Consider the following 57,671-nt stretch of genomic DNA (forward strand, 5'->3'; position numbering starts at 1 on the left):
CTGATCGACGCCGACCTGTTCGGCCTGTCCTGGCGGCCGATCTTCCTGATCAACGTGCTGCTCGGCGGCGTCGCCCTGGTGATGGCCGTCCGCTACCTGCCCGCCGTCCCGGCCCACCCGCACGCCCGGATCGACGTGCTGGGCAGCGTGCTGCTGGTGATCGCCCTGTTCGGCGTCCTCTACGGCCTGATCGAGGGCTCGGGCACCGGCTGGGGTGCGCTGTCCATCACCGCCATCGTGGTCGGGGTGGGAGTCTTCGCCGGATTCGTCTGGCGGCAGGCGCGGAGCACCGACCCGCTGCTGCCCCGCAGCCTGCTGGCGAACCGCGGGTTCACCGCCGGCCTGGTCGTCGGGCTGCTGGTCTTCGCGGGGTTCAGCGGGCTGATGTACGTCATCTCGCTGTTCTTCCAGTTCGGCCTCGGCTACAGCCCGACCCAGACGTCGTTGAACCTGATCCCGCTCACCGTCGGCATCATGGCCGGGTCCGGCGTCGCCGCCGCGCTGATCGTCAAGCTCGCCCGCCGCCTGGTGGTGCTCGGCCTGGTCGCCGTCCTGGCCGGTGTCGCCGTCCTGCTGGTCCTGGTGCAGACCGTCGGTCTGGACATCACCTGGTGGCAGAGCGCCATCGCCACCCTGCTGATGGGTCTCGGGGCGGGCATCTGCTTCAGCTCGATCTTCAACACCGCCCTCGGCGACGTCGACCCGGAGGAGGCCGGTTCGGCCAGCGGCTCGCTCAGCGCCGTCCAGCAGGTCGCCAACGGCATCGGTTCCGCCCTGGTCACCAGCGTCTTCCTCGCCCAGCTGCCCCACGGCGACATCTCCGCGGTGACCGTCACCCTGGTCGTCCTGCTCGGCCTGATCGGTGCCTGCCTGCTCGCGGTGCCGCTGCTGCCCACCCGGGCGGTCGCCGACGTGGACTGACCCGCACGCGGTCGGCCCCGCCCGTCGCCTGACGACCCGACCGCGGTCGGCCCGCCCATCACCGGACCGGGCCGACCGCGTCGTCTCACTCCTGGACGTCGATCACCCAGGTCACCCCGAACCGGTCGGTCAGCATCCCGAAGCCCGGGCTCCACGGTGACGCCGCCAGCGGCTCGACGATCTGCGCGCCCTCCGCCAGCCCGTCCCAGATCGCCTGGACCTCGGCCAGCGACTCCCCGCGCAGCGACAGGAAGAACGACCGGTCGGTGATCGTCGTCCCGTTCTCCCGCCGCGTCGACCCCGGCTCACCGGCAGCCGATCCCGCCGCTGCCCCCGGGATGTCGTAGGCCATCACCCGGAACCCGTCGGCGCTCACCACCTGCCCGAACACCAGCAGCTCCGCACCCGGCAGCTCCCGCGGCATCCCGAAGTCACCGTAGGTGGCGCAGGTCAGCTCGCCGCCCAGCACCGAGCGGTAGAACTCAAGCGCCGCCCGGGCCGTGCCCGGGAAGTTGAGGTGGGTCGTGGTCGTGATGCTCATGGCAAGCCCTTCGTCGCTGGGCCGCCGACTGCCGACGACCACGGGACCACCCTCCAGGTGGTAGCGGACAGCTCCGGTCCGCTACTGCCTGCCACACTGCTCCGGTGACCGGAACCCCGACCCGCCTGCTGACCCTGCTGTCGCTGCTCCAGGCCCGCCGCGACTGGTCCGGCCCCGCCCTCGCCGACCGCCTCGCCGTCACCACCCGCACCGTGCGCCGCGACGTCGACCGGCTGCGCGACCTCGGCTACACCATCACCGCCGTCAAAGGCCCCGACGGTGGCTACCGCCTCGGCGCCGGCAGCCAGGTGCCACCCTTGCTGTTCGACGACGAGCAGACCGTCGCCCTCGCCATCGCCCTGCAGCACACCCGCTCCGCCGGGATCGACCTCGACGAGGCATCCGCCCGCGCCCTGCGCACCGTCCGGCAGGTACTACCGCCCCACCTGCGCCACCGACTCGACCAGATCCGGTTCACCGACGCTGGCCCTGCACCCCGCGTCCAGCCGGACATCCTCGAAGCCGTCAGCACCGCCGTCCAGGCCCACCGCACCCTGACCTTCGACTACGGCGACGACACCACCCGGCCACCCCGCCGCGTCGAACCCCACGCCGTCGCCGCACGGCAGGGCCGGTGGTACCTGATCGCCTGGGACCTCGGGGCGGACGACTGGCGGGTGTTCCGACTGGACCGGCTCACGCCGAAGTTCGCCGGGGGTCACGCGTTCCCGCCGCGCGAGCTGCCGGGCGGCGGCGCCGAGGAGTTTCTCGCCGCACGGTTCCGGGGATCGGACAGCGGCAGTGCGTGGCCGTGCGTGGGCGAGGTGCTGATCGACCTGCCCGCCGAGCGGGTCGCGCCGTTCCTCGAAGACGGGGTGCTGGAGGTGGTGTCCGAGGGGCGGTGCCGGGTGCGGGTGGGGTCGTGGTCGTGGGCGGGAGTGGTGTCCTGGGTGCTGCGGTTCGACGCGGGGTTCGAGGTCGTGGGGCCGGAGGGGCTGGTGGCGGCGGCCCGGGAAGCGGCTGATCGGCTCGGGGCTGCGGTACCCGCCGAGTCCGCGGTGCCTGCCGGGCGTGCGGCACCTGCCAGGCCTGTCGCCGGATGATCGACGCTCAGCGCACCCGGCGCAGCTCGGCGTCCAGCAGCGCCATGAGCTGTGCGGTGCGCGCCCTCCCGGCGGGGGCGCGCGGGTAGCGACGCAGCACGTCGACCACCACCGGGGTCGCCCGATCACGGGCGTCCGCGATCACCCCACCCGACGCCGACGGATCGCCCCCCGCCCGGAGTTCCGCGATATACGCGGCACCGGCAGCGGCGCGGAGGATGTGGCCGACCTGATGTGCCTGGGCGATCGGGTGCAGGTAGGCGGCCGCGGCGGCATCACCGGCCGCTTGCGCGGCCCAGCGCGCGGACTCGTCCGGAGCCTCCCGCGCCGCACGGTGCGCGTCGAAGGCCGCCGCTCGCTGCCGGGTGGTACGCGGTCCGCCGCGCACGAACTCCTGTGCGACCGTGATCGCCGCCCGAGGGCGCGGGTCGTCCTGCACCGCGCCCTCGAACATGGGGAGCACGTCCTCGGCGAAGGACACCGCGAAACCGGCCACCGCCCGCAGTTCGGCGAGGGTCAATGCGAATCCGGGCGTGCTGGCGGCCATCCGGACAGTCTCCACCTGGACGCGCGCCGGGTGCCCCCGAACGGAGAGCAGTACGCGATACCGGGCAGCAGCACCGATCGCCAGTTTGCTAGCGTCACCGGGTGAGTTTCCCCGAAGCAGACAGGTCAGGGCTGCCGGTCCGCCGGTAGCCCGAGATGCCCCAGCCCCCGCCGCACCGCCTGCCGAGACCCATCCTCGCGCGGTGACGCGTGCGTGCTCACGCATCCGAAGCACCGGTGGCCATCGCCGCCACCCCTCGTCGCCCACGCTTCGGAAGGCACCGTCATGCCCGCTGTGCTCTACCTGCTCGCCGTCGCCACCTTCGCGCAAGGAACCTCCGAGTTCGTCCTGGCCGGCCTCCTGCCGCTGATCGCCGCCGACCTGGGCCTGCCACTCGCCCACGCGGGACTTCTCACCTCCGGCTTCGCCCTCGGGATGGTGATCGGCGCCCCGACGATGGCCGCCGCCGCACGACGCCTCTCCCCGCGATGGGCCCTGGCCGGCTTCCTCGCGCTGTTCATCACCGCGCACGCCGTCGGCGCTCTGACCGGCAGCTTCGCGGTGCTGCTCGCCTCCCGGATCGTCGCCGCCCTGGCGAACGCCGGCTTCCTCGCGGTGACGCTGTCGACGGTGACCCGGATCGTCCCGCCCGCACGCCACGCACGTGCGCTGGCGCTCATCCTGGGCGGCACCACCCTCGCCCTGATCGCCGGGGTGCCGGCCGGTGCCGTGATCGGCGAGGCGATCGGCTGGCGCGCCACCCTGTGGGCGATCGCCCTGCTGTGTGTGCCGACCGTGCCCGCCGTCCTGGCGTCCGTCCCGGCCCGAACCATGACAGCCACCGACTCCGCGGTCAGCATCGGACGCGAGGTCGCGAGCCTGCGCTCACCGACACTCCGCCTGCCGCTCGTGCTGGCGGTCCTGGTGAACGCCGCGACCTTCTGCAGCTTCACGTACCTGACCGTGATCGCCACCGGCCTCGCCGGACTACCCGACCGCATGGTGCCGTTCCTTCTGGCCGCGTTCGGCGTCGGGGCGTTCCTCGGCGTCTGGGTCGCGGGTCGATTCGGCGACCGACACGGGCGCCGGCGGATCACCGTCGCCGGGCCCTTGCTCCTCGCCGGGTGGGTCGTGCTCGCGCTGACCGCGGCCACGCCTGCCGCGCTCTGGACCCTCATCCTGACCCAGGGCACCCTGTCGTTCACCGTAGGCAGCACGCTGATCGCCAGGATCGTCGCCGCCGCTCACGCGGCGCCGACGCTGGGCGGGTCCTTCGCGACCACCGCCTTGAACGTCGGCGCAGTCATCGGCCCGCTGGTCGGCGGGTTCGCGCTGGACGCGGTCGGTCCGCGGGGTCCGTCGCTGGTCAGCGCGGTCCTGGTGCTGCTCGCCGTGGTGCTGTGGGGGTGCGGGCACGCGGACACTCGCCGCGATGCGCCGGTCGACCGGTGACTCGCGCGGAGCCGGCAATCCCGCCCCCGGATGGCGCGCACGCGCCCCGTCGGACGACCGCGGCGCGCCGAGGCCGCACCCGTTCCACCGACGACGAAGGCCGCGAACCCTCGGGTTCACGGCCTTCCGTATCGGTCGGGCTGACAGGATTTGAACCTGCGACCCCTTGACCCCCAGTCAAGTGCGCTACCAAGCTGCGCCACAGCCCGATGGCCCCCGCAAGGGCCTCGCCAAGGCTACCCCATCCCCACCCGATGTCCCGCATCGGCGCACCAGTGACCAGCACCACCGTGGCCGGCCCCGGGTGCGCGGGACCGGCCACGGTGGTGATCAGAGGGTCAGGACCTCCAGGTGTCGTTGAGCGTGAGCGACCCGTTGGCGCCGACGGTGGCCGTCCGGTTGCCGCCGGACTCCCAGGTCACGTTCCCCGACCCGTCCCGCTTGATGTACTTGTACTCGAAGCTGGTTCCGGCGGGCAGGGTGAGGGTGCCGGTCCAGGTCGGGTAGCCGGCCGAGGACAGGGCGACGCCGGAGGTGGGGGTCCAGTTGCCGAGGGCCGGGATCGACCCGACGACGTAGACGTTCTGGCCCCAGACGGTGGTGGCGTTCACCGCGAACGAGGTCACACCGTGGGCCGTCCCCGGGGCGCCGGTCTTCCCGACGTGCAGCGCCAGCGCCCCGTAGGCCGGGACGGTGGCGGTGAAGGTGCCCGACGCGCTGACGGTGTAGGTCACCGAGCAGTCCTTGCTGGCGATCACGTCGCAGTAGGTCCCGGCGGGCAGCGAGGTCTGGTAGGTCCGGGTGACGGCGGATGCCCCGTTGTTGATCGTGACGTAGCCCTTGCTGCCCCGGCCGAAGGCGATGTGGTTGCCGCCGTCGTCCCACCAGTTGGTGACCACCGTGCCCTGGACCTGGTTGTGGAAGCCGACCATCCCGGCGATCTCGGTCCAGCGCTGGGTGCAGGTCCAGGACTGGTTCGCGCAGTTCGCGTCCGGCACCGAGGTCGTGGTGGCGCCGGGCGCGCCGGCGTCCTTGTCGGTGAATCGGTAACCGGAGTACACCGAGGGTGAGCCGTAGGGGTAGGCGAGCATGAACGCGTTGGCCAGGATGTACTTGGCGCCCCAGCTCTGGTTCATGGTCTCGCCGTTGCGCTCGGTGTCGTGGTTGTCGACGAACACCCCGGCCTGTGCGGAGGGCAGCAGACCGTCGCTGATGGTCTTGAGCTGGGCGATCTGCCCGTCGAACCGTGACTTCAGGGTCCGGGCGTAGTCGAACTCGTGCACGTCACCTGTGCCGACGTACTCCGACTCGGTGATCGGCTCCCCTGCCGCTCCGATGACCTCCTGCACCCAGTAGATGTTCGGGTTGCTGAGCTTGGCCTTGATCGCGGTGAGGTCGGCGGCCGGGATGTGCTTGGCGGCGTCGATCCGGAAGCCCTTCACCCCGAGGCCGATCAGGTCGTTGAGGTACCCGGCGAGGGTGTTGCGCACGTACTCCGAGCCGGTGCGCAGGTCCTGCAGCGACACCAGGCGGCAGTTCTGTACCTGGTAGCGGTCCTGGTAGTTGGTGATGTTCGACCGGCAGTCGTTGAAGTCGGCGGCACCGTAGATGCCCGGGAAGCTGTCGACCCCGTACGACGATCCGGCGACGCCGACCCCGGACCCGCCGTCGGCGCCGGTGGTGTGGTTGATCACCGCGTCGACGATCACCCCGACCCCGGCGGACTGGCAGGTCTGCACCATCGCGGCGAACTCGGCGCGGGTGCCGAGCTTGCCCTCGATCTTGTAGCTGACGGGCTGGTAGGAGGTCCACCACGCGGTGCCCCGGATCGTCTCTTGCGGCGGCGATACCTGCACATAGCCGAAGCCGGCCGGGCCGATGGTGCTGGTGCACTCGGCGGCGACCGAGTCCCAGGTCCACTGGAACAGGTTGAGCACCACGTCGCCGCTGCCGTTGCTCGGCGCTGACGCGGTGGCGGGTGCGGCGATGCCGGTCAGGCCGGTCAGTGCGAGGGCCGCGGTGGCGAGCAGCGCGGCGGGTCTGAATCGAGAGAGCTTCATTGCCCCTGCTTTCGTCGGTGTCCGTGGACACGACCCACGCCCGGGCCTCATCGCCGGGGCGCCCGCCCTGCAACGGATTGCAGGACGTTGCGCAAAAGCTAGCCGCTAGGCCGCGAGTTTGTCACCCGTTTGCGCAACTTCTTGCAAGGACGACGATGACTGCCCGGTCGGCAGATGCGCACGCCAGCCGCAGGCGACCACGATCAGCGCCACCGCCGCCAGCACCACACCGCCGCCGAACATCACCGGGTAGGCCCACTCCCCCGACAACCACGACAGCAGCGCCGGCACGAAGAATCCGGTGTACGCGATCGAGTAGTACACCGAGGTCAGCCCGGCCAGATCATCCGGTCCCGCGATCCGCTGCACCTCGGACAGTCCCGCGACCAGGGCGATGCCGTAGCCGCCGCCGAGCACCGCCGCAGCGACGATCACGATCACCAGCGACAAGGTCGCCGCCGCCCAGGCAGCCAGCGACAGACCCGCCACGATCAGCACCAGCGCGACCACCGAGGCCCGCGCCGAATGCCGGGTGTCGATCCGCCGGCCCACGGACTGGATGCCGAACCCACAGCCCAGGGTGATCACGGTCAACAGCGCCGAGAACGCGATCGGCACCCCGCCCGAGTGCTCCCGCATCAGCCCCGGCAACACCGCGTAGGCCGACCCGACCGCACCGAACACCCACGGGGCCAGCGGCACCACGACCCGCCAGAACCTCCGGTGCCCGAGCGTCGGCACCCGCAGATCGTCCAGCAGTCGACCGGGCACGCTCGCGCGCGGATGGGTCTCCGGCACCCGACGCACCAGCAGCCAGCTCACCCCGGTCACCACCGCGTGCAGCAGGTACGGCAGCGCGGTCCGCCACGGCCCCCACTGCGCCAGCGCCCCGGCGATCCCCGCCCCGATCAGGAACCCCAACGTCAGGGCCAGCGAGGCTCGACGGGCCCCGGTGCCGGCCTCGGACAGCTCAGTGATCCAGGTGGTCCCGACCGCCATCGCCAGGCCGAGCGCCACCCCGGACAGCACCCGGCCCAGGGACAGCATCGCCACCGACGACGGGCCCACCGCCAGGATCAGCGACCCGACGATGCCGATCGGCGCGGCCGGGAGCAGCAGTCGACGGCGGCCGAACCGGTCGGACAGCGGTCCCCCGATCAGTAGCGCCGGGATGATCCCCAGCACGTACGCGCCGAGCAGCACGTTCACGGTCAGCGCGCTGTAGTGCCCGACCTCGCGGTACATCACCAGCAACGGCGTGAACTCGTTGCCGCCCCAGGCGATCGCGAACACCAACGCGGCGACCCGCCGCCAGTCGGAAAGCATGGTCCCTACACCTACGCCTCCGCGAGCCTCCCGCGCTCACCATCCCAAATCGTGGGATGAATCAGCCCGCCCCGCCCCACCGATGTCTTCGGCATCGAGAACCGGCACTCGTCGGGGCATCGGAGCGCGCCGGGCCTGGGTGTGCGGACAGCGGAGAGCCGACCGCGAGCCGGTCAGAGCTCGTCGGTGACCTCCGCCGGGTCCGGGTCCACGGGCCGACCCCTCAAGACGTCGAGCTCCGCCGCGACCAGCCCCAGCAGCACCAGGTCCACCGCGAGTCCGGTCACCGCACTCCACTGGTCGACCCGGAACAGGAAGATCTGGGTCAGCAGCAGGTTGACCAGCACCGCCCGCCGGAACCACTCGTAGCCCGCCGCCCGATCGGTCCCGACCCGGCGCAGACCGAGCAGCGACAGGACCAGCGACAGCGCGCCGGAGACCACGATCCCGGCCAGCGCCCAGTTCGGCAGCGGCGTCCCGGTCGACCACAGCACGATCCCGCGTCCCAGCGTGTAAAGCGTCGCGAGGCCGAGCACGATCACCGTCACCCGCGGCGCCCACCGCACCCGCACCACCCGGCGGCTGATCCCGACGATCCAGGAGGCCACCGCGCCGATCGGGTCGGGCAGCTCCTTGGCGTCGTCCTGCACCGAGTCGAGCAGCGCCCGCACCTGCCGCGCACCGGGCACGTCACCGGCCTCGTCCACCAGCGCCCTGGCCTGCCGCCGTGCCCGCTTGGAGAAGCCACCGGCCATCCCCGCGACCGCCAGGTCGACGGCGGCGGCCAGGACCTCGTGCGGGTCCCGCTTGCGCCGATGGATCAGCTCGGCGGCGAGCACCAGGAGCACGATCACGACGTAGATCAGCGCGGCGGTCGGCTCGTAGAAGTAGTCGTTGTCCGAGGTGACGAACTTGCCCACCTCGTCGATGAACAGCCCGAAGCCGATCCCGCCGACCACCGCCACCAGGGGTCGCACCACCGGCCCGGCGAAGGACAGCGCGGCGACCAGCGCCAGCGCCATCAGCAGCCCACCCCACAGGACGTGCGCGATGTGCAGCCCGTCGCCGCCGAGCTGCGGGAAGCCGGTCAGCGCCAGGGCGCCCCGGGTGACCAGGACGGTGAGCACGGTGATCGCCAGGAACCCGGCGACGTGCCGGGTCCCGGACGGATCGCGGGGCAGCCCGATGACCAGCAGCGGGTTACGACGGCGGAGAGTGTTCTGCTCGGGCACCCGTCGGATGATGCCACCTGGCGCTGATCAGCGCTTGCGCTTCTCCCGCACCCGGACCGAGATGCTGATCGGCGACCCCTCGAAGCCGAAGGTCTCCCGCAGCCGCCGCTCGATGAACCGCCGGTACTGGGCCTCCAGGAAGCCGGTCGCGAAGATCACGAACCGCGGCGGCCGGGTGGACGCCTGGGTCGCGAACAGGATGCGCGGCTGCTTGCCGCCACGCAGCGGGTGCGGGTGGGCGGCGACCAGTTCACCGAGGAACGAGTTCAGCTTGCCGGTCGGGATGCGCCGGTCCCACGACTCCAGCGAACGGGTCAGCGCGGGCACCAGGCGGTCGGTGTGCCAGCCGGTCTTGGCGGACACGTTGACCCGGGGCGCCCACTGGATCTGGACCAGCTCGCGCTCGATCTCGCGTTCCAGGTAGGGCCGACGGTCCTCGTCCATCAGGTCCCACTTGTTGTAGGCGATCACCAGCGCGCGACCCGCGTCGACCACCTGCTGGACCACGCGGATGTCCTGCTCGGTCAGCGGCTGGGAGGCGTCCAGCAGCACGACGGCGACCTCGGCCTTCTCGATCGCCGCCTGGGTGCGCAGCGAGGCGTAGAAGTCGGCGCCGCTGGTCTGGTGCACCCGGCGCCGGATGCCGGCGGTGTCCACGAACCACCACGGGATGCCGCGCAGCTCCACCAGCTCGTCGACCGGGTCGCGGGTGGTGCCGGCCACGTCGTCGACGACCACGCGGTTCTCGCCCAGGACCTTGTTCAGCAGCGACGACTTGCCGACGTTCGGCCGACCGACCAGGGCGACCCGGCGGGGACCACCCGGACGTGCCTCACCGTGCTGCGACACCCGCGGCAGCGCCGACATCGCCGCGTCCAGCAGGTCACCGGTGCCACGGCCGTGCAGCGCGGAGATCGCGTGCGGCTCCCCCAGTCCGAGGCTCCACAGCTGAGCGGCGTCGGCCTCGGCCCGCGGACCGTCGACCTTGTTGGCGCACAGCACCACCGGCTTGCCGGAACGACGCAGCAGCTTGACGACCCGCTCGTCGGTCGCGGTCGGGCCCACGGTCGCGTCGACCACGAACAGCACCGCGTCGGCCAGCGAGATCGCCACCTCGGCCTGCTCGGCGACCCGCGCCTCGATGCCGGCGACGTCGACCTCCCAGCCGCCGGTGTCCACCAGGGTGAACCGGCGACCAGCCCACTCCGCCGGGTAGCTCACCCGGTCGCGGGTGACCCCGGGCTTGTCCTCGACCACCGCCTCGCGACGGCCGAGGATCCGGTTCACCAGGGTCGACTTGCCGACGTTCGGGCGACCGACCACCGCGAGCACCGGGAGGATCTCCGGCTCGGCGTCGTCCGCGTCCGGGTCGTAGTCCTCACCCAGGAGTGCGGCGTCCTCCTCATCGAGCTCGTACTCGTCCAGGCCGACGCGCAGCGCCTGCTCGCGAGCCACGTCCTCGGCGTCGTCGACCAGCGGCACCGCGGTGGCCTCCTCGGCCTGCTCGGTGGGGTCGAAGTCGTCCGCTGCTGCGGCTCGGATGTCAGACATGGGCACCATTGTCCCCGATCATCGGCACTGCCCGCGAACATCGGTGATGATGTGCCCCACACCGCCCCCGCGAGGAGCGCATCGACGTCCTGCCAGGCCCAGCCCGACGCCCCCGAGCCCAACACCGGGCCGCCCTCGCACACGCACTCCCACCCGCGCCCGCACCCGCGCCGCACCCCCACCCGCGCCCGCGCCCGCGCCCCCCCACCCGCGCCCGCGCCCGCGCCGCCGAGACTACGGAAACTGACGCTCTTCGCCGGTATTCGCGACGATCTCGGTAGTCTCGGCGTCCTCGACGACCGTTGCCGCGCACACGCCGGAGGGTCGCGGGAGCTGCGCCCGGGCGGTGGCACATGGATGAGGTGGTCCCGCCGGGGCCGAGGGGCCGTCGACCGAACGCTCGGCCCGATCCCAGCTTCCCGCTCCGCGCGCCGGTGGTCAGTCCTCCGGCAGGCCGACGCCCACCTGCGCCAGGGTCCCCGCCACCAACCCGCTGAGCGCGACGCGTACCGCCTCGTTGGTCGCCGCCACCGACTCGCGCTTACTCATGCCGGCGGCGCGCACCGGGGTGATCGGCGCACCGAACCGCACCCAGAGCCGCCGCCGGAACCCCGGGATGTGGTTGACGCCCTCGCCGGTGCGCCGGGTGCCGAGCACCGCGACCGGGACCACCGGGGCGTCGCCGTTGACCGCCAGCCAGGACACCCCCGCGCGGGCGGAGGCGGCGTCGCCGCGACCCCGGTTGCCCTCGGGGAACACCCCGACCGCACCGCCACGGTGCAGCACCTCCAGCCCGGCGACCAGCGCGCTGCGCCCGCCACCGGTGCGGTCGACCGGGATCTGTCCGGCGCCGCGGAGGATCGCGCCGATCGGCCCGTGGAACATCTCCTCCTTGACCAGGATGTTGAGTCGTCGCGGTGCGGCACCGGCCAGCAGCGGGCCGTCGATCACCGAGACGTGGTTCGCCGCGAGGATCACCGGGCCGGTGGCCGGGACCAGGTCGGCGTCGAGCACCCGGGTGTTCCACACCCCGTGTGCGAGGAACTTCCCGATCCCGTGCGCCCAGCCCGGCATCAGCTTCACGTCGGTCATCGACGCTGCTCGATCACATCCAGCACCGCCTGGACGGTCTGCTCTAGGTCCAGGTCGGAGGAGTCGATGGTGACCACCCCGTCCGCCGCCACGGTGAAGGAGGCCACGGTGGAGTCGTCGGCGTCCCGGCGCAGCACCTGGTCCTTGGTGGCCTCGACGGCGGCGTGGTCGTCGGAGCCGTGCACCTCGCGCGCCCGCCGGGCCAGCCGGGCCGCCTCGGAGGCGGTCAGCAGCAGCCGGACGTCGGCGTCCGGGGCGATGACGGTGGTGATGTCCCGGCCCTCGGCCACGATCCCGCGCCCGCCGGAGAACGACGACGAGGCGGCCTGGGCGGCGATCTCGTCCCGCTGGCGACGGCCCAGCTCGGCGCGCACCTCCAGGTTGGTGGCGACGGCACTGACGGCGGCGGAGATCGAGGTCTCCCGGATCGCCTCGCCGACGTCCACGCCGTCGACGGTGACCGTGGGGCCGGTGGGGTCGACGCCCATCACCAGCGGCATCGAGCGCACCAGCTCGGTGACCGCGTCCTGATCGGTGAGCGAGACGCCGGAGCGCAGGGCCCACCAGGTCGCCGCGCGGTACATCGCCCCGGTGTCCAGGTAGGCCAGGCCGAGCGCCTGTGCCACCCGCCGGGAGACGGTGGACTTCCCCGAGCCCGACGGCCCGTCGATCGCCACCACCAGGTGCTGCGTCATCGCACCAACCTCCATCCGCGGGCCGTCAGCTCCGCCTCCAGGTGCGCCGAACGGGCCGGGTCGACGGAGACCGACGCCATGCCGACCGGTCGACCGGCGGCGTGTTCGAGCTGCAGTTCTTCCAGGTTGACCCCGGCGGCACCGACATCGGTGAGCAGCCGGGCGAGTTCACCGGGTTGGTCCGGCACCAGGGCGGTGACGACCGCCCACTGCCGGGGTGCGCCACCATGCTTGCCGGGGACCAGCGCGACACCGGCATTGCCGTCGGCGATGGTCGAGGCGATCCGGGCCAGCGCACCGAGGGCGACGTCCTCCGGCCCGGAGGCGTCCGCCGCATCGCCCAGTGCGGTCACGATGCCGTCCAGGTCGTCGCGCAGCGCCGCCAGCACCTCGCGGACCGCCGCCGCGTTCGCCGCGAGGATCGAGGTCCACAGCGCCGGGTCGGACCCGGCCACCCGGGTCACGTCGCGCAACCCCTGACCCGCCAGGCCCAGCGCCTCGGGCGCCGCCTCGCGCAGTCGGGCGGCGACCAGGCTGGAGGCCACCTGCGGCACGTGCGACACCAGGGCGACCGCGGCGTCGTGCTCGTCGGCGTCCAGGGTGACCGGCACCCCGCCGAGGTCGTTCGCCAGCGACCGCACCGCCAGCACCGCCGCCGGGTCGGACTCTCCCGAGTCGACGATCACCCAGGGCCGGCCCAGGAACAGGTCGGGCAGCGCGGCGGCCGGGCCGGAGCGCTCACGACCGGCCATCGGGTGCGAGCCGACGTACCGGGTCAGGTCGGCGCCCCGGGCGCGCAGCTCACGCAGCACGTAGCCCTTCACCGACGCCACATCCGTGACCACCGCCCGCGGGTGCGCGGCCAGCTCGGCCAGCACCACATCGGCGGTGACATCGGGCGGCGATGCCACCACGATCAGGCTCGGCTCCGGGTCCTCGGCGGTGGCCGGTCGCCCGGCGCCGACGTCCCGGGCCAGCGCGAGGGCGGTCCGGGAGGGGTCGTGCAGCAGGACGTCGACGCCGTGTGCGCGCAGGCCGAGACCGACGGAGGTCCCCAGCAGGCCGGTGCCGACGACCCGGACCGGCCCCCGGGTCGCCGCGGGGACCACGGTCACAGGCCGACCTGGACCATCAGCGCGCCGACCTCGGCCTTGGACAGCACTCGGCTGCGCCCCGGCTTGAGGTCACCGAGCCGGATCGAGCCGATCCGGGTGCGCACCAGGCGGGTCACCGGGTGACCGACCTCCTTCATCAGGCGGCGCACGATCCGGTTCCGGCCCTCGTGGATCACGATCTCGACCAGGCTGGCGTAGGGCGTGGCCTGCACGATCCGGGCGTCGACGACCTCGACCGGTCCGTCCTCCAGCTCGATGCCCTTCTTCAGCTTGGCGGGCAGCGAGGCGGGCACCCGGCCCTCGACGTCCACCAGGTAGGTCTTGAGCACGCCGTGCGACGGGTGGGACAGCCGGTTGGCCAGCTCGCCGTCGTTGGTCAGCAGGATCAGGCCCTCGGAGTCGGCGTCCAGACGGCCGACGTGGAACAGCCGCTCCTGCCGGTCCGGCACCAGGTCGCGCAGGGTCGGTCGGCCCTCGGGGTCGTCCATGGTGGAGACGACGCCGAGCGGCTTGTTGATCGCCAGCGTGATCCGGGAGCTGTCCAGCTGCACCCGCAGGCCGTCGACGTGGATCACCGACTGCGGCGAGACGCGGACGCCCAGCTCCAGCACCGGCTCGCCGTCGACGGTGACCCGCCCGGCGGTGATCAGGTCCTCGCAGGCGCGCCGGGAGCCGAGCCCGGCCTGGGCCAGCACCTTCTGCAGCCGGATGCCCTCGGGGTCGTGCACGTCCGAGGTCGGCTGCACCGGACGGCGGGGTGCGCGCGAGCCGCTGGGCGCATCCGGCCAGCGCGACCCGGGACGACCCACCGCGGGGCCACCGCGACCACCGGCGCGCACGCCGGAGCGGGGCGCCCCGGAACGCGAGGCACCGGTCCCGGCCCCGGAGCGACCGGCACCTGCACGCCCAGCCCCCGGACGCCCGGCGCCCGAACCGCCCCCGGCAGCGGGACGCCCGGCACCCGAGCCACCCGCAGCACCCGAACGACCCGCGCCACCGGACCGACCGGCAGCACCGGCTCCCCCGCGCCCGGCCCCGGCACCACGGCCGCCGGCGCCGCCCCGCGAGGCACCGCCGCCCGCCGCACCACCGCGACCCGCAGCACCGCCACGGCCCGCGGCACCGCCGCGTCCGCCACCTGCTCCACCCGTGCGGCCGTTGCCGCCCCGTCCTGCACTCATCACACGTCTCCAGTCGTCACGTCGCCCCTGCCGTCGAGCCCGTCCAGCTGTTGGATGGCACTCATCTCCGGCAAGTAGGGCGCGAGCGGGGGCAACTGATCCAGTGAGGTCAGGCCCATCCGCTCCAGGAAGTATCCCGTGGTGCCGTACAGCACCGCACCCGTCGCCGAGTCCTGTCCGACCTCGGCGATCAGCCCGCGGGTGGTCAACGTGCGTACCACGCCGTCGACACTCACCCCGCGGATGCCGGACACCTGCCCGCGGCTGACCGGCTGACGGTACGCGATCACGGCCAGGGTCTCCAAGGCGGCCTGGGTCAGACGTTGGGTCTGACCGTTCACCACGAAGCGTCCGACCACCTCGTGGAAGACCGGCGCGGAGTAGAACCGCCACCCGCCACCGACCTCGCGCAGCTCGAAGCCGCGGGGCCGTCCGCCGCGCTCGCCGCGGTACTCGGCGGCCAGTTCGGTGAGCAGTCCGGTCACCTCGGCCACCGGCAGCCCCAGTTCGGTCGCGAGCTGCACCACCGGCACCGGCTCGTCGGCGACCATCAGCACCGCCTCGGCGGCGGCGAGTGCCCCGCCGGGCAGGTCGTGCACGTCGACGCCCACGGTCTCAGTCATCGGTCACGTCCTCCAGGGCGTCGAAGCCACCCACGCCGTCGTCCTCGTCGTCGTAGTCGGTGCTGATCTCGCCGCCACCGGCTCCGGTCCATCGCACCGTCAGCTCGCCCAGCGGCACCACTTGGTCGAAGGCGACCGCGCCGTCGCGGAACAGTTCGAGCAGTGCGAGGAACCGGGCCACCACCACCAGGGTGTTCTCGGCGTCGGCGGTCAGGGCACGGAACGTCGCCACACCGCCGTGGTGCGCCAACCGGTCGGCGATCGCCAGCGCCTGCTCCCGGACGCTGACCGGCGGCGCGTGCAGGTGGCTGATGTCCACCCCGGGCGGCGGGGGCGCCGGGGCGAGCGCCTTGGCGGCCAGTGCGGCCAGCTCCTCGGGTCCGATCTGCCAGATCAGCTCGGGCAGCAGCGCCGCGTACTGCGGTTCCAGCTCGACGGTCCGCGGGAACCGGCGCCCCTCGTCCGCCAGGTGCTCGCCGATGTCCGCCGCGACCACCTTGTAGGCGCGGTACTGCAACAGCCGGGCGAACAGCAGGTCGCGGGCCTCCAGCAGTTCCAGGTCCTCGTCACTCTCCACGTCACCGGAGGGCAGCAACCGGGCCGCCTTGAGGTCAAGCAGCGTCGCCGCGACCACCAGGAACTCGCTGGCCTGGGACAGATCCCAGTCGTCGGCCGCCTTGATGTGCGCGATGAACTCGTCGGTGACCGCGGCCAGCGCGACCTCGGTGATGTCGAGCTTGTGCTTGGCGATCAGGCCGAGCAGCAGGTCGAAGGGTCCGGAGAACACGTCCAGGTGCACCTGGAACGCGCTGGTCCCCGCGAGCGGGGTGGTGTCAGGCGGCGTCGCCACGGGCGACGAGCTCACGGGCCAGCTGCCGGTACGCCTGCGCACCCGGGTGGGTGGGCGCGTAGCTGGTGATCGGCTCGGCGGCGACCGAGGCGTCCGGGAACTTCACCGTGCGGCCGATCATCGTGTGCAGCAGGTTGTCGCCGAATGCCTCGTGCACCCGGGCCACCACCTCGCGGGCGTGCAGGGTGCGCGGGTCGTACATCGTCGCCAGGATGCCGTCCAGCTCCAGGCGGGGGTTGAGCCGGTCGCGCACCTTGTCGATCGTCTCGACCAGCAGGGCGACCCCGCGCAGGGCGAAGAACTCGCATTCCAGCGGGATCAGCACCCCGTGGGCGGCGGTCAGCGCGTTGACGGTGAGCAGGCCGAGCGAGGGCTGGCAGTCGATCAGGATCACGTCGTAGTCGTCCAGCACGGGGCGCAGCGCCCGGCTGAGGATCGACTCGCGGGCGACCTCGTTGACCAGCTGCACCTCGGCAGCCGACAGGTCGATGTTCGCCGGCAGCAGGTCCAGCGACCCGGTGAGGCTGTCCAGTCCGGTGGGCCGGATGACGTCCTGGATCTGCACGCTGCGGTCGACCAGCAGGTCGTAGATCGTCCGGTCCAGCTCGTGCGGGTTCACCCCGAGGCCCACGGACGCGGCGCCCTGCGGGTCGAAGTCGACGATCAGCACCTTGCGGCCGTACTCGGCGAGGGCGGCGGCGAGGTTGATCGTGGTGGTGGTCTTGCCGACCCCACCCTTCTGGTTGCACATCGCGATCACCCGGGCCGGTCCGTGCGCCGTCAGGGTCGCGGGGACCGGAAAGTCCGGCAGGGGGCGCCCCACCGGGTCGAGTGCGTTCTCGGTCGTCTCCTCGCGTGCCACCAGCACAGCCTACCGGCGGCTGGGCGCTGCCTCGGTGGTTCGGCTCCGGCGCGCCCGCGGGTGACTGGTGGCGTACACCTCACGCAGGGTGTCCGGGGTGACCTTGGTGTAGAGCTGGGTGGTGGTCACCGAGGCGTGGCCGAGCAGTTCCTGCACCACCCGCACGTCCGCACCGCCCGAGAGCAGGTGGGTGGCGAAGGAGTGTCGCAGGGTGTGCGGGGAGACGGCGGCGGGCAGCCCGGCGCGTTCGGCGGCGGTGTGCAGGACGGCCCAGGCGCTCTGCCGGCTGAGCGGTGCCCCCCGGGTGTTGAGGAACACCCGCGACCCGCCACGGCCGGCGGTGGCCAACGCCGGACGGGAGCGCACCAGGTACGACTCCAGTGCCTCGACCGCGTAGGCGCCCACCGGCACCACCCGCTCCTTGCGGCCCTTGCCGAACAGCCGCACCGCCGCCCGGCCCGGGGTGAGGTCCAGGTCGTCGACATCCAGGCCGACCGCCTCGGAGATCCGCGCGCCGGTGGAGTAGAGCAGTTCCAGCAGTGCCCGATCGCGCAGCGGCACCGGCCCGTCGCCGAGCGAGGCGGCGTCCAGCAGGCGCTCCACCTCGTCGGTGCTGATCGCCTTGGGCAGTCGCTGGTCCTGGCGCGGCGGTCGGACGGCGCGCGCCGGGTCGTCGGGTGCCAGTCCTTCCAACACGCAGAACTTGTGCCAGCCCCGCGCGGCGACGACGGCCCGCGCGGCCGAGGTGGCGGACAGCGCCGCCCGCCCGTCGCTGCCCGTACGGATCGCCGTCAGGTAGTCCTCGACATCGGTCTCGGTCACCTGGTCCACCGATTCCCGTCCGGCGGCACTCAGGAACTCGAGGTAGCGACCCAGGTCCCGGCGGTAGGCGGACAGCGTGTTCCGGCTCAGCCCGCGCTCGACGGTCAGATGCGCCAGGTAGGCGTCCAGGGCCGCGTGCAGTGCCGCCACCCGTGCCCTCCTCGCGTTCGACTCAGAACGGGAGGAACACGTCCACCGCCACCGCGACGGACAGCAGCGTGAGGTAGGTGATCGACCCGTGGAAGACCGTCATCGCCCGCAGCTTGCCGCGCGAAGGGTCCTGGGCGCGACGGTACAGGCCGATGCAGGAGGCGAGGAACCACAGCCCCAGCACCGAGGCGACCACCGCGTACACCCAGGTCATCCCGGCCACCGGCACCAGCAGCAGCGAGCAGGCGATCATCGCCACCGTGTAGGCGATCATCTCCTTGGCGACCTTGGTCTCCTTGGCCACCACGGGGAGCATCGGCACCCCGGCCTTGGCGTAGTCCTTGGCGAACTTCATCGACAGCGGCCAGTAGTGCGGCGGCGTCCAGAAGAAGATCACGCCGAACAGCAGCGCGGCGGCCCAGGACACCCCGCCGGTCACCGACGACCAGCCGATCAGCACCGGCATGCAGCCGGCGGCACCGCCCCAGACGATGTTCTGTGGGGTGCGGCGCTTGAGGATCATCGTGTAGCCGATGACGTAAATCGCGATCGCGCCACCGGTCAGCAGCGCCGAGGGCACGTTCACCAGCAGCGCCAGCCAGGCCAGCGAGGCGACGGTCAGCACCAGGCCGAAGATCAGCGCCGCCCGTGGGGTGAGCTCCCCGGTCACCAGCGGACGCCGCTTGGTGCGGTTCATCACCTGGTCGATGTCCCGGTCCAGGTAGCAGTTCAGCACGTTCGCCGCACCGGCAGCGGCGGCACCACCGATCAGGGTGGCGATCACCAACCAGGCGGAGGGGAAGCCACCCTCGGCCAGGATCATGGTCGGCAGCGTGGTGACGAGCAGCAGCTCGATCACCCGGGGCTTGGTCAGCGCGACGTAGGCGCCGACGGTGCGCCGCAGCCCTCGCGATCGGGTCGCCTGCTCCGTCGAGCGGGCCGCGCTGGCGGTCGCTCCGGCTTCGTTGGCGCCGACGGCAGGGCTGATGGTGCGCACGCGGTCCGGTCCTCCTCGCGGGTGGTCGTCCCGTCATCCTACGCACGGCGGCGCTAGCAGAGGGTCCGCACCACCCCCCGGGACAGGGGTCCCAGAGTGTGATTTCCGTCCCGATCAGGGCCGGTCCCCCGCACAGTACCGGCCCTGACCCCGTGCCGCGTGTCCGACCACCGTCCTCGACCGGCGCAGCCGGTGTTCCCAGGATTAGGCTCGACAGGCACGTCCAGGGCGGATTCACGCCCCGGTCAGTCGACGTCCCGGCCATCACCGGGACCGGAATGAGGTGACTTCTTCATGGCAGGCAGCACCACGCCGCTCGACCGGCTGAGTGAGGCAGGTGTCGCGGTCTGGCTGGACGACCTTTCCCGCGAACGACTGCGCACCGGCAACCTGGCCGATCTCGTGGCCGAGCACCGGGTGGTCGGAGTGACCACCAACCCCACCATCTTCGCCTCGGCGCTGGCCAAGGGTGAGGCCTACGACGCCCAGCTCAAGGAGCTGCGGGCCGCCGGGTCCACCTCGGTCGACAACGCCGTGTTCGCGATCACCACCGACGACGTCCGCGAGGCGGCCGACGTGCTGCGGCCCACCTACGACGCCACCGACGGCCAGGACGGGCGGGTGTCGATCGAGGTCGACCCGCGCCTGGCCCAGGACGGTCAGGCGACCATCGACTCGGCGCGCACGCTGTGGTCCACGGTCGACCGCCCCAACGTCTTCATCAAGATCCCGGCGACCGAGGCCGGTCTGCCCGCCATCGCCGACGCCCTGGCGGACGGGATCAGCGTCAACGTCACGCTGATCTTCTCCCTGGACCGCTACCGCAAGGTCCTCGACGCCTTCCTGACCGGCCTGGAGCGCGCGAAGGAGGCCGGGCGCGACCTGGCACCCATCGCCTCCGTCGCGTCCTTCTTCGTGTCCCGGGTGGACGCGGCGATCGACCCCAAGCTGGACGAGATCGGCACCGACGAGACAGCCGAGCTGCGCGGGAAGGCGGCCATCGCCAACGCCCGTCTCGCCTACGGCGTCTACCAGGAGGTCATGGCCTCCGACCGCTGGGCGGCCCTGGCGGCGGCCGGTGCACACCCGCAGCGCCCGCTCTGGGCCTCCACCGGCGTCAAGGACAAGGCCTACCCGGACACGATGTACGTGGACGAGCTGGTCGTGGCCGGAACGGTGAACACCATGCCCGAGGCCACCTTGAAGGCGGTCGAGGACCACGGTCGCATCGCGGGCGACGACGTGGACACGGTGACCGGTACCCAGGAGGAGTCGCAGCGGGTCATCGACCGGCTGGCGGCGCTGGGCATCTCCATCGACGAGGTGACCGACCAGCTGGAGGTCGAGGGCCTGGACAAGTTCGAGAAGTCCTGGGCCGAGCTGCTCGACACCGTCCGCACCGGCCTGGACCAGGTGGCCGAGTGAAGCCGGCGAAGGTCAGCGCGGAGCACAATCCGCTGCGCGACCCCCGCGACCGCCGACTCCCCCGGATCGCCGGACCGTCCGGTCTGGTGATCTTCGGGGTCACCGGTGACCTGGCGCGCAAGAAGCTGATGCCCGCGGTCTACGACCTGACCAACCGCGGCCTGCTGCCCCCGGGCTTCGCGCTCACCGGCTTCGCCCGGCGGGACTGGGAGGACCAGGACTTCGCGCAGATCGTGCACGACTCGGTCAAGGAGCACGCCCGCACCCCGTTCCGGGAGTCGACCTGGCGTCAGCTCTCCGAGGGGATCCGGTTCGTCCAGGGCTCCTTCGATGACGACGACGCCTTCGACCGGCTGCGCCAGACCGTGGAGGAGCTGGACGTCGAGCGCGGCACCGCCGGGAACCACGCGTTCTACCTCTCGGTGCCGCCGAGCGCGTTCCCGGTGGTCTGCAAGCAGCTGGCCCGCTCGGGCCTGTCGGCGTCGCAGGAGGGCGCCTGGCGCCGGGTCGTGATCGAGAAGCCCTTCGGGCACGATCTGAAGTCGGCGCAGGAGCTCAACGACGTGGTCTCCGAGGTCTTCCACCCGGACGACGTGTTCCGGATCGACCACTACCTCGGCAAGGAGACGGTGCAGAACCTGTTGGCGCTGCGGTTCGCCAACCAGATGTTCGAGCCGATCTGGAACGCCAACTACGTCGACCACGTCCAGATCACGATGGCCGAGGACATCGGCGTCGGCGGACGTGCCGGGTACTACGACGGCATCGGCGCCGCCCGGGACGTGATCCAGAACCACCTGCTGCAGCTGCTCGCGCTGACCGCGATGGAGGAGCCGGTGTCGTTCAGCGCCCGGGACCTGATCGCGGAGAAGATCAAGGTCCTGTCGGCGGTCCGGCTGCCGAAGGACCTGGGCAAGCACACCGCCCGCGGTCAGTACGCCGAGGGCTGGCAGGGCGGCGAGCGGGTCGTGGGGTACCTGGACGAGGGTGGCTTCGACCCGAACTCCACCACCGAGACCTTCGCCGCCGTGCGGCTGGACATCGACACCCGCCGCTGGGCCGGGGTGCCGTTCTACCTGCGCACCGGCAAGCGTCTGGGGCGCCGCGTGACCGAGATCGCCGTGGTCTTCAAGAAGGCGCCGCACCTGCCCTTCGAGTCCACCGCAACCGAGGAGCTCGGCAAGAACGCCCTGGTGATCCGGGTGCAGCCGGACGAGGGCGTGACCCTGCGGTTCGGCGCCAAGGTGCCGGGCACCGCGATGGAGGTCCGGGACGTCACGATGGACTTCGGCTACGGCCACGCGTTCACCGAGTCCTCCCCCGAGGCCTACGAGCGACTCATCCTGGACGTCCTGCTCGGCGACCCGCCGCTGTTCCCGCGGCACGAGGAGGTCGAGCTGTCCTGGAAGATCCTCGACCCGGTCGAGGCGTACTGGGCCAAGCAGGGACAGCCGGAGCCGTACCGCTCCGGCACCTGGGGCCCGGCCTCCGCCGACCGGATGATGGAGCGTGACGGACGAGCCTGGAGGCGACCGTGATCATCGACCTGCCCAAGACCACCACCGGCGACATCAACAAGCGCCTGGTGCGGGAGCGGGACGAGGGCGGCGCCGTCGCCCTCGGCCGGGTGCTCACCCTGTTGATCGACGTGGGCGACCACGACCCGGAGGAGGCGATCGCCGCGGCGAACGACGCCTCCCGCGAGCACCCGTGCCGGGTGATCGTGCTGACCAGCGAGGGACCGGGCGCCGACTCCGAGCTGGACGCCCAGATCCGGTTGGGCGGCGACGCCGGTGCCTCCGAGGTCGTGGTGCTCAAGCCGTCGGCCGCGCAGGCCCGCCACCTGGACACCCTGGTGCTGCCGTTGCTGCTGCCGGACGCGCCGATCGTGACCTGGTGGCCCTACCAGGTGCCGCAGGACCCGGCGGAACACCCGCTGGGCACCCTGGCCCGGCGACGGATCACCGACTCCACCGAGTGCAGCAACCCGGCGGCCACCCTGCACGCGCTGGCGGCCGAGTACCGCGAGGGCGACACCGACCTCGCCTGGACCCGGACCACCCTGTGGCGCGGCCTGATCGCCGCCACCCTGGATCAGCCGCCCTTCGAGCCGGTGCAGCGGGCCGTGGTCTCCGGTGAGTCCACCCACCCGTCGGTGGACCTGATGGCCGCCTGGCTGCGGTGGGCGCTGAACTGCCCGGTGGAGATCGAACGGATCGCCGACGCCCCGGCGATCACCCAGGTGAAGCTGGAGCGCCGCTCCGGGGACATCGTGCTGGACCGCCCGGACGGCAAGACCGCCGCCCTGCGCCAGCCCGACCAGCCCGAGCACCGGATCGCGTTGCCGATCCGTCAGCTTCGGGAGTGCCTGGCGGAGGAACTGCGTCGCCTGGACGCGGACGAGGTCTATGGCGAGGTCCTGCGCAAGGGCCTGCCGAAGGTTGAGGTGAAAGCATGACCCGCACCGTGCTGGTGCATCCGGACGCGAAGGTGCTGGCCGAGGCCACCGCCGCGCGTCTGCTGACCAAGCTGATCGACATCCAGTCCGAGCAGGCACCGGTGCACATCGGCCTGACCGGCGGCACCGTGGGCATCGCGACCCTGGCAGCCGTCGCCCGCTCCGAGGCCCGGCACGCCGTGGACTGGACCCAGGTGCACCTGTGGTGGGGCGACGAGCGGTTCCTGCCGGACGGCGACCCGGACCGCAATGAGACCCAGGCCCGGGAGGCGCTGATCGGCGCGCTGGGCGATGCTCTGCCGGCCGGGAACGTGCACCCGATGCCCGCCCTGGACGAGGGCGCCGGGATCGCCACCCCCGAGGACGCCGCCGCCGCCTATGCCGCCGAGCTGCGGTCGCTCGCCCCGCAGGGCGCGGAGCTGCCGACCCTGGACGTGCTGATGTTCGGCATGGGGCCGGACGGTCACGTCGCGTCGCTGTTCCCGGGCCACCCGGGCGTCGACGTCACCGGCGTCACCACCACCGGGGTGCACGACTCCCCCAAGCCGCCGCCGCTGCGGGTGTCGCTGACCTTCGACGCCATCCACACCGCGCGTGAGGTCTGGGTGGTCGCCGCCGGTGCCGAGAAGGCCGCTGCCGTCGCCTCCGCCCTGACCGTGGGCACCCCGGCGTCCACCACGCCGGCCGCCCACGCGACCGGCACCGATGCGACGCTCTGGCTGGTCGACGCCGCCGCGATCGCGGACGTGGCCCCGCAGTCCTGACCCACCCCGCGCACACCCGGGCCCGACGCCCGGCCGCGCACGCGCCTCCCGCGCCCTGCGCCCGCCGCGCGTTGCCCGCCGAGATGACGGAAACCGACGCTTCTCGACCCTGAACGCGTCTTTTTCCGTAGTCTCGGCGGGCGCGGTGGTGCTTGGAGGGCCCGGGGGTACCCGGCGGGTCCGGGGGTACCCGGCGGGCCCGGACGTGCTTGGCGGGGCTCAGACCTGCTTGGCGGGGCTCAGACCTGCTCGGCGGGCCCGGAGGGTACTCGGCGCACCCGGGCGGGGCACTCCGCCCCCGGGGGCACTCCGGCCCGGGGGGTACTCAGGCCGGGGGGGCGCTCCGGCCCGGGGCGTACTCAGGCTCGGCGGCACTCCGCCCCGGAGCACGCGAAAGGCCCCCGCGCAGTGCGCGGGGGCCTTTCGCGTGTGTCAGCGGCCGCGGCGGGCGCGGAGGGCTGCGAGTGCCTCGTCCAGGAGGGCGGCGCCGTCCTCCTCGGTGCGGCGCTCCTTCACGTAGGCGAGGTGCGTCTTGTACGGCTCGTTGCGGACCGGCGACGGCGGGTTCGCCTGGTCCTGGCCACCGGGGAACCCACAGCGGGGGCAGTCCCAGGTCTCCGGCGCGTCCTGCGCTGCCTCGGCGGCGAAGCTCGGTCGCGTCTCGTGACCGTTCGCGCACCAGTAGGAGATCAGCACCCGCGGGGCCGCGTCGCCCCGCTCGGCCTCACCCATCGGACCCGCGCCGACGCGGGATCCCCGGATCGCGCTTCCGCTGGCCATGGTGTCAGCTCACCCGGGCGATCAGGGCGAGCAGCACGACGGTCAGCGCCCAGAGCAGGCTGACCCCCACCGTGATCCGGTTGAGGTTCCGCTCGGCGACACCGGAGGAGCCGGCGCTGCTGGAGATGCCACCGCCGAACATGTCGGACAGGCCGCCGCCCTTCCCCTTGTGCAGGAGGACGAACAGGATCAGCAGCAGACTCGTGGCCACCAGGAGGACCTGGAGGACGATGCGCAGGGCAGTCACGGGGGTGTCGTGTCTCTCGATCAGGGCCGACGGGGACGGTCGGCCGGAGGTGGAACGCGGCCCAGGGTAGGCGACGCGCGCCGTCCAGGGCCAGCTCCGGAGGGTGTGGCGGCGGATCGATCAGCCGGATGACACCGTCCGGGTGAGCCCCGGTCGGTGCGGAGGACGACTCCCCCGCACCGACCGGGAACCCGATGCTGCTCGGCTCAGGCGTTGAACCGGGCGATCTTGGCGAACTCCTCGGCGTCCAGCGAGGCGCCGCCCACCAGGGCACCGTCCACGTCGGGCTTGCCGATGATCTCCGCCGCGTTGCCGGACTTCACCGAACCGCCGTAGAGCACGCGCACCGCGTCGGCGACCTCGGCGGAGTACAGCTCGGCCAGCTTCACCCGGATCGCGCCGCACACCTCCTGGGCGTCGTCGGGGGTGGCGACCTCGCCGGTGCCGATGGCCCACACGGGCTCGTACGCGATCACCACGGTGGCCGCCTGCTCCGGGGTGACCCCGGCCAGGGAGCCCTCGAGCTGCGCGAGGGTGTACTCGACGTGGGTGCCCGCCTTGCGGATCTCCAGGCCCTCACCGACGCAGACGATCGGGGTGATCCCGGCGCCGAGCGCGGCGACGGTCTTGGCGGCCACGACCGCGTCGGACTCGTTGTGGTACTCGCGACGCTCCGAGTGACCGGTCGCCACGTAGGTGACGCCCAGCTTCGCGAGCTGGTTCGCGGAGACCTCACCGGTGTAGGCACCGGAGGCGTGCTGCGACACGTCCTGCGCGCCGTAGCCGATCTCCAGCTTGTCGGCGTCCACCAGCGTCTGCACGGAGCGGATGTTGGTGAAGGACGGCAGGACGACGACCTCGGCCTGGCTGAAGTCGTGCTTGGCGTCCTTGAGGGTCCAGGCGAGCTTCTGCACCAGGTGGACGGCCTCCTGGTGATCCAGGTTCAGCTTCCAGTTGCCTGCGATCAGGGGGGTACGTGCCATCAGGATCAGTCCTCCAGAACTGCGATGCCGGGGAGGGTCTTGCCCTCGAGGAGCTCCAGCGACGCACCGCCACCGGTCGAGATGTGGCCGAAGCCGGCCTCGTCGAAGCCGAGCAGCCGGACCGCCGCGGCGGAGTCGCCGCCACCGACGATCGAGAAGCCCTCGGTGTCGACCAGGGCCTGCGCCACGGCCTTGGTGCCCTCGGCGTAGGCGGGACGCTCGAAGACGCCCATCGGGCCGTTCCAGGCGATGGTCTTCGCGCCCAGGATGGCCTCGCGGAACAGCTGGCCGGACTTCGGGCCGATGTCCAGGCCCATCTTGTCCGCCGGGATGGCGTCGACGGCGACGACCTCGAAGTCGTCCGAGCCGAACTCCGGAGCGACCAGGGTGTCGACCGGCAGCACGATCTCCACGCCGGCCTCCTCGGCCTGCGCGAGGTAGCCCTTGACGGTCTCGACCTGGTCCTGCTCGAGCAGCGAGGAGCCGACCTCGTGGCCCTGGGCCTTGAGGAAGGTGAACATCATGCCGCCGCCGATGAGCAGCTTGTCCGCCTTGGTGATCAGGTTGCCGATCACACCGAGCTTGTCCGAGACCTTGGCGCCGCCGAGCACGACGACGTAGGGCCGCTCCGGGTCCTCGACGGCCTTGCGCAGCGCCTCGACCTCGGTCAGCACCAGCAGACCGGCGGCGTGCGGCAGACGCAGCGCCACGTCGTAGACCGACGCCTGCTTGCGGTGCACGACACCGAAGCCGTCGGAGACGAACGCGTCGGCCAGCGCAGCCAGCTCGTCGGCCAGCGCACCGCGCTCCGCCTCGTCCTTGGAGGTCTCGCGCGCGTCGAACCGGATGTTCTCCAGCAGCGCGATCTGGCCGTCCTGCAGCGCGGCGACGGTGGCCTTGGCGGACTCGCCCACCACGTCATCGGCGAGGGCGACGTCCTGGCCGAGCAGCTCGCCGAGGCGGGCGGCGACCGGGGCGAGGGAGTACTTGGCGTCCGGCTCGCCCTTGGGGCGACCCAGGTGCGCGGTGACGATCACCCGGGCACCGGCGTCGAGCAGGCGCTTGAGGGTCGGCAGCGCGGCACGGATCCGGCCGTCGTCGGTGATGGTGGTGCCGTCCAGCGGGACGTTGAAGTCGGAGCGGACCAGCACGCGCTTGCCGCGCAGGTCACCCAGGTCGTCGATGGTCTTCATACTGCTTCTCCTAGCGTGCGATGGCCCGGCGCGCGGGGGCCGAGCGAGCGTGCAGTGAATGCGGCCGGACATGCCGCGTCCGCGGACACCGGGCCGTGATGACCCGGCATCCGCGGACGCATGCTGTTCGACCTCAGGGGTACGTCAGAGACGCTCGCCCACGTACTCGGTCAGCTTGACCAGCGAGGAGGAGTAGCCCCACTCGTTGTCGTACCAGGCGATGATCTTGACCTGGTCGCCCATCACCTTGGTGAGCTTGGAGTCGAAGATCGACTGGTGCGGGTCGGTCACGATGTCCGAGGACACGATCTCGTCCTCGACGTAGGACAGGGTGCCCTTCATCGGACCCTCGGCGGCGGCCTTGACCGCAGCGTTGACCTCCTCGACGGTGACCTCACGCGAAGCGGTGAAGGTCAGGTCGGTGGCGGAGCCGGTGATGGTCGGAACGCGCAGCGCGAAGCCGTCCAGCTTGCCCTTCAGCTCCGGCAGCACCAGGGCGACAGCCTTGGCAGCACCAGTGGTGGTGGGGACGATGTTCTGCGCGGCGGCGCGGGCACGACGGAGGTCGCGGTGCGGGCCGTCCTGCAGGTTCTGGTCGCCGGTGTAGGCGTGGATGGTGGTCATCAGACCACGCTCGATGCCGATCGCGTCGTTCAGCGCCTTGGCCACCGGGGCCAGGCAGTTGGTGGTGCAGGACGCGTTCGAGATGATGTGCTGCGTCGCGGCGTCGTAGTCGGTGTGGTTCACGCCGACGACGAAGGTCGCGTCCTCGTTCTTCGCCGGAGCGGAGATGATGACCTTCTTGGCACCGGCGTCGATGTGCGCCTTGGCCTTGGTCGCGTCGGTGAAGAAGCCGGTGGACTCGATGACGATGTCCGCGCCCAGCTCGCCCCACGGCAGGTTCGCCGGGTCGCGCTCCTCGAGGGCACGGATCGGCTTGCCGTCGACGATGATGTTGTTCTCGTCGTAGGAGACGCTCAGCGGGAAACGGCCCAGCACGGTGTCGTACTTGAGCAGGTGCGCCAGCGTCTTGTTGTCCGTCAGGTCGTTGACGCCGACGATCTCGATGTCGGCTCCGGACTCGACGATGGCCCGGTAGAAGTTGCGCCCAATACGGCCGAAGCCGTTGATGCCGACCTTGATGGTCACTTGCCCTCCTCGGCACGCGCCGACGCGTGTCGGCACACACTCATAGCGGTGATGGACTGCGCACGACGGTGTACGCCCGATCGGAAATCTGCTGGTCATCGTTTCTTGACCGAAACCAGACCTCCGAACGACCACAAGCCTATACCCGCGGCCAGGGTGCTGCAGGGACCGAAGTCACAGGTCCAGCAGATCGGGGCTCAGCCCCGCCTCGGTGTCCGGGATGCCCAACTCCTGCGCCCGCTTGTCGGCCGTGGCGAGCAGCCGACGGATCCGCCCGGCGACCGCGTCCTTGGTCAGCGGCGGGTCGGCGAGCTTGCCCAGCTCCTCCAGCGACGCCTCCTTGTGCGCGAGCCGCAGCTCCCCCGCCTGCCGCAGGTGTTCGGGCAGGTCGGCGCCGAGGATCTCGAACGCCCGCTCCACCCGCGCTCCGGCGGCCACGGCGGCGCGGGCCGACCGGCGCAGGTTCGCGTCGTCGAAGTTCGCCAACCGGTTCGCGGTGCCCCGGACCTCGCGGCGGACCCGGCGCTCCTCCCACACCTGGAGCGCCTCGCGGGCGCCCAGCCGGGCGAGCATCGCGGAGATCGCGTCGCCGTCCCGGATCACCACCCGGTCGATGCCCCGCACCTCGCGGGCCTTCGCCGGGATCTGCATCCGCCGGGCGGCACCCACCAGGGCGAGCGCCGCCTCCGGGCCGGGGCAGGTGACCTCCAGCGACGACGAGCGGCCGGGTTCGGTCAGCGAGCCGTGGGCCAGGAACGCGCCGCGCCACGCCGCCTCGGCCTCCGGGATGCCGGCCGCGACCACCTGGGGCGGCAGACCCCGCACCGGACGGCCGCGGTTGTCGAGCAGTCCGGTCTGCCGGGCCAGCGACTCGCCGTCCTTGACCACCCGGACCACGTACCGGTTGCCGCGCCGGATCCCGGCGCCGGAGACCACGATCAGCTCGGACTGGTGGCCGTAGACCTCGGCGATCGCCTGCCGGAGTCGACGGGCGGCGGCCGCGGTGTCCAGCTCGGCCTCGATCACGACCCGGCCGGAGATGATGTGCAGACCGCCCGCGAACCGGAGCATCGCGGCGACCTCCGACTTGCGGCACGAGGTCTTGTCCACCTGGAGACGAGCGAGTTCGTCCTTCACCTGCGCCGTCAGAGCCATGGGCGTCATCTTGCCATTCCCCGGCCGGTGCCCGGGCCGGGTTGCGTGCTTCTACGGGCGGGGTTGCCCACATCACCGAGGAAGTCCTGGACCACGTCGCTGATCGCGGCCGCCAGCCGCAGGGCGTCGTGGGTGGGGGTGCCGTCGCCGCGCCGCACCTGACGCAGCAGCAGTCGCCCGCCGAAGCCCTCGGTCCGCTCGGCCAGCTCGTCGACGTCCTCGACCGCACCCGGGTCGGCGATCACGGCATCCAGTCGCAGGTTGGGCGCGTGGTCGCGCAGGGCGTCCAGGTGCTCGCAGGGACCCATCCCCGCGGTCTCGGACTCCGGGGAGAGGTTGAGCACGACGATCCGCCGGGCGGTGGTGGTCAGCAGCGCGTCGGCGAGCTCGGGCACCAGCAGGTGCGGGATCACGGAGGTGTACCAGGAGCCCGGACCCAGGACCACCCAGTCGGCGTCCCGCACCGCCTGGACCGCTTCGGGCAGGGCCGGCGGGCGCTCGGGGGTGAGCCGCACCTGGGCGATCCGGTCGGTGGTCACCGCGACTTTGGACTGGCCGCGGACCCGTCCGGCGCTGCCGTCCGGATGCCGGACGTCGGCCTCGATCGCCAGCGGCACGGCGGCCATCGGCAGCACCCGGCCCTTGGCGTCCAGCAGCCGTCCGACCCAGTCCAGGCCGTCGACGGTGTCGCCGAGCAGCTCCCACAGCGCGACGATCAGTAGGTTGCCCACCGCGTGCTGGTCCAGGTCACCGGCGGAGGTGAAGCGGTGCTGCAGGACGTCGCGCCAGGTGCGGCCCCAGTCCGAGTCCTCGCACAGCGCCGCCAACGCCATCCGCAGATCACCGGGGGGCAGCACGTCCAGCTCGTCGCGCAGTCGACCCGAGGACCCACCGTCGTCCGCGACCGTGACCACCGCGGTGATCCGGTCGGTGAGCCGGCGCAGGGCCGAGAGCGTGGCACTCAGTCCGTGGCCGCCGCCGAGTGCGACGAAGGCCGGCGGCGTCATTCCTTACCCAGGTCCCGGGCCGCGACGGTCACCCGCTGACCACGCTGGCGCAGCCGTTCGGCGATCGCCTCGCTGATCGCCACCGACCGGTGCTTGCCACCGGTGCAGCCGACGGCGATGGTCACGTAGCGCTTCTCCTCCGCCAGGTACCCGGCGAGCACCGGTTCCAACGCGTCGACGTAACGCTCGACGAAGGTCAGCGCGCCGGGCAGGCCGAGCACGTAGTCGCGCACCGGGGCGTCGCGGCCGGACATGTGCCGCAGCTCGGTGATCCAGTACGGGTTGGCCAGGAACCGGACGTCCACCACGTGGTCGGCGTCCAGCGGCAGCCCGTACTTGAAGCCGAAGGAGGTGACGTTGATCCGCAGCTGCTCCTCCTCGGACCCGGCCACAGCCTCGCGGACCAGTCGGCCCAGCTCGTGCACATTGGTCTCGGAGGAGTCGATCAGCAGGTCGGCGCGTTCCCGGATGTCCTGCAACAGATCGCGCTCGGCGGTGATGCCGTCGGTGATCCGGCCGTCGCCCTGCAACGGGTGCGGACGGCGGACCTGCTCGTAGCGCCGGACCAGGACCTCGTCCGAGGCGTCCAGGAACAGGATCTTGTAGTCGACGCCGGACTCGCGCAGCTGGGCCAGCACCTCGAGCAGGTTCGGGAAGAACTCCCGGCCCCGGACGTCGACGATCGCCGCCAGGCGCAGGTCCGCGGACGGCGGCCCGCCGTGGGTCAGCATCCCGACCATGTGGGTCAGCATCTGGGCCGGCAGGTTGTCGACGACGTACCAGCCCATGTCCTCCAGCACCGCCCCGGCCCGGGTCCGGCCGGCACCGGACATGCCGGTGATGATGATCAGGTGGGGCTCGGTGATACGGGGGGCCGTGGTCGCCGCCTCGATCGCGGGGATGCCGTGCGGGACCGTGATCGGCGAGATCTCGTCGCTCATGGGTCCAGCATGCCAGTCGTCGGTCACGATGCCGCCGGGGGCGGTGTCACCGGTGCGGCGGCCGGGCTCGCGAGGGCCGTCACCACCGCCTCGGCCGTCTTGGGACCCATGCCGGGCACCGCGGCGATCTCCTCCGCCGTGGCGGCACGCAGTCGCTTCACCGAGCCGAAGTGCTGGAGCAGCGCCGCGGCGCGGGACGGGCCGAGACCCGGCACGTCGTCCAGCACCGAGACGGTCATCCCCTTGGACCGCTTGCGCCGGTGCGCGGTGATCGCGAACCGGTGCGCCTCGTCCCGGAGCCGCTGCAGCAGGTACAGACCCTCCGAGGAACGTTGCAGGATCACCGGGTAGTCGTCGTCCGGCACCCAGACCTCCTCGAGCCGCTTGGCGAGGCCGCACAGGGCGACGTCGTCGATGCCGAGCTCGTCCAGCGCCTTCCGGGCGGCGGCGACCTGCGGCGGGCCGCCGTCGACCACCACCAGGTTCGGCGGGTAGGCGAAGCGCTGCGGCTTGCCGGTGGTCGGGTCGACCGGTCCGCTGCGCACCTCGCCGAGGTCGGCGTCGGCCAGCGCCTCGGCGGTCTGGTCCTCCCCCAGGCCGAGTTCCAGGTCACCGGCCTTCTCGCGCTCGGCCAGGTAGCGCCGGAACCGCCGGGTGATCACCTCGTGCATCGCCTCGGTGTCGTCCCGGGCGCCGTCGCCCTCGGAACCGCGGATGGTGAACTGCCGGTACTCGCTCTTGCGGGCCAGGCCGTCCTCGAACACCACCATCGACGCGACCTGGTACGTGCCCTGGTTGTGCGAGACGTCGTAGCACTCGATCCGCAGCGGCGCCGATGCCAGGCCCAGGGCCTCCTGGATCTCCTGCAACGCCTGGGACCGGGTGGTCAGGTCACCGGCGCGGCGGGTGCGGTGCAGCGCCAGGGCGTGTTCGGCGTTCTTGAGGACGGTGGCGGCCAGTTCGCGCTTGTCACCGCGCTGCGGGATCCGGACCTGGACCCGGGAACCGCGCAGCCCGGACAGCCAGGTCTGCACCTGCTCGACGTCCGCGGGCAGGGTGGGCACCAGGACCTCGCGGGGCACGGTGCCGGTGACGCCGGGTTCGGCCTCGCCGTACACCTGTTGCAGCAGTCGCTCGACCATGTCCGCGTCGGTGACGTCCTCGACCTTCTCCACCACCCAGCCGCGCTGACCGCGGATCCGGCCGTCCCGGACGTGGAACACCTGGACCGCCGCCTCCAGCTCGTCACCGGCCAGGGCGAAGATGTCCGCGTCCGTACCGTCGGACAGCACCACGGCGTTCTTCTCCGTCGCGCGCTGCAGGGCGGCGATGTCGTCCCGCAACCGGGCTGCCCGCTCGTAGTCCTGCTCGGCGGCCGCCTCCTTCATCCGGGCGGTCAGCCGCCGGGTGAAGCGCGCGGTGTCGCCGGCCATGAAGTCGGCGAACTCCTCGGCCAGGACGTGGTGATCCTCCTGGCTGATCCGGCCGACGCAAGGGGCCGAGCACTTGTCGATATACCCGAGCAGGCACGGGCGACCCTGCTGCGCCGCGCGCTTGAACACCCCGGCCGAGCAGGTGCGCACCGGGAACACCCGCAGCAGCAGGTCGACGGTCTCCCGGATCGCCCAGGCGTGCGCGTAGGGGCCGAAGTACCGGGTTCCGGGCCGCTTGGCTCCGCGCATCACCTGCACCCGGGGGAACTTCTCCGCCAGGGTCACCGCGAGGTACGGGTAGGACTTGTCGTCCCGGTACTTCACGTTGAACCGCGGGTCGTACTCCTTGATCCAGGAGTACTCCAGCGCCAGGGACTCCACCTCGGTGCCGACCACGGTCCACTGCACCGACGAGGCGGTGGTCACCATCGCCTGGGTGCGGGGGTGCAGGCCGGCCACGTCCTGGAAGTACGAGTTCAGTCGTTGCCGCAGGCTCTTGGCCTTCCCGACGTAGATGACCCGGCCGTGCTCGTCGCGGAACCGGTACACCCCGGGCTGGTCCGGGATCTCCCCGGGCGCGGGACGGTAGGTCGCGGGATCAGCCATGGGATGAGCCTAAGCAGAGGTGGTGACATGCCGGTGCACGGGCCACCCCCTACGGTGTCGTGATGGGGCTCCTGCACAGCTATGACGTGGACGTGATCTGGACCGGTGCCGGGACGGAGGGCACCACCGGGTACACCGCCTACTCCCGGGACCACGAGATCCGGGTGGCGGGCAAGCCGGTGCTGGCCGGGTCGGCCGATGCCGCCTTCCGGGGCGATCCCGGTCGGCACACGCCGGAGGACCTGCTGGTGGCCTCGTTGTCGCAGTGCCACATGCTCTGGTTCCTGCACCTGGCCGGGGCGGACGGGTTCGTGGTGGTCGACTACCAGGACCGGGCGACCGGGACCATGCGGGTGGAGGCGGCCGGGCACGGGGCGTTCACCGATGTGGTGCTGCGCCCCCGGGTGCTGCTGCGCGGGGACGTCGGCCCGGAGGTGGACGTCCGACTGGCGGAGGTGCACGAACGGGCGCACGAACACTGCTTCATCGCGCGGTCGGTGAACTTCCCGGTGCGCATCGAGCCGGTGCCCGCCACCGCGGAGTGACGCACAGCCCGCCGGGTACCAGGGAACCGGCGGGCCGTGCGGGCGACGCTCAGGCGCTGACGGCCTCGTCGGACTGCTCGAGCACCTCGGCGAGGAACCGGCCGGTGTGGCTGGCCTCGACCGTGGCGACGTGCTCGGGGGTGCCCTGGGCGACCACGACGCCACCGCCGGAACCGCCCTCGGGGCCCATGTCGATCAGCCAGTCGGCGTTCTTGATCACGTCGAGGTTGTGCTCGATCACGATCACGCTGTTGCCCTTGTCCACCAGCGACTGCAGCACGGCCAGCAGCTTGCGGATGTCCTCGAAGTGCAGGCCGGTGGTCGGCTCGTCCAGCACGTAGACCGTGCGGCCGGTGGACCGGCGCTGCAGCTCGGTGGCCAGCTTGACCCGCTGCGCCTCGCCGCCGGACAGGGTGGTGGCGGGCTGACCCAGCCGGACGTAGCCGAGACCGACGTCCACCAGCGTCTTCAGGTGCCGGCTGATCGCGGGGACGGCGGCGAAGAACTCGGCCGCCTCCTCGATCGGCATGTCCAGCACGTCGGCGACCGTCTTGCCCTTGAAGTGGACCTCCAGGGTCTCCCGGTTGTACCGCGCGCCGTGGCAGACCTCGCAGGGCACGTAGACGTCCGGCAGGAAGTTCATCTCGATCTTCAGGGTGCCGTCACCGGAGCACGCCTCGCAGCGACCGCCCTTGACGTTGAAGGAGAAGCGTCCGGCGGTGTAGCCGCGCACCTTGGCTTCGGTGGTCTCCGCGAACAGCTTGCGGACCCGGTCCCAGACGCCGGTGTAGGTCGCCGGGTTGGAACGCGGGGTGCGACCGATCGGCGCCTGGTCGACGTGCACCACCTTGTCCAGCTGGTCCAGGCCGGTCACCCGCTTGTGTCGACCTGCCACCCGCCGCGCGTGGTTCAGCTCGTTCGCCATCACGGTGTACAGGATCGAGTTCACCAGGGTCGACTTGCCGGAGCCGGAGACACCGGTCACCGCGGTGAACACACCGAGCGGGAAGCTGACGTCGATGTTGCGGAGGTTGTTCTCCTTGGCACCGAGCACCTTGACCTGACGCTTGGTGTCGATCTTGCGGCGCTGGGCCGGCATCGGGATGGAACGACGGCCGGACAGGTAGGCGCCGGTCACCGACTCCGGGGCGGCGAGCAGACCGGCGTAGTCGCCGGAGTGGATCACCCGGCCGCCGTGCTCCCCCGCGCCCGGGCCGACGTCGACGATCCAGTCGGCGGCCCGGATGGTGTCCTCGTCGTGCTCGACCACGATCAGGGTGTTCCCCAGGTCGCGCAGCCGGGTGAGGGTGTCGATCAGGCGGCGGTTGTCCCGCTGGTGCAGGCCGATCGACGGCTCGTCCAGCACGTAGAGCACGCCGACCAGGCCGGAGCCGATCTGGGTGGCGAGCCGGATCCGCTGCGCCTCACCGCCGGAGAGCGTGCCCGCCGGGCGGGACAGGCTGAGGTAGTCGAGTCCGACGTCCAGCAGGAAGCCGAGTCGGGCGTCGATCTCCTTCATCACCTGCGCGGCGATCTGTGCCTGGCGCACCCCGAGCTGCAGCGCGGTGAGGAACTCGCGCGCCTCCCCCACCGGCAGGTTGGTCACCTCGGCGATGGACTTGCCACCCACCTTGACCGCGAGCACCTCGGGCTTGAGCCGGGCACCCTGACACACCGGGCAGGGCACCTCCCGCATGTACGCCTCGTACTTCTCCTTCGACCACTCGGAGTCGGTCTCCTCGTGCCGCCGGTGCAGGAAGGTGATGACCCCCTCGAAGCCGGTGGAGTACTGCCGCTCGCGGCCCCAGCGGTTCCGGTACTTGACGTGCACCTCGTGGTCCTTGCCGTGCAGCACGGCGTCCTTCGCCCGCTGCGGCAGGGCCCGCCAGGGCTGGTCCATCGAGAAACCGAGGTCGTCGGCCAGGGCGCCGAGCACCCGCTGGAAGTAGTCGGCCGAGCCGAGGGTCCACGGGGCGACCGCGCCCTCGGCCAGGGACAGGTCCTCGTCCGGGATGACCAGCTCGGGGTCCACCTCCAGGCGGGAGCCGATGCCGGTGCACTCCGGGCAGGCGCCGTAGGGCGCGTTGAAGGAGAAGGTGCGCGGCTCGATCTCGTCCAGGGACAGCGGGTGGTCGTTCGGGCAGGCGCGCTTCTCCGAGAACCGGCGGAACCGGTCCGGGTCGTCGGCGTCCGCGTCGACCAGCTCGATCACCAGCAGGCCCTCGGCCAGGCCGAGCGCGGTCTCCACCGAGTCGGTGAGTCGGCGCTGCACGCCCTCCCGGGAGACCAGGCGGTCCACGACCACCTCGATGTCGTGCTTGAGCTTCTTCTCCAGTGTCGGCGGCGCGGAGAGCTGGGCGACCTCCCCGTCGACCCGCACCCGGGCGAAGCCCTTGGCCTGCAGCTCGGTGAACAGGTCGGCGTATTCGCCCTTGCGCCCGCGCACCACCGGCGCGAGCACCTGGTACCGGGTGCCCTCGGGCAGTTCGAGCAGGCGGTCGACGATCTGCTGCGGGGTCTGGGCGGTCACCCGCTCCCCGCAAACCGGGCAGTGCTGGGTGCCCGCCCGGGCGAACAGCAACCGCAGATAGTCGTAGACCTCGGTGATGGTGCCCACCGTCGACCGCGGGTTGCGGTTGGTGGACTTCTGGTCGATCGACACCGCCGGGGACAGGCCCTCGATGAAGTCGACGTCCGGCTTGTCCATCTGCCCGAGGAACTGGCGCGCGTAGGCGGACAGCGACTCGACGTACCGGCGTTGGCCCTCCGCGAAGATGGTGTCGAAGGCCAGCGACGACTTCCCGGACCCGGACAGGCCGGTGAAGACCACCAGCTTGTCGCGCGGGAGGTCCAGGTCGACGTTGCGGAGGTTGTGCTCTCTGGCCCCCTGGACCACCAGTCGATCATTCACGTCCAGCATCGTAAGGCGACCCACTGACACTCGCACACCCGTTCGAACGGTGTGACCGGTCACGTCGGTGCACCATGGCGGCATGACGTTCACTCCCATCGGCGACTACGCGGTGCTCGGCGACGGCAGGACGGCGGCCCTGCTGTCCCGCACCGGATCGATCGACTGGTGGTGTCCGCCGCGCTTCGACGCCGCCGCGTGCTTCGCCGCCCTGCTCGGTGACCAGGAGCACGGACGGTGGCTGCTGACCGCACCCGAGGCAACCGAGATCACCCGGGCCTGGCGCGGGGACTCCTTCGTGCTCGACACCACGGTGCGGACCCCCACCGGCACCGCGGTGCTGACCGACGCGCTGCCGACCCGCGAGCACGGCGCGGAGATCGTGCGGCGGGTCCGGGTGATCGAGGGCGCGGTCCGGCTCCGGCACGAGTGGGTGGTCAGGTTCGGCTACGGCGCGGTCCAGCCCTGGGTGCACCGGGTGCCGGGGGCGATCCAGGCGGTGGCCGGGCCGGACCGGTTGCTGCTGCGGGGCGACCGGCTGCCGGTGGCGGACGCCGAACGTCACGTGCACCAGGACGACTTCACGCTGGACGCCGGGGAGCAGGCCCAGTGGTCGCTGCTGTGGACGCCCTCCTGGGAGCCGGCGCCCCGGCCCACCGACGAGGCCACCGCCCTGGACGACGCCGTCGACGGCTGGGGTCGCTGGGCACGGCGCAGCCACTACCGGGGGTCGTACCGGGAAGAGGTGGTGCGTTCGCTGCTGGTGCTGCGGCTGCTCACCCATCGGGACACCGGCGGGATCGTCGCGGCGGCCACCACCTCGCTGCCGGAGGACCCGGGCGGCGAACGCAACTGGGACTACCGGTTCTGCTGGCTGCGGGACGCGGCGATGACCTTGCAGGCACTGCTGGAACACGGCTACCGCGAGGAGGCGCAGGCCTGGCGGCAGTGGCTGCTCCGTGCGGTGGCCGGGGACCCGGCGGACCTGCAGATCGTCTACGGCATCGACGGTCGCCGTGACCTGGCCGAGCACGAGCTCGACCACCTGCCGGGCTACGCCGGGTCGCGCCCGGTCCGGGTCGGTAACGCCGCGGTGGGTCAGGTGCAGAACGACGTCCTCGGCGAGGTGATGTGCGCCCTGGACCTCGCGCGGCAGTGCGGGATCGCCGAGAGCACCGACTCGTGGTCGCTGCAGTCGCACCTGGTCGAGGCGCTGATCGGCACGTGGCGCGAGCCGGACCGGGGCATCTGGGAGGTGCGGGGCGCTCCGCGCCGGTTCACCCATTCCGCCGTGATGGCCTGGGCGGCGCTCGACCGGGCGGTGCACGCGGTCACCGAGCACGGGCTGCCCGGGCCGGTCGAGCGCTGGGCACGGGTGCGGGACGAGATCCGGGCCGAGGTCCTCGACTGGGGGTGGGACGAGGACCTGGGCAGCTTCGTGCAGTCGGCCGGGGTCCGGCACACCGACGCCGCCCTGTTGCAGCTGTCCCAGGTGGGGTTCCTCCCGGCCGACGATCCGCGGATGATCGGCACCGTACGGGCCGTCCGCGCCGAGCTGGAGATCGCGCCGGGCCTGCTGCTGCGCTACCGGACCGACCGTGCCGACGACGGGCTCGCGGGCACCGAGCACCCCTTCCTGGCGTGCTCGGGGTGGTTGGCGGACGCGTTGGCCCGACAGGGTGACGTCGCGGGGGCCGAACAGGTGCTGCGCACCCTGACCGGCATCGCCACCGACCTCGGGCTGCTGGCCGAGGAGTACGACCCGGAGGGCGGCCGGATGATCGGCAACCTGCCGCAGGCACTGTCCCACCTGGCGTTCGTCCGGGCGGTCCACCAGCACGACCGGGCCGAGGCGCGGCGATGATCGCCTCGGTGGCCGTGGCGCCCATGGACAACAACATCTACCTGATCCAGTGCACGGCGACCGGCGCCGGACTGTTGGTGGACGCCGCGGCGGAGGCTGATCGGGTGCTCGCACTGCTGGGGGCGACCGAGCCGGTGGGGGTGGTGACCACGCATCGGCACGGCGACCACCTGGGTGCGTTGGCCGAGGTGCTGACGGCGACCGGCGTCGGTTCGTGGGCCGGGGCACCGGATGCGGCGGCCGTCGCCGCGGCGGCCGGGGTTCCGCTCCCCCGCCCGCTGTCCGACGGGGACCGCCTCACGGTGGGTGCGCTCACGATCTCCGTGATCGCCCTGCGTGGGCACACCCCCGGGTCGATCGCCCTGGCCTGGACCGATCCGGACGACGGGCTGACCCATCTGGTCACCGGTGACTCGCTGTTCCCCGGCGGACCAGGCAGGACCCGGACACCGGAGGACTTCCGCACGCTGATGACCGACCTGGAGCAGCGGGTGTTCGCCCGGTTCGACGACGCCACCGTGGTGCATCCCGGTCACGGGCTGCCGACCACCCTCGGCGCCGAACGGGGGTCGCTGCCCGACTGGTGGGCGCGCGGCTGGTGAGCCGACCACGATCGGGTGATCGTCTCGGATGGTGTCCGATTCGCCTGTTCTGCCATAGTGTCCGCGGTTTCAGTCCCGCCGTGCCCGAGGAGAACAGCCCATGTCGACCGACGACGACAGCACCCGTCCGGAGGGCTCGTCGCAGCCAGCACCGGAGCACGAGTGGCCGACCAGCGACACCGGCGAGTCGTCGGGCACCGCCGACTCGGGCTCCGACCAGGCGAGCACCGACCAGTTCACCCGGTGGAGCCAGCCGAGTGCCGCGCCGGAGACCGCCGCCTACGGAACCCCGGGCTACGGCGCGCAGCCCAGCGGTGAGCAGACGGCCGCGTACGGGACCCCGGCCTACGGCGCCCCGCAGTCCGGCGTCGACCAGACCGCCGCCTACGGCACACCGGCGGCGCAGGCCTCGGGTGACGGCTCCGGCAGCGGTGAGACCCCGAGCTACGGCGAGCCCGCCGGCGAGGCTCCGAGCGCGCCGTCCTACGGTCAGCCCGCCGGCGACGCCCCCAGTGCACCCTCCTACGGTCAGCCCACCGGATACGGCCAGGCAGCGTCGTCCAGCCAGTCCGCGGCGGGTCAGGCTCCCTACGGCCAGGCACCGACCACCGGTGAGACCTCGTCCACCGGCTATGGCGCACCGGCCTACGGCCAGCAGCCCTACGGTGCGGCGCCGCAGGGGTACGGCTCCCCGCAGCAGGGTTACGGCCAGCCCGGTGCTCAGCAGCCCGGCTACGGCCAGCCCGGCAGCCAGGGTTACGGCCAGCCCGGGTACCCGGCACCCGGCGCACCCGGTGGCAGCTACCCCGGCTACGCCCCCTACCCGGGCCCCGGGTCGAGCTCGCGCTGGGACGGCCCCTCGATCGCCTCGCTGGTCACCGCCGTGCTCGGCATCGGTCCGGCCGCTGTGGTGCTCGGCATCATCGGCCTGCGCCGCACCAAGAAGAACGCCACCCAGGGCAAGTGGATGGCCATCGTCGGTCTGATCTACGGCGGGCTGCAGACCCTGCTGTACCTGACCCTGGCGATCGCGATCCCGCTGGCGATCAACCACGAGAACGCCCAGGAGCGCGCCGAGCTCGACCGCCTGTACAACAACTGCGCCGACGGCTCGATGTCCGCCTGCGACGACCTGTACTGGGAGGCCGACATCAACTCGCCGGAGGAGGAGTTCGCCTCCACCTGTGGCGGCACCACCACCGACTCCGGCGGTGTCTGCGAGCTGCAGAGCATCGGCCCGGACGACGACACCGGCACCACCGACTCCAGCGCCATCGACCCGGACGCCCAGTCGTACGGCGACGACCCGACCCTGGACGCCTACTGGGACGCCTGCGAGGCCGGCGACCCGGACGCCTGCGACAACCTGTCCTGGGAGTCGCCCTGGGACTCGGAGTACGAGCAGTTCGGCATCACCTGCGGCAACCGCGCCGAGGAGTACGCGTACTGCGCCGACGAGATGTGACCTGCGACGACGGGCCGGTGAACAGGACCGGCCCGTCGTCGCACCGGTAGAGTCGCCGCGCACCCGTCCCGAGGAGTTCGATGTCCGGCTACCCCGCCCCGGCGCCGATGATGGCCTTCCCGCCCCCGGTGCGCGCGCCCCGGGACGGTCGCGGCACCGCCGCCCTGATCACCGGCCTGGTCGGACTCGGGCCGCTGCCGATCGCGCTGGGTGTCTCCGCGATCCGGCACCGGCGCCGCAGCTACGGCCTCGGCTCCGGGATGGGCCTGACCGGCATCATCCTGGGCAGTCTGCAGGTCGGCCTCTACGTGCTGATCGGGCTGGTCCTGCTCGGCACCACCGCGTCGGGCAACACCGAGCGCGCGGAGCTGCGGGCGGCGTGCGCGGACGGCGACCTGCAGTCCTGCGACGACCTGTACCTCGCCGCGCCGCGCTACTCCGACGACGAGGCATTCGGGTCCAGTTGCGCCGGGCGGCAGGCGGTGAACGCCGGCGGGTACTGCACCGACCTCGGGACCGGGAACGTGATCCCGCTCGGGTACGGCGACGACAGCACGCTGGACGGACTTTGGGACGCCTGCAACGCGGGTGATCTCACCTCCTGTGACGACCTGTACGCCCTGTCGCCGAGCAGCAGCGCCTACCTCGACTTCGGGGCGAGCTGCGGCAACCGTGGCAACGACGCGCGCTGGTGCGTGAACGACCCGGGTGACGACGCCCGGATGGACGGTCTGTACCAGGCGTGCGCCGCCGGGGACTGGACGTCCTGCGACGATCTGTACGAGGCGGCCCGACCGGGCAGCGGGTACCAGGCGTTCGCGGACACCTGCGGTAACCGGATCGAGCCCGGCGGCCAGTTGTGGTGCGAACAGGTGCCGGGGCTGGACCCGAACGTCTGACGCGGTCGGATGGGGCGAACGCTCAGGCCGGACCGAGCAGGGCGGTGGCGACCGTCGCGTGCGCCGACTCGTCGTCCGAGGGGTGGAACATCCCGGCCAGCACGTCCCGGTACAGCCGCCCGAGCTCGTTCCCGGCGAAGTAGCTGCCGCCGCCGCTGACCCGGATCGCCCGGTCGACCACCTCGCGGGCGGTCTCGGTGGCCCGCACCTTCAGCCCGACCACCTGCGCGAACCACAGCGCACCGTGCTCGACGCCCTGATCGACGTCGCGGGCCAGCGACCAGACCTGCGGCTCGATGCCGTGCTGGAGGATCCCGGCGTCCGCCACCCGCCAGCGGATGTCCGGGTCGGTGGCGTAGCTGGCGCCACCGCGCTTCATCGACGTGCGCCGGTGCGCGGCGGCGATGCCCAGCTCCAACGCGCGGCGGCCGATGCCGGTGTACACGGCCGCGAGCAGGATCTCGAACACCTGGAACAGGCGGAGCAGGTACGGGTCGGCGCTCGGGCCGACCGGCAGGGTGCGCACCAGACGTTCGGGCTTGGCCAGGGCGCCGTCCAGCACGGTGGTGCAGCTCTGGGTGGCGCGCATGCCGAGGGTGTCCCAGTCGTCCTTGCTGCTGGTGCCACCGTCCTCGCGGGCGACCACGCCGTGCACCAGCACCGGGTTCGTCGGGTCGGAGTCATCGCGGCCGAAGGTCGCCAGTCGGGTCCAGGCGGGCGAGAGCGAGGTGAAGATCTTGGTCCCGGTGAACCGGTAGCCGCCGTCCGGTTGCCGCTCGGCGCGGGTCCGGGAGTCGAACATCACCAGGTCGTTGCCGCCCTCGGAGTTCCCGAAGGCGAAGACCTCCCCCGCCGCCGCGTCCTCCAGGACGAAGCGCAGCGAGTCGTCGCCGGAGCGGTGCAGCAGGGCAGCGATCCCGGTGACCACCAGGTGCATGTTCACCGACAGCGCGGTCGCCGGGGCAGCGCCCGCCAGTCGAGCCTGTTCCCGGGCCACCTCCTCCAGGCTCAGGTCGGCCCCACCGAGCGACGCCGGGACGAAGGCAGTCAGGTAGCCGGCCGCCCGCAGGTCCTTCAGGTCGTCGTGCGGGAAGGTGTTCTCCCGGTCGTGGACGGCCGCCCGGGCGGCGATGTCGGCCAGCAGCTGCTCGGTGAGGATCATGTCGTCCAGACTGCCACCGCGGGTAGCGTGACGCCATGAGCCTCTACGCCGTGCAGTACCGCTACGACCAGCGCACCGACCTCCAGGACGAGGTCCGCCCCACCCACCGCGCCTACCTGCAGCAGGTCGCCGAACGCGGGCAGCTGCACGGCTCCGGCCCGTACACCGACGGGGAGCCGGGGGCGCTGCTGGTGTTCGACGCTCCGGACCGGGCGGCACTGGACGCCCTGCTGGCCGATGACCCCTTCGCCCGGGCCGGGGTGATCGCCGAGACGACCGTGCGGGAGTGGAAGCTCGTGATCGGCCCCTGGGCGGGCTGAGACCGACCCCGTCGAGAGGCGACGCGGACCTGACGCCGATCCCGGAAAGGCGCCGCACCGGGCGTGTCAGCTGTCGACAGCTGCCCGTCGCTCGTCCCGCCGGGCGGCCGCCACGCTGGTCAGCGCGGTCACGCCGAGGATCAGCACGATCACGACCAGGGAGACCCAGGTCGGCGGCTCCGGTGCCCAGGAGACCTCCTGGCCCCCGTTGATGAACGGCAGCGTGTTCTCGGCCAGCGCCTGCAGCACCAGCTTCACGCCGATGAAGCCGAGCAGCACACCGAGGCCGATGTTCAGGTAGCGGAGTCGGGTCAGAAGTCCACCGAGCAGGAAGTACAGCTGGCGCAGCCCCATCAGCGCGAAGACGTTCGCCATCAGGACCAGGTACGGCTCGCGGGTCACGCCGAAGACCGCGGGGATCGAGTCGAAGGCGAACAGCAGGTCGGTGGCGCCGATCGCGATCAGCACCAGCAGCATCGGGGTGATCACCCGGCGACCGTTCTCCCGCGCGGTCAGGTGCACGCCCTCGAACCGGTCGCTGGTCGGCAGCACGCGCTGCACGATCCGGACCAGCGCGGGCGGCGTGTAGTCGTCGTCCTCCCCTGCCTCGTCGCCGACGCCCTCCCGGGCGACCTTGATCGCGGTCCAAACCAGGAACAGGCCGAAGAGGTAGAACACCCAGGAGAAGTGCGCGATCACCGTGGCACCGAGGGCGATGAAGATCCCCCGGAACACCAGCGCCAGGATGATCCCGACCAGGAGGGCGGTCTGCTGGTACTGCCGTGGCACGGCGAACCGGGTCATGATCAGCAGGAAGACGAACAGGTTGTCGACGCTCAGCGAGTACTCGGTCAGCCAGCCCGCGACGAACTCGCCCGCCGGTGCCGTCCCCCAGGTCAGGGCGACGACACCGGCGAAGACCAACGCCAATCCGATGTAGACCCCCAGGTACCGCAGGCACTCGGCGGTGCTCGGGACGTGCGGTCGTCGGCCGACCACCGCCACGTCCACGACCAGGATCGCCAGTGCTGCGCCGATCGAGACGAGCCAGACCAGGGGGGAGACATCCATGCGGGTGGGTCAGCTCTCCTTGGCGACGGGGGTGGTGTCCTCGGACACGGTAGCGACCTCGGCGTCCCGGCCGTCGCGACGGGTCTTGATCAGCGAGGCGATGGTGGCGACGGTCAAGGTGCCGAGGATCACCAGCAGCGAGACCACCGTGGGGATCTCCGGCGCCCACTCGAAGTGCTCGCCGCCGTTGATGAAGCTCAGCTCGTTGGTGTGCATGGCGTGCAGCACCAGCTTCACGCCGATGAAGCCGAGGATGAACGCCAGCCCCTGGGACAGGTAGACCAGACGCTCCAGCAGACCACCGAGCAGGAAGTACAGCTGGCGCAGGCCCAGCAGGGCGAAGGCGTTCGCGGTGAAGACGATGTACGGCTCCTGGGTGATGCCGTAGATCGCCGGGATCGAGTCCAGCGCGAAGATCACGTCGGTGGAGCCGATGGCCGCCATCACCAGCAGCATCGGGGTGATGAACCGCTTGCCGTCGATCCGGGTGGTGAGCCGGTCGCCGTGGTACTCGTCGACGGTGGGCAGCACGCGCTTGAGCAGCCGGACCGTCAGGCCGTCCTTGCGTTCGCTCGCATGATCGACCTCACCGGGCTCGTGCTTCTCCCGGGCCAGGTTGATGCCGGTGTACACCAGGTACGCGCCGAAGATGTAGAACACCCAGGACCACTGCTCGATGGCGGCGGCACCGACCAGGATGAACACGGTGCGCAGGACCAGCGCGATCGCCACGCCGACCAGCAGCACCTTCTGCTGGTACTCCCGGGGCACCGCGAACTTGGTCATGATGATCAGGAAGATGAACAGGTTGTCCACCGAGAGCGCCTTCTCCGTGACGTACCCGGTGAAGTACTCGGTGCCGTGTCCCCAGCCCCACACCGCGCCCAGGCCGACGCCGAAGACCACGGCGAGGCCGATGTAGACCGCCGACCAGATCGCCGATTCCTTGAAGGTCGGTGCGTGCGGGGTCCGCACATGCGCGTAGAAGTCGAAGATGACGAGGCCGAGCACAGCGGCGCCCGTGACCAGCCAGACCCACAGGTCAACTGACATGGATGTTTCCTCCGGTACAGGGGTTGACGAAGTACCGGAGGTCTCTCCCTACCCTGACGGGCCGGTGACCCCGGGCCGACGACGCAGTCGACCGTGATGACGGGGGCACCGTGACGGGATACTCCCCTCCACAGCGCGCTCAGCCTAGGCCATCAGTCCTAGAACGACGAGCTGACCTGCGCGTGTCATGTGACACAGAATTCGTTGCCCTCGGGATCGGCGAGCACCACCCAGGCGCCCTCCCGCTCGTCGTCCACCTCGGTCAGCACGGTGGCGCCGGCCTCGACCAGGGTGGCCGCGTGCTCGCGGGCGGCGGCGAGCTTGGCGGCCCGGTCGCTCGGTGCGATGCCGCGCTCGGCGGAGAACCGCACGTCCAGGTGCAGCCGGTTCTTGACCGTCTTGGCCTCGGGCACCTTCTGGAAGAAGATCCGCGGCCCGCGACCGGCGGGGTCGACGATCGCGTAGGCGGGGTCACGGTCGCCGTCCGGGCCGATCCCCCAGGCGTCCATCGCCTCGTCCCAGGAGCCGAAGGGCGGTCGCGGCGGTTCCTCCACGTAGCCGAGGGCGGTGATCCAGAACGCGCCGAGCGCGCGCGGGCCGTGGCAGTCGATCACGATCTGGACGTCCATCACGCGCTCCCTCGAGTCAGGCGGTCGCCGCCGTCATCTGTCGCAGTTCCTTCTTCAGGCCGGAGATCTCGTCCCGGAGCCGGGCGGCCAGCTCGAACTGCAGCTCCGCGGCGGCCGCGTGCATCTGGTCCGAGAGCTCCTGGATCAGATCGCCCAGCTCACCGGCGGCGGCACCGGCGAGCTTGGCCCGCTCGGTGGTCGGCGCCTTGGAGCCGAGGCCCGGGACCGGTGCCTTGCCCCGCGACGACTGCCGCCCGGCGCCACCGAGCAGCTCGGCGGTGTCGGCGTCCTCCCGGGCCAGCAGGTCGGTGATGTCGCCGATCCGCTTGCGCAGCGGCTGCGGGTCGATGCCGTGCTCGGTGTTGTAGGCGATCTGGATCTCGCGGCGGCGGTTGGTCTCCTCGATGGCCTTGGCCATTCCGGCGGTGACCTTGTCCGCGTACATGTGCACCTGGCCGGAGACGTTACGGGCGGCACGGCCGATGGTCTGGATCAGCGAGGTGTCCGAACGCAGGAAGCCCTCCTTGTCGGCGTCCAGGATCGCGACCAGGGACACCTCCGGCAGGTCGAGGCCCTCGCGCAGCAGGTTGATGCCGACCAGGACGTCGTACTCGCCCATCCGCAGTTCCCGCAGCAGTTCGACCCGGCGCAGGGTGTCCACCTCGGAGTGCAGGTAGCGGACCCGGACACCCTTCTCCAGGAAGTAGTCGGTGAGGTCCTCCGCCATCTTCTTGGTCAGGGTGGTGACCAGCACGCGCTCGTCCTTCTCCACCCGGGTGCGGATCTCCTCCAGCAGGTCGTCGATCTGGCCCTGGGTGGGCTTGACCACCACCTCCGGGTCGATCAGGCCGGTGGGTCGGATGATCTGCTGCACCACACCGTCGGACTGGGACAGCTCGTAGTTGCCCGGCGTGGCCGACAGGTACACGGTCTGGCCGATCCGGTCGACGAACTCCTCCCAGCGCAGCGGCCGGTTGTCGGTGGCGGAGGGCAGGCGGAAGCCGTAGTCGACCAGGTTCCGCTTGCGGGACATGTCGCCCTCGTACATCGCACCGATCTGCGGCACGGTCACGTGCGACTCGTCGATCACCAGGAGGAAGTCCTCCGGGAAGTAGTCCAGCAGCGTGTTGGGCGCGGTGCCCGCCGCGCGGCCGTCGATGTGCCGGGAGTAGTTCTCGATCCCGGAGCAGCTGCCGATCTGGCGCATCATCTCGATGTCGTAGGTGGTGCGCATGCGCAGCCGCTGGGCCTCCAGCAGCTTGTTCTGCCGCTCCAGCTCGGCCAGGCGCTCCTCCAGCTCCAGCTCGATCCCGGCGATGGCGCGCTCCATCCGCTCCGGGCCGGCGACGTAGTGCGTGGCCGGGAAGACGTGCACCTGGGTCTCGTTGCGGACCACGTCACCGGTCAGCGGGTGCAGGGTCTGGATCGCCTCGATCTCGTCCCCGAAGAACTCGATCCGGATCGCCAGCTCCTCGTACACCGGGATGATCTCGACCGTGTCGCCCCGCACCCGGAAGGTGCCGCGGGTGAAGGCCATGTCGTTCCGGCTGTACTGCTGGGTCACGAAGTCGCGGAGCAGCTGGTCGCGGTCGATCACGTCGCCGACGCTCAGCGTGATCATCCGGTCGACGTACTCCTGCGGGGTGCCCAGACCGTAGATGCAGGACACTGACGCCACTACGACCACGTCGCGCCGGGTCAGCAGCGAGGAGGTGGCCGAGTGCCGGAGCCGCTCGACCTCGTCGTTGATCGACGAGTCCTTCTCGATGTAGGTGTCCGTCTGCGCGATGTACGCCTCGGGCTGGTAGTAGTCGTAGTACGAGACGAAGTACTCGACGGCGTTGTTGGGCAGCAGCTCGCGGAACTCGTTCGCCAACTGCGCGGCCAGGGTCTTGTTCGGCGCCATCACCAGGGTGGGGCGCTGCAGCTTCTCGATCAGCCAGGCCGTGGTGGCCGACTTACCGGTTCCGGTGGCGCCCAGCAGGACGACGTCCTTCTCCCCCGCGGTGATCCGCTCGGCCAGCTCCGCGATCGCGGTCGGCTGGTCACCGGAGGGGGTGTACTCGGACACCACCTCGAACGGGGCGACGGTGCGCTGGAGATCGGTGACGGGACGCATGGGTAGACCCTACGTCCGGGGTCTGACACCGGCGCTGGCAGCCCAGTCCACGACGGGTCAGTGCTACTCAGCGCTGGTCAGCGCCAGTCACTGCCGATCAGTGCTCCGCGCCCGCGGCGACCACCGCGTCGTCGGCGGTGCTCAACGCCGCGCCCAGGATCGCCGCGAGTGCCCGAGCCGCGTCCCTCGCCGCCATCGCGGGCGCACCCGCCGGCATCTGCTCCGGCAGCCGCGGCACATGCACGAACCCGCCCCGCACCCCCAGGTCGCCCACCGTGTAGGCGATCGTGTTGCAGACGTAGGTGCCCGCGGTGTTCGACACCTCCACCGGCACGCCGGTCGCCCGGGCCGCCAGCAGCGCCGCCTTGATCGGCAGCGTGGCGAAGTGGGCCGCCGGGCCGTGCGCGACCACCGGGACGTCGACCGGCTGGGCGCCGTCCTCGTCCGGGATGCGGGCGTCCTGGACATTGATGCCCACGCGTTCGATGGACACCCGGGCGCGTCCGCCCGCCTCGCCCACGCAGAGCACCAGGTCGGGGCGGTGCTCCGCGATCAGTTCGGCGAGGCGGCGGGGTGCCCGGGCGAAGGACACCGGGAGCATGCGGGCGATCAACCTCGGGGCGGGTGCGATCTCGCCCGAGCCGCTCTCCGGGGCGTCGTGGCAGCGCTCGTCGGCCACCGGTCCAGCCTCCCCGGCTGCATCACCCGGCTCCGCGGCGGGCAGGTGGTCCGCCACGTCCGACGGCCCCGCCCACAGGGCGGCCACCTCGCGCACCGCCGCCCAGGACGCGTTCACCGGCTGGCCGTCGAAGGGTTCGAAGCCGGTCAGGAGCACCGTGGTCATCCGCGCTCGGCCTCCCGCTCGGCGGCGATCCGCTGCCACAGCTCGTCGACCTGCGCACGCAGGTCCTCCGGGCTGCCAGTGCCGTCCAGCACCAGGTCCGCGGCGGCGACCCGCACGTCGTCGGACACCTGGGCGGCGATCCGGGCGCGGGCGTCGGCCTCGGACAGTCCGCGCCCGTCGACCAGGCGGCGCACCCGCAGCTCGACGTCCGCGACGATGGCGATCACCAGGTGGAACGAGTCGTCCCGGCCGGACTCGGCCAGCAGCGGGATGTCGTGCACGATCACCGCGTCCGGGTCGGCGGCGGCCGCTGCCGCCTCCCGCTCCGCCGCCAGTCGGCGCACGACCGGGTGCACGATGTGGTTGAGCGTCGTCCGCGCCGCGTCGTCGCCGAAGACGATGCTGCCGAGCGCCGGGCGGTCCAGCGCACCGTCGGTGGTCAGCACCTGCGGGCCGAAGGCGGCGGCGACGGCATCGAGGCCGGCGGAGCCCGGCGCGACCGCCTCGCGGGAGAGCAGGTCGTAGTCGATCACCACCGCACCCAGTCCGGCGAAGTGGGCCGCGGCGACCGACTTGCCGGCCGCGATACCCCCGGTCAGTCCGATGCGTTGCATCCGCCCATCCTGCCCCGGTGAGCGTCCGGCGCGCAGCCGCGGCCGGATGCGCCGAGCCGCCCCCCCGGCGTCAGCGGACCGCGAAACCCCGCGAGCGGAGGTGGTCCTTGACCTCGGTGATGCTGAGCGTGCCGAAGTGGAAGACGCTGGCGGCGAGCACCGCGTCCGCCCCGGCCTCGGCTGCCTGCGCGAAGTGCTCGACGGTCCCGGCGCCGCCGGAGGCGATCAGCGGGATGCGCACCTCGCGGCGCACGGCGCGGAGCATCTCCAGGTCGAAGCCGTCGGTGGTGCCGTCGGCGTCCATCGAGTTCAGCAGGATCTCCCCCGCGCCGAGCTCCGCCGCGCGGGCGGCCCACGCCACCGCGTCGATGCCGGTGCCCCGGCGACCGCCGTGCGTGGTGACCTCGTAGCCGGAGTCGGTGGCGGCGCCGTCCCGGACCCGGCGGGCGTCCACGGACAGCACCAGCACCTGGGAGCCGAAGCGCTCGGCGATCTCCCCGATCAGTTCCGGCCGGGCGATGGCGGCGGTGTTCACTCCGACCTTGTCGGCACCGGCGCGCAGCAGCTTGTCGACGTCCTCGGGCGAACGCACGCCGCCCCCGACGGTCAGCGGGACGAAGACCTGTTCGGCGGTGCGCCGCACCACGTCGTAGGTGGTCTCCCGGTCCGAGGACGAGGCCGACACGTCGAGGAAGGTGACCTCGTCGGCACCGCTGCGGTCGTAGGTCGCCGCGAGCTCCACCGGATCACCGGCGTTCCGCAGGTTCTCGAAGTTGACGCCCTTGACCACGCGGCCGGCGTCGACGTCCAGGCACGGGATCACCCGCAGTGCGACGGACACGTCACTCTCCCTCGGTGGGTGCGGCGGTGGGCGCCGGGCTGGCGGACGGACTGCGGGTGGCGAGCAGGTCGATCACGAAGACCACGGTCTGCCCGGCGAACTCCTCGGACTGGGTGACGCCGAGGGCGTAGGACGGCGGCACCACGACCATGACCTGCGAGCCGACCGACTGCTCCAGCAGCGCCTCGGACCAGGCGGGCACGTCGGAGAGGGTGAAGGTCTGCGGGCTGCCGGAGGTCCAGGTGGTGTCGATCTCCTGACCGTCGGACCAGGTGAAGCCGCTGTACTGCACGGTGATCACGTCGCCCTCGCTGATCTGCTGGCCGGTGCCGCGGATCAGGGGCTGGACCGTCAGGTCGGTGGGCGGCTCGGTGCCGGTCGGCGTGATGGTCGGCGCGCCGTCCTCGCTCAGGGTGACCGCCGGCATCCCGTCCCGGGGGGCGACCGGCTCGCCGGAGGCGCGGGTGGGCAGCACGTCCAGCACGGTGACCGTCGGGTAGGAGGTGGCTGAGGCGCTGCTGGCCGGGGAGATCTGCACCAGGCGTGCACCGACCTGCTGGCCGCTGAGCGTGGCGTAGAGGTCCTTGCCCAGGTCCTCCTCGGTCAGCATCCGCGGGGTCGGGCTGGAGGTGTAGGACTCCTTGACCAGGCTGGCGTCGTTCGCGTTCTCCAGCCAGAAGTCGAGCAGCACCGGGCGACCGTCGACCAGGTCGGGTCCGGTGCCCTCCCACACGGTCTCCCGGGTGGTCTCGGAGACCTTGAGCGGAGTGCGGTACGTCACCGTGGGCGGTGCGTCGACCTCTCCGGTCACCACCACCTCGGGGTCCTCCGGCGCGTTGTCACCGCATCCGGCGAGCAACAGCACGGCGGCGGCGCACAGGGCCACGATCCGGCGCACGTCGATCCTCTCTCCTCCAGCTTGCACGACCGGGCAACCCTACTGGTCATGCGTGAGGGGCCGGTGTGCACCCGGTGTTCACATCGACTCGATCAGCCGTTCCACCCGCTCGTCGACATGGCGGAACGGGTCCTTGCACAGCACGGTGCGCTGAGCCTGGTCGTTCAGCTTCAGGTGCACCCAGTCCACCGTGTAGTCGCGGTGCGCCTCCTGGGCCGCTTGCACGAACTGCCCGCGCAGCTTCGCCCGGGTGGTCTGCGGCGGGACCGACATCGCCTCGAAGACCTCGACGTCGGTGGTGATCCGCTCGACCAGGCCGCGCTGGGCGAGCAGGTTGTACAGCCCCTCGGTCCGGGAGATGTCGTGGTACGCCAGGTCCATCCGCTGCACCCGCACGTCGCTCAGGTCGAGGCCGTGCTTGGCCCGGTAGCGCTCGATCAGCCGGTACTTGATCACCCAGTCCAGCTCGCGCTCGACCAGTGAGAGATCGTCGGTGCGCAGCGCCCGCAGCCCGCGCTCCCACAGGTCGAGCACGCGGGCGATCTGCGGGGTGGTCGCCTCCGGCCCCTGCGAGGCCAGGAAGTCGGTCACCCGGCCCAGGTACTCCTCCTGCAGGTCGATCGCGGTGACGGTCCGACCGTTCGCCAGGGTGATCGGCTGCATGCCGGTCAGGTCGTGGCTGATCTCCCGGATCGCCCGGATCGGGTTCTCCAGGGTGAGGTCACGCATCGGCAGCCCGGCCTCGATCAGCCGGAGCACCAGGTCGGTCGCCCCGACCTTGAGCATCGTGGTGGTCTCGGACATCGAGGAGTCCCCGACGATCACGTGCAGCCGCCGGAAGTGCTCGGCGTCGGCGTGCGGCTCGTCCCGGGTGTTGATGATCGGCCGCGACCGGGTGGTGGCCGAGGACACCGACTCCCAGATGTGGTCGGCACGCTGGGAGAAGCAGAACGTCGCCCCGCGCGGGGTGGTGAGCACCTTGCCCGCGCCGGTGAGGATCTGCCGGGTGATCAGGAACGGCACCAGCACGTCGGAGGTGCGGGCGAAGTCGCCCTGGCGGCGCACCAGGTAGTTCTCGTGGCAGCCGTACGAGTTGCCGGCCGAGTCGGTGTTGTTCTTGAACAGGTGGATCCGCCCGGGCAGACCCTCGTGCTCCAGCCGCACCTGGGCGTCCGCGATCAGGCCCTCCAGGATGCGCTCGCCCGCACGGTCGTGGGTGACCAGCTGCCGCCAGTCGTCGCATTCGGCGGTGGCGTACTCCGGGTGCGATCCGACGTCCAGGTACAGCCGGGAGCCGTTGCGCAGGAAGACGTTGGACGAGCGGCCCCAGGCGACCACCTTGCGGAACAGGTACCGCGCGACTTCGTCGGCCGACAGGCCCCGGCCCTCGTCGGCGGCGCAGGTCACGCCGTACTCGGTCTCCAGGCCGAAGATCCGCCGGTCCATCACTGCGCCCCGAGCAGTTCGGTGAGCACCGGACCGGTGAGGCGGCGGAACGCGCGGCGCGGCCGGGTCCGGTCCAGTACGGCGACCTCCAGTTGGGCCGCCGGGATCACCCGCCGGTCGTCGGCATCCGCCCCCTCGGCCGGTGCGCCCAGCACCCGCACCGCCAGGTCGAGCACCCCGGCCAGCGGCATCCCGGGCTGCCACTGCCCGGCGATCTCCTCACGCAGCCGCTCGGACTGGCCGCCCATCACCACGAAGCCCTGCTCGTCGGTGACCGACCCGTCGTAGGACAGCCGGTAGATCTGGTCGGCGTCCGGGCCGTCGCCGACCTCGGCGACCACCAGCTCCACCTCCAGCGGCTTGGACTCGGTGGTGAAGACGGTGCCGAGGGTCTGGGCGTAGGCGTTCGCCAGCCCGCGGGCGGTCACGTCGCGGCGGTCGTAGGAGAACCCGCGCAGGTCGGCGTAGCGCACCCCGGCGACCCGGAGGTTCTCGAACTCGTTGTACTTGCCGACTGCCGCGAAGGCGATCCGGTCGTAGATCTCGGAGACCTTGTGCAGGGCGCGGGACGGGTTCTCGGTGGCGAAGGCGATCCCGTCGTCGTAGGCGAGCACCACCACGGACCGGCCCCGCGCGATGCCCTTGCGGGCGTAGTCGGCCCGGTCCTTCATCAACTGCTCGGGCGAGACGTAGAACGGCATGCTCATCGCTGTGCTCCGTCCTGTCGATCCTGTCGGTGCTGCCGGTGCTGCTCGGCGCGGGCTGCCAGGACCTCGGTCACCGTCGCCGCCAGCTGGGTGTCGGGCACCCGCAGGTACCCGGCGGCGGTGACCGTGGCGACCACGGGGTAGATCGCGCGCGACTCGTCCGGTCCCCCGGTGGCGGAGTCGTCGTCGGCGGCGTCGACCAGGGCCTCGACCGCGACCCGGACCGCGTGGTCGGCGTCCAGGCCGGGGCGCCAGAGCTTCTTCAACGAACCGCGGGCGAAGACCGATCCGGAGCCGACCGAGTGGTGCTGGTGCTCCTCGTACCGGCCACCGGTGACGTCGTAGCTGAAGATCCGGCCGATCGTGCGGTCGGTGTCGTACCCGGCGAACAGCGGGACCACGGCGAGCCCCTGCATCGCCAGGCCGAGGTTGCCCCGGATCATCGTGCTCAGCCGGTTCGCCTTGCCGTCCAGGGACAGCAACGAGCCCTCGATCTTCTCGTAGTGCTCGAGTTCCAGCTGGAACAGCCGGACCAGCTCCACCGCGAGACCGGCGGTGCCGGCGATCCCCACCGCGGAGAACTCGTCGGCCGGGAAGACCTTCTCGATCTCCCGGGAGGCGATCTGGGAGCCCATCGTGGCGCGCCGGTCACCGGCCATCACCACGCCGCCGTCGAAGGCCAGCGCGACGATCGTGGTGCCGTGCGGGGCGGCCGGGATCTCACCCACCGGCAGTGCCGTCCCGCGGCCCGGCAGCAGCTCGGGCGCGTACCCGGCCAGGAACTCGGTGAAGGAGGACGATCCGGGGGTGGTGAAGGCGGCGGGCAGGCGGCCGGTCACTCACTGACCACCCTTCTGCACGAAGCCGCGCACGAACTGCTCGGCGTTGGACTCCAGCACGTCCTCGATGTCGTCCAGCAGGGCGTCCACGTCGGCGTCCCGCTGCTGCGCGGTCGCCTGGGCGTTCGCGACTCCGGAGTCGTCAGATCCGTCGACAGGCTCGTCCTCGCGCCGGGCGCCCTGTGCGTGCTCCTGACCAGCCATGTTCTTCTCCCTCGATCTGTCGTGCAGCCCACCCTAGGCCCTGGTGTCACCGGGAACGCGGTGGGCGCGACCACGGTGTGGACCACGGGCGGCGCCACCCGCCTGTGGACAGCTCAGCCGCCCAGTCTCGCCAGCAACGTCGTCGCGTCTGGGCTGGACGCGAGCAGCTCGCCGACGTGCTCCCGGGTCCCGCGCAGCGGATCGCGCATCGGCACCCGTTGCAGCGAGGTCGAGCCGGGCAGGTCGAAGACCACCGAGTCCCAGCTGGCCGCGGTGATCTGGCTGCCGAACCGGGCCATCACCTCGCCGCGGAAGAACGCCCGGGTGTCGGTGGGCGGGTGCACGACCGCGTCCTCGACCTCGGCCTCGGTGGTGAGGCGCTCGACCGCACCGGCGGCGGCGAGACGGTGGTACAGACCGCGTTCGGGGCGGACGTCGGACCACTGCAGGTCGACGGCGTGCAGCTTGGGGTGGTCCCAGGCCAGCTGCTCCCGGCGGCGCATCCCGTCCAGCAGGCGCAGTTTGCCGACCCATTCGACTTCCCGCGCGCAGGAGGAGGGGTCGGTCGCCAGTCGGTCCAGGATCGACGACCAGCGGTCCAGCACCTCGGCGGTCTCCGGGTCCGGGTCGGGCAGCAGTCCGCGCACCGCCGCCAGGTACGCGCGCTGGATGTCCAGGGCGGTCATCGCCCGGCCGTCGGCCAGGTCCAGGGGTTCGCGCAGACTCAGGTCGTGGCTCACCCGGCCGAAGGCGTACACCGGGTCGGCCAGGGTGAGGGCGTCCAGCTGGGTGGCCAGGTGCGAGGCCGATCCGGCGGCGATCTGCTCGATCAGCCACAGCACCAGCGAGGTGGTGCCGGTCTTGAGGTAGGTCGCCACCTCGAACAGGTTGGCGTCGCCGACGATCACGTGCAGGCGGCGCCACAGGTCCGGATCGGCGTGCGGCTCGTCCCGGGTGTTCACGATCGGGCGGCGCAGGGTGGTCTCCAGTCCGATCTCGGCCTCGACGTAGTCGGCGCGCTGGGACAGCTGGTACCCGGGCCGCTCCCCGCGCTGACCGAGGCCGACCCGGCCGGAGCCGGTGAACACCTGACGGCTGACCAGGAACGGGGTGATCCAGCTCGCCAGGTCGCCGAAGGGCACGGCGCGGTCGACCAGGTAGTTCTCGTGGGTGCCGTAGGTGGCGCCCTTGCCGTCGACGTTGTTCTTGTACAGCGCGACATCCGGCAGCGCCTGCACCGATGACAGCGCCCGCACCGAGTCCAGCATCACCCGCTCCCCCGCGACGTCCCAGCGCACGATGTCCCGCGGGCTGGTCACCTCCGGCGAGGAGTACTCGGGGTGCGCGTGGTCGACGTAGAGCCGGGCGCCGTTGGTCAGGATGACGTTGACCGCGCCCGGGTCCTCGTACTCGTCGAACTCGGGGCGGGGACGGGGCTGGGGCGCCGAGGGCCCGGTGGCCGCTCCCGAGTCCGGGTCGTCACCGCTCGGGGCCGGACGAGCCGGGTCGTCGGTCAACAGCGACGGGTGCGCAGCCGCCCGCTGCAGGTGGAACCCGCGCGCGTCCTGCAGCGGGTCCTCGTCGTCGTAGTCCCACCGGGCCTTGGTGCGGCCCGCCTGCTTGGCCGGGGCGTGCACCGCCACCACATGGGACGACAGCAGCATCGGGTTGGCAGGCGCCTTCCCCGGTTGCAGGACGCCGTACTCGGTCTCGATCCCCATCACGCGCCGCACAGTCACCCCATCAGCCTAGGCCGCACCCGCGACCGGCGGCCCACGCCCGGCGCACCGACGGCCGCACGTCCCCCGCCCGCGTCGGGGCCGGGGACGTGGGCCGCAGCTCAGTTCCGGCCGGGTGCCGCGGGCATCCCGCCGCCGGGTCCGCCACCCATCCCGCCGCCAGCCGACTCGCCCGCGGTGACCGTCGCCGCGACACTGCTCCCGGTGCTGTCGCCACCGAGCGAGAAGCCGCCGACCGCCTCCCCGGCCGCCGTCCCACCGGTGAGCACCTGGTACTCCTCGCCCTCGGTGATCCCGGCCATGCTGACCACCACCGAGCCGACCGACTCCTCGGTGACCAGGGTGGCGAGCACCGTGCCGTCGGCGTCCGCGATCTGCACGGTCTCCCCGGCGTCCAGCTGCACCTGGGCGCTGATCCACCCCTGGTCGCCGGTGGCGGGCTCCTGCACCATGCCGACCACACCGACCGCGACCAGGGTGCCCCCGGTGACGGTGAAGGTGCCGTCGTAGTCCATCGCGCCGTTCGCACCGGTCTCGGGGCCGTGCACGATCACCGTGCCGCCGGTCATGGTCGCCGAGCCGTTCACGTCCAGCCCGTCCCCGCCCGCGTGCACCACCACCGAGCCGCCGGTGATGTCCAGGGTGGCGGTGCCGGTGCTCTGCGACCAGTCGCCCTGGGCGTCCTCGGTCTCGCCGGCGGCCGCGTTGATCCCGTCGTCGGAGGCGGTGACCTCGATGGTGCCGCCGGACAGCGTGATCGCCTCGGCCTCCAACCCCTCGTACGACCCGGCCACCTGGACCGATCCTCCGGTGACGTCGAGCGCGGTGTCGGCGTGGATGCCGTCGTCCCCGGTGGTCAGCGTCAGATCACCGCCGCTGACCGTGGCGGTGCCGTTGGTGTGCACCGCGTCATCCGAGGAGTCGACGGTGATCGTCCCGTCCTCGATCACGGTGACCACGCCGGACTTCAGGCCCTTGGTCGACACCGCGTCGTCGACGGCCGCCCTCGCTCCGCCACCGGCGGTCAGGTCCAGGGTGCCACCGGTGACCACCAGATCCGTCTCGGCCTGCACGGCGTCCCCGTCGGCGACCACGGTGATCGTGCCGCCGGAGAGCAGGACGTAGCCCTCGGTGGCGTCCACGTCCTCGTTCGCGGTCAGACCGTCGCCGCCGGATGTCACGTCCAGGGTCCCCCCGCTGACCACCAGCGAATGCTTGCCGCGCACCCCGTCGTCGACAGCGGCGACGGTGATCGTGCCGCCCTCGATGGTCAGCCCGTCGGAGGAGGCGATGCCGTCCTCGGCGTTCGCGCTCACCGACAGCGCCCCGGTGCCGGAGACGACCAGGTCGACATCGGCGGACAGGGCAGCGGTCGGACCCTCGGTGTTCGTGTACCCGGCGGCGTCGGTCAGGGTGGTGGTGCTGCCGTCAGCGAGCTCCACCCCCACGGCGTTCGCCGTGCTGACCAGGATCGCCGAACCGGTGGACCCGGTGATCTCGGCATCGTCCAGGATCAGCACCACGTCGTCCTCGGCCCCGGCGGCCACCACCAGTTGTCCGGTCAGCGATCCGGTGACGGTGTAGGTCCCGGCGGCGGTGACGGTGACGGTGCTGCCGTCCACGGTGACCCCCGCGCCG

53 protein-coding genes and 1 tRNA gene (2 of these 54 only partly in view) are annotated in these 57,671 nt (G+C 71.8%); 13 read left to right on the top strand and 41 right to left on the bottom strand.

All coding sequences use genetic code 11. The annotated features are described in order from the left end of the window. Positions 1-921 carry the 3' portion of an MFS transporter gene (locus HGK68_RS08505; RefSeq protein WP_169165573.1) on the top strand. The gene continues 498 nt to the left of window position 1, outside the view, so only the last 921 of its 1,419 coding nucleotides appear in the window; its start codon lies beyond the left edge, outside the window; the stop codon is at positions 919-921. A gap of 85 nt (positions 922-1,006) precedes the next feature. On the opposite strand, the gene HGK68_RS08510 is transcribed toward HGK68_RS08505, so the two are convergent. Continuing rightward, positions 1,007-1,462 (bottom strand): VOC family protein, encoded by a 456-nt coding sequence (locus tag HGK68_RS08510; protein WP_169165574.1) that lies wholly within the window; start codon positions 1,460-1,462, stop codon positions 1,007-1,009. 104 nt (positions 1,463-1,566) lie between these two features. Here HGK68_RS08510 and HGK68_RS08515 point away from each other — a divergent pair, with 104 nt between their 5' ends. Then, positions 1,567-2,565, top strand: a complete 999-nt coding sequence (locus tag HGK68_RS08515) for a helix-turn-helix transcriptional regulator (RefSeq protein ID WP_246260215.1) — start codon at positions 1,567-1,569, stop codon at positions 2,563-2,565. 7 nt (positions 2,566-2,572) lie between these two features. On the opposite strand, the gene HGK68_RS08520 is transcribed toward HGK68_RS08515, so the two are convergent. Further along, positions 2,573-3,112 carry a putative immunity protein gene (locus HGK68_RS08520; protein WP_169165575.1) on the bottom strand — a complete coding sequence of 180 codons (540 nt, stop codon included), beginning with the start codon at positions 3,110-3,112 and terminating at the stop codon, positions 2,573-2,575. Between the two features lie 285 nt (positions 3,113-3,397). Here HGK68_RS08520 and HGK68_RS08525 point away from each other — a divergent pair, with 285 nt between their 5' ends. Next, positions 3,398-4,564 carry a Cmx/CmrA family chloramphenicol efflux MFS transporter gene (locus HGK68_RS08525; RefSeq protein WP_169165576.1) on the top strand — a complete coding sequence of 389 codons (1,167 nt, stop codon included), beginning with the start codon at positions 3,398-3,400 and terminating at the stop codon, positions 4,562-4,564. A 135-nt stretch (positions 4,565-4,699) separates the two neighbouring features. On the opposite strand, the gene HGK68_RS08530 is transcribed toward HGK68_RS08525, so the two are convergent. The 14 genes from HGK68_RS08530 to HGK68_RS08595 form a co-directional block, all read right to left on the bottom strand. Beyond that, a tRNA-Pro gene (locus tag HGK68_RS08530) sits at positions 4,700-4,773 on the bottom strand. 129 nt (positions 4,774-4,902) lie between these two features. After that, entirely contained in the window at positions 4,903-6,624 is a 1,722-nt protein-coding gene (locus HGK68_RS08535; protein ID WP_169165577.1) for a carbohydrate-binding module family 20 domain-containing protein, read from the bottom strand. Positions 6,625-6,729: 105 nt separating this feature from the next. Further along, complete coding sequence (locus HGK68_RS08540) at positions 6,730-7,950, bottom strand: MFS transporter (RefSeq protein ID WP_169165578.1); 1,221 nt, start codon at positions 7,948-7,950, stop codon at positions 6,730-6,732. Positions 7,951-8,123: 173 nt separating this feature from the next. Next, positions 8,124-9,182 (bottom strand): hypothetical protein, encoded by a 1,059-nt coding sequence (locus HGK68_RS08545; RefSeq protein ID WP_246260217.1) that lies wholly within the window; start codon positions 9,180-9,182, stop codon positions 8,124-8,126. A gap of 27 nt (positions 9,183-9,209) precedes the next feature. Continuing rightward, positions 9,210-10,733, bottom strand: a complete 1,524-nt coding sequence (gene der / locus HGK68_RS08550; RefSeq protein ID WP_206155725.1) for a ribosome biogenesis GTPase Der — start codon at positions 10,731-10,733, stop codon at positions 9,210-9,212. Between the two features lie 438 nt (positions 10,734-11,171). Continuing rightward, complete coding sequence (locus HGK68_RS08555) at positions 11,172-11,825, bottom strand: lysophospholipid acyltransferase family protein (protein WP_169165580.1); 654 nt, start codon at positions 11,823-11,825, stop codon at positions 11,172-11,174. Continuing rightward, positions 11,822-12,520: a (d)CMP kinase gene (cmk, locus tag HGK68_RS08560; protein WP_246260219.1), complete on the bottom strand. Its 699-nt coding sequence runs from the start codon at positions 12,518-12,520 to the stop codon at positions 11,822-11,824. The genes HGK68_RS08555 and cmk overlap by 4 nt, the downstream gene beginning before the upstream one ends. Next, positions 12,517-13,635 (bottom strand): prephenate dehydrogenase, encoded by a 1,119-nt coding sequence (locus HGK68_RS08565; RefSeq protein ID WP_169165582.1) that lies wholly within the window; start codon positions 13,633-13,635, stop codon positions 12,517-12,519. The genes cmk and HGK68_RS08565 overlap by 4 nt, the downstream gene beginning before the upstream one ends. After that, positions 13,632-14,381: a pseudouridine synthase gene (locus HGK68_RS16320; RefSeq protein ID WP_343036863.1), complete on the bottom strand. Its 750-nt coding sequence runs from the start codon at positions 14,379-14,381 to the stop codon at positions 13,632-13,634. Before HGK68_RS16320 ends, HGK68_RS08565 begins: the two co-directional genes overlap by 4 nt. 434 nt (positions 14,382-14,815) lie before the next feature. Further along, entirely contained in the window at positions 14,816-15,439 is a 624-nt protein-coding gene (gene scpB, locus HGK68_RS08575; protein WP_169165584.1) for an SMC-Scp complex subunit ScpB, read from the bottom strand. Beyond that, positions 15,432-16,289: a segregation and condensation protein A gene (locus HGK68_RS08580; RefSeq protein ID WP_169165585.1), complete on the bottom strand. Its 858-nt coding sequence runs from the start codon at positions 16,287-16,289 to the stop codon at positions 15,432-15,434. Before HGK68_RS08580 ends, scpB begins: the two co-directional genes overlap by 8 nt. Beyond that, positions 16,273-17,151 (bottom strand): ParA family protein, encoded by an 879-nt coding sequence (locus HGK68_RS08585; RefSeq protein ID WP_169165586.1) that lies wholly within the window; start codon positions 17,149-17,151, stop codon positions 16,273-16,275. The genes HGK68_RS08580 and HGK68_RS08585 overlap by 17 nt, the downstream gene beginning before the upstream one ends. Positions 17,152-17,160: 9 nt before the next feature. After that, positions 17,161-18,123, bottom strand: a complete 963-nt coding sequence (xerD, locus tag HGK68_RS08590; protein ID WP_169165587.1) for a site-specific tyrosine recombinase XerD — start codon at positions 18,121-18,123, stop codon at positions 17,161-17,163. Positions 18,124-18,145: 22 nt separating this feature from the next. Beyond that, positions 18,146-19,111 carry a heme o synthase gene (locus HGK68_RS08595; RefSeq protein WP_425483677.1) on the bottom strand — a complete coding sequence of 322 codons (966 nt, stop codon included), beginning with the start codon at positions 19,109-19,111 and terminating at the stop codon, positions 18,146-18,148. 303 nt (positions 19,112-19,414) lie between these two features. Between HGK68_RS08595 and tal the strand changes: the two genes are divergently transcribed. Genes tal through pgl form a run of 4 tightly spaced genes read left to right on the top strand, consistent with a single transcriptional unit; the run spans position 19,415 to position 23,767 of the window. Next, positions 19,415-20,545, top strand: a complete 1,131-nt coding sequence (gene tal, locus HGK68_RS08600) for a transaldolase (RefSeq protein WP_169165589.1) — start codon at positions 19,415-19,417, stop codon at positions 20,543-20,545. Further along, positions 20,542-22,083: a glucose-6-phosphate dehydrogenase gene (zwf, locus tag HGK68_RS08605; RefSeq protein ID WP_169165590.1), complete on the top strand. Its 1,542-nt coding sequence runs from the start codon at positions 20,542-20,544 to the stop codon at positions 22,081-22,083. Before tal ends, zwf begins: the two co-directional genes overlap by 4 nt. Beyond that, positions 22,080-23,003: a glucose-6-phosphate dehydrogenase assembly protein OpcA gene (locus HGK68_RS08610; RefSeq protein WP_169165591.1), complete on the top strand. Its 924-nt coding sequence runs from the start codon at positions 22,080-22,082 to the stop codon at positions 23,001-23,003. The genes zwf and HGK68_RS08610 overlap by 4 nt, the downstream gene beginning before the upstream one ends. Beyond that, positions 23,000-23,767: a 6-phosphogluconolactonase gene (gene pgl / locus HGK68_RS08615; RefSeq protein ID WP_169165592.1), complete on the top strand. Its 768-nt coding sequence runs from the start codon at positions 23,000-23,002 to the stop codon at positions 23,765-23,767. Before HGK68_RS08610 ends, pgl begins: the two co-directional genes overlap by 4 nt. 432 nt (positions 23,768-24,199) lie before the next feature. Here the strand turns inward: pgl and HGK68_RS08620 are convergent, their stop codons facing one another. The 9 genes from HGK68_RS08620 to uvrC form a co-directional block, all read right to left on the bottom strand. Further along, positions 24,200-24,547 (bottom strand): RNA polymerase-binding protein RbpA, encoded by a 348-nt coding sequence (locus tag HGK68_RS08620; protein WP_169165593.1) that lies wholly within the window; start codon positions 24,545-24,547, stop codon positions 24,200-24,202. Positions 24,548-24,551: 4 nt separating this feature from the next. Beyond that, a complete protein-coding gene (secG, locus tag HGK68_RS08625) occupies positions 24,552-24,794 on the bottom strand; it encodes a preprotein translocase subunit SecG (protein WP_169165594.1) in 243 nt (80 codons plus the stop codon). Positions 24,795-25,000: 206 nt separating this feature from the next. After that, a complete protein-coding gene (tpiA, locus tag HGK68_RS08630) occupies positions 25,001-25,780 on the bottom strand; it encodes a triose-phosphate isomerase (protein WP_206155861.1) in 780 nt (259 codons plus the stop codon). A 2-nt stretch (positions 25,781-25,782) separates the two neighbouring features. Then, positions 25,783-26,970 (bottom strand): phosphoglycerate kinase, encoded by a 1,188-nt coding sequence (locus tag HGK68_RS08635; RefSeq protein ID WP_169165596.1) that lies wholly within the window; start codon positions 26,968-26,970, stop codon positions 25,783-25,785. Positions 26,971-27,114: 144 nt separating this feature from the next. Next, a complete protein-coding gene (gene gap / locus HGK68_RS08640) occupies positions 27,115-28,119 on the bottom strand; it encodes a type I glyceraldehyde-3-phosphate dehydrogenase (RefSeq protein WP_169165597.1) in 1,005 nt (334 codons plus the stop codon). A 174-nt stretch (positions 28,120-28,293) separates the two neighbouring features. Then, positions 28,294-29,274 carry a DNA-binding protein WhiA gene (whiA, locus tag HGK68_RS08645; RefSeq protein WP_169165598.1) on the bottom strand — a complete coding sequence of 327 codons (981 nt, stop codon included), beginning with the start codon at positions 29,272-29,274 and terminating at the stop codon, positions 28,294-28,296. A gap of 5 nt (positions 29,275-29,279) precedes the next feature. Further along, the gene (locus HGK68_RS08650; RefSeq protein WP_169165599.1) at positions 29,280-30,281 is read right to left on the bottom strand and encodes a gluconeogenesis factor YvcK family protein; all 1,002 of its coding nucleotides are present in this window, start codon (positions 30,279-30,281) and stop codon (positions 29,280-29,282) included. Then, entirely contained in the window at positions 30,278-31,222 is a 945-nt protein-coding gene (gene rapZ, locus HGK68_RS08655; RefSeq protein ID WP_169165600.1) for an RNase adapter RapZ, read from the bottom strand. Before rapZ ends, HGK68_RS08650 begins: the two co-directional genes overlap by 4 nt. A 23-nt stretch (positions 31,223-31,245) precedes the next feature. Continuing rightward, positions 31,246-33,261, bottom strand: coding sequence for an excinuclease ABC subunit UvrC (gene uvrC, locus HGK68_RS08660; protein ID WP_169165601.1), 2,016 nt, complete (start codon positions 33,259-33,261; stop codon positions 31,246-31,248). A gap of 62 nt (positions 33,262-33,323) precedes the next feature. Between uvrC and HGK68_RS08665 the strand changes: the two genes are divergently transcribed. Continuing rightward, positions 33,324-33,806, top strand: a complete 483-nt coding sequence (locus tag HGK68_RS08665; RefSeq protein ID WP_169165602.1) for an OsmC family protein — start codon at positions 33,324-33,326, stop codon at positions 33,804-33,806. 49 nt (positions 33,807-33,855) lie between these two features. On the opposite strand, the gene uvrA is transcribed toward HGK68_RS08665, so the two are convergent. Continuing rightward, positions 33,856-36,726, bottom strand: a complete 2,871-nt coding sequence (gene uvrA, locus HGK68_RS08670; protein ID WP_206155726.1) for an excinuclease ABC subunit UvrA — start codon at positions 36,724-36,726, stop codon at positions 33,856-33,858. A gap of 73 nt (positions 36,727-36,799) precedes the next feature. Here uvrA and HGK68_RS08675 point away from each other — a divergent pair, with 73 nt between their 5' ends. The 4 genes from HGK68_RS08675 (at position 36,800) to HGK68_RS08690 (ending at position 41,547) form a co-directional block, all read left to right on the top strand. Continuing rightward, positions 36,800-38,581, top strand: coding sequence for a glycoside hydrolase family 15 protein (locus tag HGK68_RS08675; protein WP_169165603.1), 1,782 nt, complete (start codon positions 36,800-36,802; stop codon positions 38,579-38,581). 8 nt (positions 38,582-38,589) lie between these two features. Continuing rightward, on the top strand, positions 38,590-39,183 hold the full coding sequence (locus HGK68_RS08680) for an MBL fold metallo-hydrolase (protein ID WP_246260223.1): 594 nt from the start codon (positions 38,590-38,592) through the stop codon (positions 39,181-39,183). A gap of 100 nt (positions 39,184-39,283) precedes the next feature. Then, positions 39,284-40,648, top strand: a complete 1,365-nt coding sequence (locus HGK68_RS08685; protein WP_169165605.1) for a DUF4190 domain-containing protein — start codon at positions 39,284-39,286, stop codon at positions 40,646-40,648. 80 nt (positions 40,649-40,728) lie between these two features. After that, positions 40,729-41,547 (top strand): DUF4190 domain-containing protein, encoded by an 819-nt coding sequence (locus HGK68_RS08690; protein ID WP_169165606.1) that lies wholly within the window; start codon positions 40,729-40,731, stop codon positions 41,545-41,547. 22 nt (positions 41,548-41,569) lie between these two features. Here the strand turns inward: HGK68_RS08690 and HGK68_RS08695 are convergent, their stop codons facing one another. Next, positions 41,570-42,709 carry an acyl-CoA dehydrogenase family protein gene (locus HGK68_RS08695; protein WP_169165607.1) on the bottom strand — a complete coding sequence of 380 codons (1,140 nt, stop codon included), beginning with the start codon at positions 42,707-42,709 and terminating at the stop codon, positions 41,570-41,572. A gap of 35 nt (positions 42,710-42,744) precedes the next feature. Between HGK68_RS08695 and HGK68_RS08700 the strand changes: the two genes are divergently transcribed. Next, the gene (locus tag HGK68_RS08700; RefSeq protein ID WP_169165608.1) at positions 42,745-43,029 is read left to right on the top strand and encodes a YciI family protein; all 285 of its coding nucleotides are present in this window, start codon (positions 42,745-42,747) and stop codon (positions 43,027-43,029) included. A gap of 66 nt (positions 43,030-43,095) precedes the next feature. Here the strand turns inward: HGK68_RS08700 and HGK68_RS08705 are convergent, their stop codons facing one another. The 14 genes from HGK68_RS08705 to HGK68_RS08775 all read right to left on the bottom strand — a co-directional run. Next, positions 43,096-44,100, bottom strand: coding sequence for a TerC/Alx family metal homeostasis membrane protein (locus HGK68_RS08705; protein ID WP_169165609.1), 1,005 nt, complete (start codon positions 44,098-44,100; stop codon positions 43,096-43,098). A 9-nt stretch (positions 44,101-44,109) separates the two neighbouring features. Then, positions 44,110-45,153, bottom strand: coding sequence for a TerC family protein (locus HGK68_RS08710; RefSeq protein WP_169165610.1), 1,044 nt, complete (start codon positions 45,151-45,153; stop codon positions 44,110-44,112). Between the two features lie 185 nt (positions 45,154-45,338). Then, positions 45,339-45,782, bottom strand: coding sequence for a VOC family protein (locus tag HGK68_RS08715; RefSeq protein WP_169165611.1), 444 nt, complete (start codon positions 45,780-45,782; stop codon positions 45,339-45,341). 16 nt (positions 45,783-45,798) lie between these two features. Further along, positions 45,799-47,901 carry an excinuclease ABC subunit UvrB gene (uvrB, locus tag HGK68_RS08720; RefSeq protein WP_169165612.1) on the bottom strand — a complete coding sequence of 701 codons (2,103 nt, stop codon included), beginning with the start codon at positions 47,899-47,901 and terminating at the stop codon, positions 45,799-45,801. A gap of 97 nt (positions 47,902-47,998) precedes the next feature. Next, a complete protein-coding gene (locus HGK68_RS08725; protein ID WP_246260225.1) occupies positions 47,999-48,745 on the bottom strand; it encodes a pyroglutamyl-peptidase I in 747 nt (248 codons plus the stop codon). After that, the gene (coaE, locus tag HGK68_RS08735; protein WP_169165613.1) at positions 48,742-49,359 is read right to left on the bottom strand and encodes a dephospho-CoA kinase; all 618 of its coding nucleotides are present in this window, start codon (positions 49,357-49,359) and stop codon (positions 48,742-48,744) included. The genes HGK68_RS08725 and coaE overlap by 4 nt, the downstream gene beginning before the upstream one ends. Before the next feature lie 70 nt (positions 49,360-49,429). Further along, positions 49,430-50,200: an imidazole glycerol phosphate synthase subunit HisF gene (hisF, locus tag HGK68_RS08740; protein WP_169165614.1), complete on the bottom strand. Its 771-nt coding sequence runs from the start codon at positions 50,198-50,200 to the stop codon at positions 49,430-49,432. 1 nt (position 50,201) lies between these two features. After that, on the bottom strand, positions 50,202-51,125 hold the full coding sequence (locus HGK68_RS08745; RefSeq protein WP_246260227.1) for an FKBP-type peptidyl-prolyl cis-trans isomerase: 924 nt from the start codon (positions 51,123-51,125) through the stop codon (positions 50,202-50,204). 51 nt (positions 51,126-51,176) lie between these two features. Further along, positions 51,177-52,544: a Pup--protein ligase gene (gene pafA, locus HGK68_RS08750; RefSeq protein ID WP_169165616.1), complete on the bottom strand. Its 1,368-nt coding sequence runs from the start codon at positions 52,542-52,544 to the stop codon at positions 51,177-51,179. Beyond that, positions 52,544-53,251: a proteasome subunit alpha gene (gene prcA / locus HGK68_RS08755; protein ID WP_169165617.1), complete on the bottom strand. Its 708-nt coding sequence runs from the start codon at positions 53,249-53,251 to the stop codon at positions 52,544-52,546. Before prcA ends, pafA begins: the two co-directional genes overlap by 1 nt. Next, on the bottom strand, positions 53,248-54,090 hold the full coding sequence (gene prcB / locus HGK68_RS08760; protein WP_169165618.1) for a proteasome subunit beta: 843 nt from the start codon (positions 54,088-54,090) through the stop codon (positions 53,248-53,250). The genes prcA and prcB overlap by 4 nt, the downstream gene beginning before the upstream one ends. Continuing rightward, complete coding sequence (locus tag HGK68_RS08765; protein ID WP_169165619.1) at positions 54,091-54,294, bottom strand: ubiquitin-like protein Pup; 204 nt, start codon at positions 54,292-54,294, stop codon at positions 54,091-54,093. It lies immediately after the preceding gene. Positions 54,295-54,407: 113 nt separating this feature from the next. Further along, positions 54,408-56,033 carry a depupylase/deamidase Dop gene (dop, locus tag HGK68_RS08770; protein WP_281358338.1) on the bottom strand — a complete coding sequence of 542 codons (1,626 nt, stop codon included), beginning with the start codon at positions 56,031-56,033 and terminating at the stop codon, positions 54,408-54,410. 101 nt (positions 56,034-56,134) lie between these two features. After that, positions 56,135-57,671 carry the 3' portion of a carbohydrate-binding domain-containing protein gene (locus HGK68_RS08775; protein ID WP_169165620.1) on the bottom strand. Its footprint extends 236 nt past the window's final position, so only the last 1,537 of its 1,773 coding nucleotides appear in the window; the start codon falls outside the window, past its right edge; the stop codon is at positions 56,135-56,137.

This window comes from Cellulomonas taurus (genome assembly GCF_012931845.1).
Taxonomy (GTDB): Bacteria; Actinomycetota; Actinomycetes; order Actinomycetales; family Cellulomonadaceae; genus Cellulomonas; species Cellulomonas taurus.

Coding starts and splice junctions, on each gene's coding strand:
- cmk (WP_246260219.1), bottom strand. CDS start 12,520: ATGACGCAGCACCTGGTGGTGGCGATCGACGGGCCGTCGGGCTCGGGG.
- HGK68_RS08620 (WP_169165593.1), bottom strand. CDS start 24,547: ATGGCCAGCGGAAGCGCGATCCGGGGATCCCGCGTCGGCGCGGGTCCG.
- uvrB (WP_169165612.1), bottom strand. CDS start 47,901: ATGCGTCCCGTCACCGATCTCCAGCGCACCGTCGCCCCGTTCGAGGTG.
- HGK68_RS08765 (WP_169165619.1), bottom strand. CDS start 54,294: ATGGCTGGTCAGGAGCACGCACAGGGCGCCCGGCGCGAGGACGAGCCT.
- uvrA (WP_206155726.1), bottom strand. CDS start 36,726: ATGCTGGACGTGAATGATCGACTGGTGGTCCAGGGGGCCAGAGAGCAC.
- HGK68_RS08675 (WP_169165603.1), top strand. CDS start 36,800: ATGACGTTCACTCCCATCGGCGACTACGCGGTGCTCGGCGACGGCAGG.
- HGK68_RS08555 (WP_169165580.1), bottom strand. CDS start 11,825: ATGACCGACGTGAAGCTGATGCCGGGCTGGGCGCACGGGATCGGGAAG.
- HGK68_RS08665 (WP_169165602.1), top strand. CDS start 33,324: ATGGGGCTCCTGCACAGCTATGACGTGGACGTGATCTGGACCGGTGCC.
- HGK68_RS08540 (WP_169165578.1), bottom strand. CDS start 7,950: ATGCTTTCCGACTGGCGGCGGGTCGCCGCGTTGGTGTTCGCGATCGCC.
- HGK68_RS08710 (WP_169165610.1), bottom strand. CDS start 45,153: ATGTCAGTTGACCTGTGGGTCTGGCTGGTCACGGGCGCCGCTGTGCTC.
- der (WP_206155725.1), bottom strand. CDS start 10,733: ATGTCTGACATCCGAGCCGCAGCAGCGGACGACTTCGACCCCACCGAG.
- HGK68_RS08700 (WP_169165608.1), top strand. CDS start 42,745: ATGAGCCTCTACGCCGTGCAGTACCGCTACGACCAGCGCACCGACCTC.
- HGK68_RS08685 (WP_169165605.1), top strand. CDS start 39,284: ATGTCGACCGACGACGACAGCACCCGTCCGGAGGGCTCGTCGCAGCCA.
- tal (WP_169165589.1), top strand. CDS start 19,415: ATGGCAGGCAGCACCACGCCGCTCGACCGGCTGAGTGAGGCAGGTGTC.
- pafA (WP_169165616.1), bottom strand. CDS start 52,544: ATGGACCGGCGGATCTTCGGCCTGGAGACCGAGTACGGCGTGACCTGC.
- HGK68_RS08695 (WP_169165607.1), bottom strand. CDS start 42,709: ATGATCCTCACCGAGCAGCTGCTGGCCGACATCGCCGCCCGGGCGGCC.
- HGK68_RS08510 (WP_169165574.1), bottom strand. CDS start 1,462: ATGAGCATCACGACCACGACCCACCTCAACTTCCCGGGCACGGCCCGG.
- rapZ (WP_169165600.1), bottom strand. CDS start 31,222: ATGAGCGACGAGATCTCGCCGATCACGGTCCCGCACGGCATCCCCGCG.
- HGK68_RS08705 (WP_169165609.1), bottom strand. CDS start 44,100: ATGGATGTCTCCCCCCTGGTCTGGCTCGTCTCGATCGGCGCAGCACTG.
- prcA (WP_169165617.1), bottom strand. CDS start 53,251: ATGAGCATGCCGTTCTACGTCTCGCCCGAGCAGTTGATGAAGGACCGG.
- HGK68_RS08535 (WP_169165577.1), bottom strand. CDS start 6,624: ATGAAGCTCTCTCGATTCAGACCCGCCGCGCTGCTCGCCACCGCGGCC.
- HGK68_RS08650 (WP_169165599.1), bottom strand. CDS start 30,281: ATGACGCCGCCGGCCTTCGTCGCACTCGGCGGCGGCCACGGACTGAGT.
- coaE (WP_169165613.1), bottom strand. CDS start 49,359: ATGCAACGCATCGGACTGACCGGGGGTATCGCGGCCGGCAAGTCGGTC.
- HGK68_RS08520 (WP_169165575.1), bottom strand. CDS start 3,112: ATGGCCGCCAGCACGCCCGGATTCGCATTGACCCTCGCCGAACTGCGG.
- HGK68_RS08690 (WP_169165606.1), top strand. CDS start 40,729: ATGTCCGGCTACCCCGCCCCGGCGCCGATGATGGCCTTCCCGCCCCCG.
- HGK68_RS08635 (WP_169165596.1), bottom strand. CDS start 26,970: ATGAAGACCATCGACGACCTGGGTGACCTGCGCGGCAAGCGCGTGCTG.
- HGK68_RS08725 (WP_246260225.1), bottom strand. CDS start 48,745: ATGACCACGGTGCTCCTGACCGGCTTCGAACCCTTCGACGGCCAGCCG.
- HGK68_RS08525 (WP_169165576.1), top strand. CDS start 3,398: ATGCCCGCTGTGCTCTACCTGCTCGCCGTCGCCACCTTCGCGCAAGGA.
- whiA (WP_169165598.1), bottom strand. CDS start 29,274: ATGGCTCTGACGGCGCAGGTGAAGGACGAACTCGCTCGTCTCCAGGTG.
- scpB (WP_169165584.1), bottom strand. CDS start 15,439: ATGACTGAGACCGTGGGCGTCGACGTGCACGACCTGCCCGGCGGGGCA.
- uvrC (WP_169165601.1), bottom strand. CDS start 33,261: ATGGCTGATCCCGCGACCTACCGTCCCGCGCCCGGGGAGATCCCGGAC.
- HGK68_RS08715 (WP_169165611.1), bottom strand. CDS start 45,782: ATGGACGTCCAGATCGTGATCGACTGCCACGGCCCGCGCGCGCTCGGC.
- pgl (WP_169165592.1), top strand. CDS start 23,000: ATGACCCGCACCGTGCTGGTGCATCCGGACGCGAAGGTGCTGGCCGAG.